Genomic DNA, 56,308 nt, shown 5'->3' on the forward strand with positions numbered 1-56,308 from the left:
TCCACTTAGTGCCAGAAAGGCAGATGAAGCGCAAAGCGACGCAAACAAGAGGCTCTTTCGCATATTTTTTGAAAAAGAAAATCATTGCTTTGCTTTATAGGAAATTAACTTTGAAGAGGAACATGGCTTGACCCGCTACCCCCGCGACATGACCGGATACGGACCCAACCCGCCCGCTGCCAACTGGCCGAACGGGGCGAAAATCGCTGTGCAGATCGTGCTGAACTACGAAGAAGGCGGCGAAAACAATATCTTGCATGGCGATGCTGCATCCGAGGCGTTTCTGTCCGAGATCACAGGTGCATCACCTTGGCCCGGCCAGCGGCACTGGAACATGGAATCGATCTATGAATACGGCGCGCGGGCAGGGTTCTGGCGTCTGCACCGTTTGCTGCGCGATCTGCCGATTACCATTTACGGTGTCGCCACCGCCTTGGCCCGTGCACCGGAGCAGGTTGCTGCAATGCAATCTTCCGGTTGGGAAATCGCCAGCCATGGCTTGAAATGGGTCGAGCACAAAGACATGCCCGAGGACGTGGAGCGCGCGCAAATCGCCGAGGCGATCCGCCTGCATACCGAGGTAACGGGTGCTGCACCACGCGGCTGGTACACGGGCCGCTGTTCCAACAATACCGTGCGTCTGGTCGCTGAAACCGGCCAGTTCGCCTATGTGGCCGATAGCTATGCCGATGATCTGCCGTATTGGATGCAGTTCGGCCGCACCGACCAGTTGATCGTGCCCTATACGATGGACTGCAACGATATGCGTTTTGGCATTCAGGCGGGGTTCACAAATGGCGACCAGTTTGAAAGCTATCTGCGTGACAGCTTTGATGTGCTTTATGCCGAAGGTGCCGCAGGTGCGCCCAAAATGCTGTCGATTGGTTTGCATTGCCGTCTAATGGGGCGTCCGGGCCGCGCGGCGGCACTGGCGCGGGTGATTGATTATTTCAAGTCACACGATGATGTCTGGTTCGCCACCCGCGAACAAATTGCAGATCATTGGGCGGCACAGCACCCTGCACCAAACGCTGTGCGCCCGTCTGAAATGGACCGCGACACTTTCGTTGCGGCCTTTGGCGGTATCTTCGAGCATAGCCCGTGGATTGCCGAAGGCGCCCATGCGCTTGAATTGGGGCCGACCCATGACACCGCCATTGGCGTGCACAGCGCGCTGGCGCGGGTATTCCGCTCTGGGTCCGAAGAACAGCGCCTGAATGTGCTCAAGGCGCACCCGGATCTGGCGGGCAAACTGGCGGCGGCGGGCAAACTGACGGCGGAAAGCACGGCCGAGCAGGCGGGGGCAGGGCTTGACCTGCTGACCGACGACGAACGCGCGGCGTTCCAGTCGCTCAACGCGCAATACGTCGCGCGGCATGGTTTCCCCTTCATCATCGCGGTGAAGGACCACGACAAGGCCTCAATTCTTGCCGCATTCCACCGCCGGATCGAGAATGACCGCGACACCGAATTCGCCGAGGCCTGCCGTCAGGTTGAACGCATTGCACAGTTGCGCCTGATCGAAAAGCTGGGCGCATGAGCACAGAATTGCATCTTGAACCTTTGACGAAAGAGGCGTTCGCACCGTTCGGTGATGTGCTGGATGTGGCGGGTGATCCGGACAAGATCATCAATCAGGGGCTTTGCGGGCGCTATCACGACCGCGCAAATATAGACATTGTCGACGGGCGCGCAGGGATCAGCCTTTTCAAGGCTGAGGCGCGGCAGTTTCCGATCACGCTCGATATGATGGAACGTCACCCGCAGGGCAGCCAGGCCTTTCTGCCGATGAGTTTTGATCCTTTCGTCGTCATGGTGGCCCCCGATCAGGGTGGCACACCGGGCCAGCCGCGCGCGTTTCTGACGACCGCAGGGCAAGGCATCAATTTTGCACGTGGCACATGGCACGGGGTGCTTACACCCATCCATTCGCCCGGCCTTTTTGCTGTTGTAGACCGGATCGGGGAGGGTCCGAACCTGCAAGAGCATTGGTTCGACACGCCATTCATCATCATGGAGTGAAAAGACATTTGCCGGCGGGAAGACTGGCGAAATCGTCCAAAGGGAGGGACAAGACTATGGCTGACAACGCAATCGGAACACCGGAGCAGCTCCGCGATCCGAACTATACACCGGCACTTCATCGGGCCATTCCGCTCGGTATCCAGCATGTGCTGGCGATGTTCGTGTCCAACGTCACGCCTGCGATCATTATTGCAGGGGCGGCAGGTTTCGGGTTCGGATCAGATGCGGGCGCCCAAGGGTTCCCTGACATGACCTACCTGATCCAGATGTCGATGCTGTTTGCCGGCATCGCGACATTGTTCCAGACCATCGGCTTTGGCCCCGTGGGTGCGCGTCTGCCCATCGTACAGGGCACCAGTTTTGCCTTTATTCCCATCATGATCCCGCTTGTGGCGGGCAAAGGCGTGGATGCACTGCCTGCGCTTTTCGGCGGTGTGATGATTGGTGGCCTGTTTCACATGCTAATTGCCACCTTCATCGGCAAAATCCGCTTTGCGCTGCCGCCGCTTGTCACCGGTCTGGTCGTCACTATGATCGGGCTGGCGCTGGTCAAAGTCGGCATCCAGTATGCCGCCGGTGGCGTGCCTGCGATCAATGCGCCGGAATACGGCTCGCTTCTGAATTGGTCTGCGGCTTTGGTTGTGATCTTTGTGACCCTCGGCCTCAAGTTCTATGCCAAGGGCATGCTGGCTGTTTCCGCTGTCGTGATCGGTATTCTTGTGGGCTATGTCTATGCGATGCTTATGGGGATGGTCACCGTCGAAGGGATCGCCGCAAGCTGGAACCGCGCTGCACCTATCGCATTCCCCAGCCCCTTCAAATACGGGTTTGAACTCAGCTTTGCCGCGATTATCGGGTTCTGCCTGATGGCCTTCGTCTCGGCAGTGGAAACCGTGGGCGACGTGTCGGGGATCACCAAAGGCGGTGCAGGGCGCGAAGCCACCGATAAGGAAATTACCGGCGCGACCTATGCCGACGGTTTCGGCACAGCCGTCGCTGGCGTGTTCGGCGGTTTTCCGAATACATCCTTCAGCCAGAACGTGGGCCTGATCGCCATGACCGGCGTGATGAGCCGCCATGTGGTGACCATCGGCGCGATCTTCCTGATCATCTGTGGCCTGATCCCCAAGGTGGGTGCTGTGATCAACACGGTCCCGATTGAGGTCTTGGGTGGCGGTGTCATCGTGATGTTCGGCATGGTGGTTGCAGCGGGTATCTCGATGCTTTCCGACGTCAATTGGAACCGCCGGAACATGGTGATCTTTGCGATTGCCCTGTCAATCGGTCTGGGGCTGCAACTGGATCCCAAGGCGGTGCAATACCTGCCCGATACGCTGCGCATCCTGATGACATCCGGCCTGTTGCCTGCTGCGGTGATTGCCATCGTGCTGAACCTGATCTTGCCAGAGCATTTGTCAGACGAAGCCACCGAGGAAGTCTCGGGCGGTATGACAGGACATGGCAATGGGTCGTTGCCCAAGTCGTAAATGCTAAAGGCATAAAGGAAGAAAGGCCCGGTCGGTTGACCGGACCTTTTTGTTAGGTTGCTTCGCGGTCAGCCCAGCCTGCAAAGATGCGTTCGAGAAAGATCACCGCGTAGTAAAGAACGATCCCGAGGAAGGCGAGCGCGATGAGCACGGCAAACATCAACGGATAATCTCCGTTGGTTTCGCCGGATTTGAACAACGCGCCAAGACCGCGCCCGTGCGGGCTGACAATCTCGACAAGGTTCGTGCCGATAAAAGCCAAAGTGGCCGAGACCTTCAGCGCGCCGAAGAATTCCGGCAACGTCTTGGGCAGGGCAATTTTCCAGAATATCGTGGCTTTCGATGCCCCCAATGCGCGCAGGATATCGCGGTATTCGGGCTCTAGCGTCGACAGTCCGATCCCGACAGAGACAGCAATCGGAAAGAACGAGATCATAAAGGCCATCAGCACCGTGTTGAAATCATGCTGCCCGATGAAGAGCAGCGAAATGACAGGGACTAAGGTTGCTTTGGGGATTGCGTTAAAGCCGATCAGCAGCGGATAAAGCGCATCGCGCGCGATCCGTGAAAAGCCGATAATCATGCCAATGGCGGTGCCCACGATCACAGCAAGGAAAAGACCCACCACCGTGCGCCAGAGCGTCTGCCAGCCCATCTCTAGAAACAGCTCTTTGTACTTCCAGAACGCAGGAGGGAGGTCAGAGGGTGAGGCCATTTTGAAGTTCGGCCAGCCATTGGCCCAGACCAACAGCTCCCACAGACCCAGAAAGATGATGATTGCGATGATCGGGGTGGCGATTTTACTGAACATCCGTGGTCACCTCGCGGCCTTGGGCGATCTTGATCTGGTCGCGCAGGATATGCAGCATATCGGCGGCCTTGGGGGTAAACAGCACATCCAGCGTGCGGTCGGCGGGCAGGTCCACGTCCATCACATATTGTGTGCGGGCAGGTCGGCCGGAGAGCACGATCACCTGATCGCCCAGAAACACGCTTTCGCGCAGATCATGGGTGATCAGCACGGCGGTGAAGGGTTCGGCAGCGCGCAGATCACGCATCGTTTGCCACAGGTCCTCGCGGGTGAAGGCGTCCAGCGCGCCAAAGGGTTCGTCCATGATCAGAACGTCGGGCTTATGCACCAGCGACCGGCAGAGCGAGGCCCGCTGGCGCATCCCCCCAGAAAGTTCCGAGGGGCGTTTGTTCTCAAACCCGACCAGCCCCACCATTTCCAGCAGTTCCATCGCGCGCGCCACACGGTCTTTGCGCGGCATACGGGGGGCTACAATTTCCAGCGGCAGAATGACGTTATCAAGGATTGTGCGCCATTCCAGCAGCACGGGGTTCTGAAACGCCATGCCCACCGTGTTGCGCGGGCCTTTGACGCGCTCTCCATGCAGCCAGACCTCGCCCTCATCGGGGGTCATGAGGCCCGCGACAAGCCGCGTCAGCGTCGATTTTCCGCAACCCGAGGGGCCGACGACGGCGGCGAATGTCCCTTCGGGCACAGTCACATCCAGACCGTCCAGAACTTCGAGCGGGCCATGGGCAGTCTTATAGGCGTGCTTGACGCCCTTGATTTCTATGAGATTTTCGATGGTCTTAAGCCTTGATGGAAAAAGGGCCGCTGCAATGTGCAGCGGCCCATTTGTTTTACTGCAACATCAACATATCTGCTGTGGGCAGATAGCTTCCATCAAAATAGAGCGACGCATCGGGTTCATTCACGAACTCGTAGACCGATTTGGTCTGCTCAATCGCGCTTGCCATGCGGGCCGCGTCAATCCCGCCCATACCGTTCGCCATCACGTAGTCGGTCAGCACATTGGCATCGATTGCCATTTGCAGGCGCTCGGTTTCAAGTGCGGCGTCGGCGGCAGGGTTGCGCTCGATCAGTGCAGCAATCGCAGCATCAGGTGTGGCAATCGCGTCTTTCCAGCCTTTCGCGACAGCGGCCAAAAAGCCGGTCACCAGTTCGGGGTTTGCTGCGGCAAAGTCTGTGTTCACGATGATCGCATTGCCGTAAAGATCCACGCCGTAATCTGCCATCAGCAGAACCGAGATGTCATCTTCAGGAATACCCAGACGCTTGAGGTTCAAGGTAGAAGAGAATGAAAAGCCGGTGATCGCCGCGACATTGCCTTCGGCCAACATCGGCTCGCGGGTTGGAAAGCCCACCGGCTCGACGGTGATTGCATCCACGTCCAATCCGGTCTCTGCGGCAAAGATCGGGAACTGCGCCCATGCGCCGTCAGGTGGCGGTGCGCCCAGAACTTTACCTTCCAGATCAGAGGGGGCCTCAACGCCCAGGGATTTGCGCCCAACCACGGCAAACGGCGGTTTGTCATAGACCATCATAACGGCGGTCACGGGTGCGTCGGGGTTCTGGTCAAGGAACCGCATGAGCGAGTTGATATCGGCGAAACCTACAGGAAACGCCCCTGTTGCCACTTTTGGAATGGCGTCAAGTGAGCCCGCACCTTCGCTGATGGTTACGGTCAGGCCCGCATCCGCGAAATAGCCCGCATCAAGGGCGTGAAAGTAAGGTGCCGCTGGCCCTTCGAATTTCCAGTCCAGCGCAAAAGGCATATCGGTTTGCGCGATGGCAGGTGAAGCGAGCAGGCTTGCAGCAAGCGCAAGCATCTTTTTGTCGAAAATCATTGGCATGTCCCGTGAAATTGTTACCGGCAAACACTATCAATGGTCGCCATGGCAAAACAGGGATCACGAAAGTCAGAGCCGTTCTGATGCACGTTTTTTAGATCACTGCACAAAGAATAAGCGATTTGGCCCGTTGCCGACTGCTTTCCTATGCAGTTTTTGCGCTTGGATCGCTATCGTGTGCCCCCGATGCGCAGATTCATGTGCCGGTTTACATCCTTATACAGCAGATAGCGGAATTTGCCCGGCCCACCGGCGTAACAGGCCTGCGGGCAAAAGGCGCGCAGCCACATGTAATCACCCGCTTCGACCTCGACCCAATCGTTGTTCAGCCGGTAGACAGCTTTGCCTTCCAGCACATAGAGTCCGTGTTCCATCACATGGGTTTCCAGAAACGGAATAACCGCACCCGGTTCAAATGTAACGACCGTCACATGCATGTCATGGCGCAGATCCGTCGGATCAACAAACCGCGTGGTGGCCCATTTGCCATCCGTGCCGGGCATGACAGTGGGCGGCACATCACGATCGTTTGTCACAATCACATCCGGCGTATCCAGGCCCGGGACAGGCTCATAGGCCTTGCGGATCCAGTGAAACCGCAACATCGCATCGTCCGTGTTGTGCAAGGTCCAGCCCGACGCGGGCGGCAGATAGGCATAGCCGCCCGGTTCCATCAGATGCGTTTCGCCCGCGACGGTCAGGGTTGCGGTGCCTTCGACGATAAAGAGCACGCCTTCAGCTCCGGCATCGGCCTCTGGCTGATCCGAACCACCGCCTGGCCCGACCTCCATGATGTATTGTGAAAATGTCTCGGCAAAGCCGCTCATCGGGCGTGCGATGACCCAAAGGCGGGTATTTTCCCAAAAGGGCAGATAGCTGGTCACGATATCGCGCATCGTCCCTTTCGGGATAACGGCATAGGCATCTGTAAAGATCGCACGGTCTGTCAGGAGCTGGTCCTGGCCTGGATGTCCCCCGGTAGGGGCATAATATTTGCCTGACATATCGGCTCCTGTCGGTTGTAATTACATAGAAATATGGGGCTGCAAGACATCAGACACCACCCGTTATCGTCAGACAAGGCTTATCGGATAAATTTGAAAATGACGCATGGATTTCAAACGGTATCGTATGATCGCGATGCTTTGAATGTTCATGCCGCAGGCGCCTGCGACGCGTCAAAAGCGGCTTAAGCTGTTCTTAAACCTCATCGTTCATAAGGCTGCCAAGCATTGCATATTCTGTGAGGGGCTAATGGGATTCTCGACTTCAATCGCACTATCGCGAAAACTACCGTCAATCATCGCTGCGCTTTGCGTGGTTGCCAGTGTCAGTATCGCCGTTGTCGGCTATCTGGATTTTCGACAGAATGTGTTTCAGGACGCGCGAAAAAATTTCCGTATCCTGACGGAAAGCCGCGGCAACAGCTTGGTCTCATGGTTTGAAAACATAGGGCAGAATGTTGCAAGCTATGCAAATGACCCGACGGTCGTCGCTGCACTGGGCTCGTTTGGCAGCTCATATGATCTGATGATTGATAGCGCCGGTTTGCGTGATGCCTATATCACAAATAACCCCAATCCGCCCGGCGAGCGTGCGCAGTTTGATCAGGCGCCTGAATCTGTTCCTTATCACTTCCAGCACGGGCGTTTTCACCCGTATTTCCGCGATATTGCGAAGACCGCTGGCTACTATGATTTCTTTTTGTTCAATCGCCGTGGCGATCTGATGTACTCGGTCGAAAAAGAGGGGGATTATGCGACAAACTTCGCTGACGGACCCTACGCCGATAGCGGCCTCGGCTCGGCATTCACTGCGGCGCGGGACGGCGAGCAGGGCCAGGTATATTTTGCTGACTTTGCGGGATATGAACCGGACGGCGGCGATGCCGCCGCTTTTCTCGCGACGCCGGTTTTCGATCAAAGCAATCAGTTGCTGGGGGTGGTAGCTGTACAGGTGCCGACAGGACAAATTGATGAGATATTCAATAATCCGCTTGGCATGGGCGACACCGGACGCATCTATGCAGTAGGACCGGACCTGCGGACGCGGAATGCGCCGCGTTTTGATGCCGCGGTCGGGCGTCTTTCGGATGTGTCGGACGCCACCCAAGTGAATGCGCTATTCAACGGTGGCGATACGTTTCAAGGTCTGACCACCGGGATCAGTGGTGATGATATGCTCTCCAAAGGCGCCTTGATCGACGTCTTCGGACAGACGTGGGCGATCATTGGCGAGATTACCTCCGCTGAAATCGAGACCCCTGTTATTGCGGCGCGCAATAAGATGATCCTCGTGACTGTGTTCGTCGTCGGTGTTTCTGCATTCTTGGGCTGGCTCACTGCGCGCTCGGTCGTGCGGCCCCTGGCCCGTCTTGGTGAGGCGATGGGCCGTGTTTCTGAAAAAGACTATGATGTTGATCTGTCGGATCAAAAACGTGGTGATGAAATCGGCAGCCTTTTCAATAGTCTGGATAATTTTCGGCAAAAATTGCGCGCGTCCGACTTGGCAGAGGAAGAACGCCAGGCACTGCAGGTGAAACAGGCAGAGGTCGTCAACCGGCTGAGTATCGCACTCACCAAACTTGCCGATGGTGATCTGCAACATAGGATCGAAACGCCGTTTGATGGCGACTATGATCAGCTGCGCCAGGATTATAACCGTACCGTACTTAATCTGAACAAGACAATCGGCTCTGTTGTCATCCGCTCGGGTGCGATCCGACAGCGGTCGGACGGGATGAGCCGCGCCTCGGATGATTTGTCGCGCCGCACAGAGAATCAGGCCGCGACACTGGAAGAGACAGCCGCGGCACTGGACCAGATGACCGCCAGCGTCAAATCTGCGGCCGATGGTGCCCGTCAGGTCAAAGAGGTTGTGGGCAGCGCACGTGATGACGCCGATAAAAGTGAGCCGGTGGTGAAAGATGCTGTGCGTGCCATGACGGAGATCGAAGGGTCCTCACAGGAAATTTCACAGATTATCGGTGTCATTGACGATATTGCGTTCCAGACAAATCTGCTGGCGCTGAACGCGGGCGTTGAAGCGGCGCGCGCTGGCGAGGCGGGACGTGGCTTTGCCGTTGTCGCGTCAGAGGTGCGAGCGCTTGCGCAGCGTTCTTCGGACGCGGCCAAACAGATCAAATCATTGATCAGTGAAAGCTCCGGTCAGGTCGAGCGCGGTGTGACGCTTGTTGGGCAAGCCGGTGAGGTGCTGACAAAAATTGCAAGTCATATCAATCATATCTCTGATCTTGTCGCCGAAATTGCATCAGGCGCAGAAGAACAGTCAATTGGTCTTGGCGAGATCAACATCGGTGTGACCCAGCTCGACAAGGTGACACAGCAAAACGCAGCAATGGTGGAGGAAGCAACTGCCAGTAACCACGCGTTGAATGGCGATGCGGCGCAGCTTGAGGAACTGGTCACGCATTTCCGCCTCGATGAAACAGCAATTGGTGGTTCCGCCGTTCAGGACAACATTATGCAATTTGTCCCGCAACCGGCACAGCAGACCCCTGACTTGCCTTCCTATCACGATGCAAGGCCCGCAGTCGCCAAAGTAAGTGGTGGAGGCGGTGGCCGCGAAGATATCTGGCAAGATTTCTGATCTGCCCGACGACCCTTTGGTAGACCAAGTTTTGCCGCGCGTTTTCAATGAATGCGCGGCATCCGCGTTTGTGTTTAAGCCAATTCAGCCACGGAAATCTTGTGAAACTATGGGGAATTGGCTCCGACGGTAGGGATCGAACCTACGACCAATTGATTAACAGTCAACTGCTCTACCGCTGAGCTACGTCGGAACACTCGGGCCCATATAGCAACGCGATTCCGAGACGTCCAGAGGGTTTTGCAGTGTTTTTGCGAAACTTTTCAAATGCATCGTTTTGCGCTCAATTGTACCTTTCATGTGCGGCATCGGTGCGGTTTTGGCGCGCATTGCATCGCGTTTTTGCGACAAAGCTGCTCCTATCGTATTTGGCTGTGATGATGACCTTATATTGCGCCCATGCTGCCCGCATCCGAAAGGCGAATGAAAGCAGTCATGCGTTGCGATGGCCCGCCACAGATACGGCCACCCAAAGAGAAGATCATATCTGATATAATCCGCCCCCGATCCCGGCCTTCCACAAAGTACGCCGCTGTTATGCGCACGCGCTGCAAGGCCAACAAGAGGTGTTGCAATCCCATATGAGATTTGGGTGGTTCGCGCGTCCCAGCGCGCAGCGGCGTGCTGGCGACAGGGGCAATCCTGCGGACGGACGTTGTGTGCTGACATGTTCGGCGCGTGCCTTACTGGCTGCCTTCAGACCGACGTTCCGGCTTTCCAGTGCGATCAACTGAGCGGTAAGAACGCGACAGCGTAAGGCGTCGGTTTCTTGGCATGCATCAGCAATCCTTTGTCTTTGATGCGCCTTGATCCGTGCCGGCGTCAGGACCGAGAAATGCCCGAGCGGCAGGTTGGGAGCTGTCTGCGCGGAAACGGCGAACGGGCGCTATCGCGGTCATTGTTGTCAAAGTCATTCAGAGGCAGCACAGACTTCCGGTGCACCGGAAAGCCGATTATTCCACTTTCGCAGCGGCTGAACCCGTCACAGCTGAAAGCATGACCGCGCGGCTATTCCCGCAGCGCGAATGTTGCACCTGTTGCCAATTGCGGCGCGGCACTGACGATGCCACGTGTGTAGAGGTCGACCAGATGTGCAAAGACGTTCCGCTCTGCGGCCTGGGCCAGGCCGTGCGCAAGGTCGTGATAAACAGCGCTAGTAATCTGGGCAGGGGTCGCAGGTTTTTCGGTGAGCGTTGAAATGATCTGCATCTCGCGCGTTTTGCGGTGCGCAATCAACCAGGCGAGCCGCGCCGCTGGCTGCATGACCGGGGCGCCATGGCCGGGGTAATAAATGCGTGCGTCATGCCCCTGCAGTTTCGTGCAGGAGGCCATGAAATCGCTCAGGTCCCCGTCAGGTGGTGAGACCAGCGAACTGGCCCAGCCCATCACGTGATCGCCGGTAAAGATCGCGTCATTCCAGACATAGCAAAGATGGTTCCCGATATGTCCCGGCGTATGCAGCGCGGTGATCTCGCCCCACGCCCCTGATAAAACGTCGCCATCTCTCAGCGCGCGATCAGGCGAAAACCTGTGGTCGATACCTTCGCCGCCACCGGCGAGCCCTTCTTCGGCCAGCTGCTGCATCACGGCGCTGCGTCCTGCGCGACTGTCCCCGAAGGCATAGGTCGGTGCGGCCAGTCTGTCGCGCAGAGTTGCGGCAAGTGGCGAATGGTCCAGATGGCTATGCGTCAGCAGGATATGTGACACAGGGCGTCCCGCAATCGCCGCCTCCACAGCCGCGAGATGGTTCGGGTCGTCCGGCCCGGGGTCGATGATGGCAAGCGTATCACGCCCCAGAATATAGGTATTCGTGCCCAAATAGGTCATGGGCGAGGGGTTTGGCGCCAGAACCAGGTGCAAGTCCTCCGCAAGCGCTAGCGGTTTGCCTGCAATGGGTGCAAAATCCGCCATCACAACCGCTTTCCGTTTTGTCGATGGCAGGGTAGCGTAACGGCATGTTCTTTGGTTGGCTCAAGAAATATATGCCGCGAGGCATTTACGCGCGCGCCGCGTTGATCCTGGTTTTGCCTATTCTGCTGTTGCAATTGCTTGTCTCGGTTGTGTTTATCCAGCGCCACTTTGAAGGTGTCACCCGCCTGATGACAAGTGCCGTGAATATTGAATTGCGCTTTCTGGTGGATACCGCAAACAGCGCGGCGACGCTCGCGGACGCACGTACAGCCCTTGGGCGCATCGATGAACCCTTGGAAATCGGCACGGTTCTGCCTGCAGACGATGTCATCACGGAGGATATCCTCCCTTTTGTCGATCTCACGGGCGGTACTGTGATTGAAACGCTGCGCGCGGGTGTCAGTGATATTCTGGCGGTATCGCTGGAACGGCGCAGCAGGGTGGTGGTCTGGGTACAGACCCGCTACGGGCCTTTGCGCATGGAACTGCGGCGTGCGCGTGTATCGGCGTCAAATCCACATCAGTTGCTCGTGATTATGGTCGTTTTGGGCGGTATCATGACGGTGATTGCCTATGTCTTTTTGCGCAACCAATTGCGTCCGATCAAACGTATGGCCCGTGCCGCGACAGATTACGGCAAGGGCCGGATCACCCCGTTTACGCCATCCGGCGCGATCGAGGTGCGTGCCGCTGGCATGGCATTTCTTGATATGCGGAACCGCCTCGAGCGCCAGACCCAAAGCCGGACGATGATGCTCTCGGGGGTCAGCCATGATTTGCGCACACCGCTGACCCGTATGCGGTTGGGCCTTTCCATGCTGGACCCGCAGGATGCCGCGCCGCTTGCACATGATGTGGATGATATGGAGCGGCTGCTGGATGCATTTCTGGACTTCGCCCGTACCGACGCCGAAGACAGTCTTGAACCGACGATACCAAGGCAGATCATTGCGGATGTTTTGGCTGATGCGACACGCATGAAGCAGGAGGTGACACTGGGGGCGATTGAGGGGGCGGACGAAAAGGTCGGCCTGCGCCCGCTGGCGATCCGCCGTGCGCTGAACAACCTTATCGGCAATGCGCTGCGCTATGGCACAAAGGCCGAAATTGGCGTCAGCGTCACGGATCGTGCGGTCCGGTTCTGGGTCGAGGATGACGGTCCCGGCATTCCGCCAGACCGCTATGATGAGGCATTGAGCCCTTTCGTCCGCCTTGATCCGGCGCGCAATCAGGACAAAGGCAGTGGTGTCGGCCTTGGCTTGTCGATCGTTGCCGATATCGCGCGAACCCATGGCGGGGTCCTGCGTCTTGGCGTCAGCGAGCGGCTTGGCGGGTTGAAGGCCGAGTTGGTTCTGGCGCGCTAGGGATTGTCCACCGCGTCTTGCAACATGGCATCGCTCCACGCACCGAGAAATGCGTTTCTGTTCAGCTTATCGAGATAGACGAGGAGTGCGGGGCCAAGCCGGATCGGGCCATAGGCGCGGGCTTCGGGTGTTTGGGCGGCACCCAAGGGGGGCAGGGCCCAAACGCGGGACTGTTCGCGCATCCCTTCTTGCAGCAGGTGGTCGATAAATAGTCCCGCGCTGGCGGGTTGCGTGGCCGTTGCAGGGATGAGGGCTGTGCGCAACATCACCGTGGCATAGTCCTGCAGGTCCAGAATTTCCAAACGGTCATCACGTGCGATCCGTTCGGCGGCATAAGACCCCAGCACGTTGTAGGCGAGGGACAATCGGCCTGCGGCAACATCATCGATCATCTGCGCTGAACAGCAATAAAGCGCCGTACCACGCAATCCCATCAACTCGGACAACCGCCAGTAGGTATCGGAATTGCGTGCTTCTTGGGTGGCAAATAGATAGCCCAAACCGCTCGTGCGGACATCATAGGTGCCAATCGCATTCTGAAAAACGGCGGGGTTCTGGCGCAGCAGCGCGATCAGGTCTTGGCGCGTTGTAGGCCGTTCCATACCTGCAAAAGCCGCGCGCGAGATGACCGCAACGGCGGGTTCAGCCGTGAAGGCAAAGACCTGATTGCGCCACTGTGCCCAGACGGGCAGGGCTTGCGTGACGGGGGAAGTATAGGCCTGTGCCGCGCCATCATTGGCCAGCTGGAATTGCAGGTCCATCGCCGATGAGATGGCCACATCAAAGACCGCACCCTGCGTAATGGCGCGATGCAACTCGGCGCTTGAGGTCACCGAATAATCGATTCCGATCGTGGGGTTTTCAGCCTGGAATGCCAGTATAAAGGGCTCAAAAACCTCAAGGTCGCCGGTCGAGATCACTTTGAGGACAACCCCACCCCTGCCGGGGTAGAATTTCTGGTCTTCAAGCTCCAAGGCGGCCAAAGGCCCGCCCAGACAAAGCGAAAGTGCTGTCGCAATCAGGCTGCGGGCAAGATCAGGGAAACGCATGCGCCTGCTCCATCATCAGGGTTTGTTAACGTGATACGGCCACCGTGGGCGTCCAGCACTTCTTTTGCGATGGTAAGCCCCAGACCGGACCCGACGATTTGATCCACGTTGGTGCCGCGCTGAAAGCGCGCGGTCAGATCCGGTAAAGAGGGCGCCGAAAATCCGCGGCCATGGTCGCGGATTGTCAGCCGCCAGAATTTGTCGTCCATGCGGTCAAGGGTGACGTTGATGTCAGTTTCCGCAGGCGAATACTTCACGGAATTGTCCAGAACATTGCGCAGCGCACTTTCCAGCAAAATGGCATCCCCGCGCACATCAGCGGGGCCTTTGCAATTCAGATTGATCGCGATGTCTTTCATGTCGGCGGTCGGGGCAAGCCCGTCCGACACACGCGCGGCCAGTTCTGCCAGATCAACGTGGTCCTGTGCCAATGCATCGGCACGGAAGCTGACGGTAGCATGATCCAAAAGCTGGCTGGCCGAGCGCGAGCTTTCGTCAACCGCGCGGATAATGCGCCGGAGCATCTGTTTCTCTTCGTCTTTTTCTACCGTGTGCAGTGCAAGTTCTGCCTGCACCCGTACAGTGGCCAAAGGTGTGCGTACGCGGTGTGCGGCTTCGGCGATAAACTCCTCGGAGCGCCGGATGGAGTGCCCCAACCGTTCCATCAGACGGTTGAGGGCAATCAAAAGCGGAGACAGTTCCGCGGGAACCTGGCGGCGCAAGGGACGCAAATCGGCCGGGCCGCGCCGTGATACGGCCTGTGCAAAGCTGTTAAGCGGCTTTAATGCGTTGCTTGCCGCAACGGCCCCGAGCCCCACGGCAAGCACAAAGAGCGCCACCGACAGCCCTGCGGCTGTTTGTGACAGCTCGGATCCAATCGCGTCCACCCCGGTGCGGGTTTGCGCCACGGTCACCAGAACCGGCACGGGCTGTTGGCCTGCCAGAACCGTGCGCTGGACGGTGACCGCGCGCACGGGGTCGCCGCGATAATTGATTGTGCGGACAGTCACCGCACCGGAGCGGCGGACAGGGCCCGCAGGCTCGGCCAGATCGTCATAGCCGGTGAGTGTCACGCCCTCGGCGGACACGCGATAGAACACGCGGTCCTGACCGATCGCATCCAGCATCGCAAAGGCCGAGTAGGGCAGTTCCAGCAAAATCGTGCCCTGTTCACTGCGCAATGCCTCGGCGATTGTGGTAGCCGAGGCGACAAGCACGTTGTCTTGGGTCTGCTCGGCGGCTTCGCGTGCGAAGGTCGTGACTGTCCACCATGACAGGACAGCCAAAACGGCCGCGACCCCCGCAAGCAGAATCGTCAGGCGTTGACCGATCGAGCGCCACCAGAACGGCAGCGATTTGGCGGTATTCATGGCCATGTCATCCGGTATCCGATGCCGCGCACAGTTTCGATCTCGACCCCGGCCTCTTGAAGTCTTTTGCGCAGGCGGCCAACATAGACCTCAATGGCATTCTCACTAACCTCGGCATCCTGCGAAAACAAGCGGTCCAGCAGTTGGGTCTTGGACAGGATCTGCCCCTTGTTGCGCGCAAAGACTTCGAGCAGGCGCAGTTCGCGATTGCGCAACGGGAGTGTCTCGCCGTTTTGCTGCAGCGTGCCACCTGATGGATCAAAGAGCGCGGTGCCCAGTGGAATGAGCGCCGGTGTCGGGGTGCCGCGACGGCGCAGAACCGCGCGACATCTGGCTTCTAACTCGCCGAAATCAAATGGTTTTGTGATGTAGTCATCTGCGCCGAGATCAAGCGTATCAACGCGGTCGGACACTTGGCTGCGGGCGGTGAGTACGATGACCGGCAGCCGCTCTGCGGTGCGGGTTTTACGCAAAAATTCGCGGCCGTCACCGTCAGGCAACATCACATCCAGCAGCATCAGGTCGTAATCCGCAATGGCCAGCCATTCTTCGGCCTCGGCCAGTGTCATGGCGTGATCCACGGCATGCCCGTCAAGCGACAAACGCGCGATCACAGCCTCGCCCAATTCTGCGTTATCCTCAACGAGCAAAAAGCGCATTGATCGTTCTCTCCTCGGTCCGCGCAACCCGATATCCGGTGTCGCGTGAATTAATTCATCTGGTGTCAGGCTCGTGTCAGCTTCGCATGCGGTTATTCAGCATGGGCGGGGAAACCGCGCCTGTCAAATGGGAGGAATACAGATGACAATGAACATGACCCGCCGGGTCGTGGCGGCCGCTGCGGCCGTTACACTCGCGTTTACGAACCCAGCAACTGCTGGCGGCCATCAGGTGATGGACGAGATAAATTTTCTGATCCCCGGCGGTGCTGGTGGTGGTTGGGACGGCACAGCACGTGGCACGGGTGAGGCGTTGACCGCGTCCGGCCTTGTGGGCACAGCATCCTACGAAAACATGTCCGGTGGCGGTGGCGGTGTGGCGATTGCCCACCTGATCGAAAATGCGGAATCACTGCAGAACACTATGATGGTGAACTCGACACCAATCATCATCCGCTCGCTCACAGGCGTGTTTCCACAAAGCTATCGTGATCTGACGCTCGTCGCCGGCACGATCGGTGACTATGCGGCAATTGTTGTCAGCACCGACAGTGGGATCCAGTCAATGGATGATCTGCTGGCAGCGTACCGCGAAGATGGCATGGGCTTTGCCATTGGCGGTGGGTCTGTGCCAGGCGGGCTTGACCACCTTGTTGCGGCATCTGTGATGCAGGCCGCTGGCGAAGACCCCACAGCGTTCAACTACATTCCATATGACGCGGGTGGCGCGGCAATGGCAGGTTTGCTGTCGGGTGAAATTCAGGCGCTCTCAACCGGCTTTTCCGAGGCGATTGCCCTGGCTGACCAAGGCGAAGTCCGCATTCTTGGCGTGACATCCCCAGAGCGTGTACCGGCCTATGACAGTGCGCCCACAATGATCGAGCAGGGGCTGGATACCACATTCGTCAACTGGCGCGGTTTCTTTGCTGCACCCGGTGTGTCTGACGAACAGGTTGGGAAGATGCAGGCCGCTATCGCTGCGATGTACGACACACCCGAATGGGAAGAAGTGCGCGCGCGTAACGGCTGGGTCAACATCTACAACAACGGTGATGATTTCCGTACATTCCTGGACAACCAGGAGCAGGAAATCGGTGACCTGATGCGGACACTCGGCTTTCTCTAAGAACCAAGCCGCAATTCTATGCCGTCCCGCAATCATGCGGGACGGTTCCACTATACGAATTTTCAGGGAGGGGAATTCATGGCGCTGGATCGTTGGATCGCGCTGATCTTTGTCTTATTTTGCTGCGTTTATGGCTATGCCGCATTCTTTACGATGGATCAGCTTCTTCCCCCCTTTATGCAACGTAACCCTGTGTGGCCCTCGACCTTTCCAAAGGTGCTGGCCGTGCTTGGGATTATCGTTGGTCTGGTTGTGCTCTTGGGTCTGGAAAAGACCGACGACAGCGACGCGGGCCCCTCGGCCACTGAAATCAACTATCGCCGTTTGCACGAATACAAACTCGGTCAGGCCCTGATGTTGCTTGCGTTGATGGTGCTTTACGCGCTGATGCTGCGGCCTGCAGGTTTTCTGATCTCGACCACTGTTTTTTTGACCGCAGGCAGCGCGATCCTGGGTGAGCGCAAGTTTCACATCATGATCCCCGTTGCGGTCTTCGCCACCGGTTCTGTGTGGTATCTGGTCCAAGAGGTGCTTGGCATCTTCTTGCGTCCGTTTCCGTTTTTCATGGGGATGTAGGTCATGCTTGAAGGAATTATGATTGGCCTTGAAGCGGCCTTTTCCGTCCAGAACATCCTGATGGTGGTGTTCGGTTGTCTGATCGGAACATTCATCGGCATGTTGCCGGGGCTGGGGCCGATGTCGATTATCGCCATTATGATCCCAGTGGCGATCACTTTAGGTGATCCGGCCGCGGCGCTGATCCTGTTGGCCGGCGTCTACTACGGTGCGATCTTCGGCGGCTCGACCTCGTCGATCCTGCTGAATGCGCCCGGTGTGGCAGGGACCGTCGCCACCAGTTTCGACGGCTATCCGATGGCGCGCAAGGGGCAGGCAGGCAAGGCGCTGACCATCGCCGCCGTCAGCAGTTTTGCGGGCGGTACGATCGGGGCGATCCTCTTGATGATCTTTGCGCCGGCTTTGTCGTCTGTCGCGCTCTTGTTCCATTCGGCCGAGTATTTTGCGCTCATGGTTGTGGGTCTTTCTGCCATCGCGGCCTTTGCGGGCACGGGGCAGGTCGGCAAGGCACTGATGATGACCTTGCTGGGTCTGATCCTTGCCACCGTCGGCGAGGGCGCATTGTTCAGCATGCCGCGCTTTACCATGGGCATGATGGACCTGCAGTCCGGCATCAGCTTTATCACACTGGCGATGGCGATGTTTGCCCTGCCAGAGGCGCTTTTTCTTGTACTGAACCCCGCACGCGGCGCAAGCAATGCCGAAGGCGGCAGCAACAAGATCACCAATCTGCGCTTTTCGCGCGCTGAGGGGCGGGCGATGCTGCCGGTGATCGGGCGTCAGTCTATTCAGGGCTTTTTCATCGGCGTTCTGCCCGGTGCGGGGGCCACGATCGCGTCTTTTCTCGGCTATGCTGTGGAACGCAACCTTGCCAAAGGCGAAGAGCAGGCCGAATTCGGCAAAGGGTCAATCAAGGGCCTTGCTGCGCCGGAAACAGCCAATAACGCGGCTTGCACGGGGTCATTCGTGCCTTTGCTGACGCTGGGTATCCCCGGTTCCGGCACGACGGCGATCCTGCTGGGCGCGTTGATTGCATTGAATGTGACCCCCGGGCCACGTCTGATGACGGACACGCCCGAGATTTTCTGGGCTGTTATTATCTCGATGTTCATCGGCAATCTGGTGCTCTTGGTGCTGAACCTGCCGCTGATCCCCTATATCGCCAAAATCCTGTCGATCCCGCGTAACTACCTGATCCCCTTCATCCTGTTTTTTACGCTGATGGGGGCCTATATCGGGCAGAATAACGCGACCGAGCTCTTGATCCTTGTGGGCTTTGGCGTGGTCGCTACGATCCTGCGGTTTGCGGATTATCCTCTGGCACCGCTCTTGATCGGCTTCATCCTTGGCACGATGCTGGAAGACAACTTTGCCCGCTCGATGCAGCTTTATCAGGGCCTTGGCTTTATCCTAGAACGCCCGATGACATTGGGTTTGTTGGTCCTGGCCGCGGTGCTGGTACTTTTGCCAAGCTTCCGTGCACGCCGTGCGCGTAAGCGGGCAGAAGGTGTCGCCGACGGCGATTGATTATGGCAGGCGCGCAGATTTCGTTTTGGAATCTGCGCGCGGCGACCTAACACTTGGGCATGATCCTGTCCAAACCCCGTACACCCGAAATGGACGCAGGCCGGCACCATCGCGCGCGGCTGGGGTTTATCCTGATGTCCACCGATCTGGCCTGTGAGGCCGATTGCATGGATATGGCCCCCGGTGGTGTGGCCGTCCATTTCACCCGTTTGAAAACGGATGATCACACCACCAATGAAACGCTGGCGCGACACATCGACGATATGGCCGATGCCGCCGCGCGCCTGCAGCCCGATATGCGCCCCGAGGTGATCAGCTATTGCTGCACCTCCGGCTCGATTATCTGCGGCGAGCAAAGCGTCTTTCGCGAAATCCGCAAAGGCGCGCCATGGACCCAGCCTATGTGCATTGTCACCGGTGTGATGGATGCGTTGCGTGAAGTGGGCGCGCAAAAGATCGTCGTCGGCACGCCCTATCTGGACGAGATCAACACCGCCGAGGCCGCTTATCTGGCGCAAGCGGGTTTTGACGTGCTGGATATTCAGGGTTTGCAACTGGCAACCGGCGTTGAATTCGGGCGCGTCACCCCCGGTTACTGGAAGCAGTTTGCGCTGGACCTCGACCGCCCGGATGCGGATGCGATTTTTATGTCTTGCAGCGGCATCCGCGCGCTTGAGGTCGTCGACGAGATCGAACAGATCGTAGGTAAGCCGGTCATTACCTCAAATCAGGCGCAGTTCTGGTCGTGTTTGCGCAGGGCAGGGATCATGGATGACCTGCAGGGGTTCGGCCAGATTTTCAAACACAGCGGGCGCGCGATATCAGGCACGGTGCCCAGATGACGGCACCATCGACACGCGGGTTTCCGGAGGCTGAATATCGCACACGTACAACGCGCGCGCAGGAAGAGATGGCGGAGCAGGGACTTGATGGCCTGTTGCTGATGACCGAAGCAGAAGTTACCTATTTCACCGGCTTCCAAACCCTGTTCTGGCAAAGCCCGACACGGCCATGGTTTGTTTTTGTGCCGCACGCAGGCAAGCCCGTCGCGATCATCCCGGAAATCGGTGCGGCTCTTATGCGTCAGACATGGGTGGACGACATCCGCACATGGTGCGCGCCTTGTCCTGCGGATGACGGGATCAGCTTGCTGACTGAGCTGTTGGCGCCTTGTACAAAGATCGGTATCATGCTGGGCCACGAGACACATCTGCGTATGCCTTTGGCAGATTGGAACAGGTTGATGGCAGCATTGCCGGGCCTTCAGGTCACGGACGCGGGGCCGCTGGTGCAAGGCCTGCGGATGGTGAAATCCGACGCCGAGATTACGAAACTTGCCCAGATCTGCGCGATCGGGTCGGCGACTTTTGCGCAGGTGCCCGCGTTTGCGCAAGAAGGCACGCCGCTTGATGCTGTGTTCCGTGAGTTTCGGCGCGCTGCATTGGCACAGGGGGCCGATGGTGCGCCCTATGTGGTGGGGGCAGCGGCACAGGGGGGCTATGCGGATGTCATCTCGCCGCCGGACGGCACACCGCTGGCAAAGGGCGATATCCTGATGCTGGACAGTGGCATGGTCTGTGACGGATATTATTGTGATTTTGATCGCAACTGGGCAATCGGGCGGGCCGATGACATGGCCAAACGCGCCTATGACGTGCTTTGGCGCGCGACCCAAGCGGGGATTGCCGCAGCGCGCCCCGGAACCACCTGTCAGGCCCTTTGTGCCGCAATGAACGCAGTGATCGCCGAGATACAAGACAGCGGGGGTGACATAGGTCGCTTCGGGCACGGATTGGGACTGCAACTGACCGAACAACCCTCGCTCGCGGGCTTTGATGCGACGGTCTTGCAAGAGAATATGGTCATCACATTGGAACCCTCTGTGTCTTACGGTGACGGGCTGATGATGGTGCATGAAGAGAACATCGTGGTGACACCCGCAGGGGGGCGTTTGCTGACGACCCGTGCCGCGCCGGAACTGCCGATCATTTAGAGGTTTCGCGTGCATCGAATCTCTTGCGCGCAGGTCGGGAACGGGGCAAGTTGCGTCGCAATCGACGTCGGGAGAACCAACCCAGTTGGTGCCGAAGGAGCAACCGCCCCGGAAACTCTCAGGCCACAGGACCGACGTAGGTAAGAAGACTCTGGAGAGTGGCAGGTCGCTGCCCGCCGAAGGGATAGCAATCTCAGGCATCAGGACAGAGGGGGCATCACGCACGTCGGCATCCGCTGCCGTGCCCATGTGGTGCCGTTTGATCGCAAGATCCTGTCGGCCGGAAAGAAGGAACGGCCTGACGATGTCTGATCTGCACCAAACCCCGCTACATGCGCTGCACCTTTCGCTGGGGGCAAAAATGGTGCCTTTTGCAGGCTACGACATGCCTGTCCAATATCCGATGGGCGTGCTGCAGGAACATCTGCACACGCGGGCAAAGGCAGGTCTGTTTGACGTCAGCCACATGGGGCAGGTACGCGTGACGGGTGCCGATTACGCCAGTGCGGCTGCGGCACTGGAGCAGCTGATCCCCGTGGATATTCTGGGTCTGGCTGAAAACCGTCAGCGCTATGGTTTTTTCACCAATGCGCAGGGTGGTATCCGTGATGATCTGATGCTGGCGAACGGTGGCGATCATGTTTTCATCGTTGTGAACGCCGCCTGCAAGGCCGCGGATATCGCATATATGCAGGCGGAACTGACGGATGTGACCGTCACCGAAATCACCGACCGCGCGCTTTTGGCGCTCCAGGGGCCGGCGGCCGAGGCTGTGCTGTCCACCCTCGACGCCCGCGCGGCCGGAATGCGCTTTATGGATGTCGCGACGCTGACACTCGCGGGCGCGGAATGCTGGGTCTCGCGGTCAGGCTACACCGGCGAGGACGGCTATGAAATCTCGGTCCCTGCGGATCAGGCGGTGGCGTTGGCAGAGGCGCTATTGGCGCATCAGGACGTGGCCCCCATCGGGTTGGGCGCACGCGACAGTCTGCGCCTTGAAGCGGGGCTTTGCCTTTATGGACATGATATCGACACCGGTACGAACCCCGCCGAGGCCGCCCTTGGTTGGGCCATCCAGAAGGTCCGCCGCACAGGTGGCGCGCGCGCTGGAGGGTTCGTTGGCGCGGATGTGGTTTTGCCGGCACTGGCGGAAGGTGCCGCACGCAAACGTGTGGGGCTGCTGCCGCAAGGCCGTGCGCCCATGCGCGAAGGTGTGCCGCTTTTTGCAAGTGAAGAGGCCACCACCCAGATAGGTGCGATCACCTCAGGCGGTTTCGGTCCCACCGTCGGCGCACCTGTTGCGATGGGCTATCTGCCCACGGATTTATCAGCCAACGGCACCACCGTCTGGGGCGAATTGCGCGGCAAGCGCCTGCCGCTGACTGTTGCCGCGATGCCTTTTACACCTGCCAATTTCAAACGTTAACTCTGGAGAGCCCCGATGAAATACACCGAAGAACATGAATGGCTGCGCCCCGAAGACGATCTGATCGTCGTGGGGATTACAGAACACGCCACGACCCAACTGGGCGATATCGTCTTTGTCGAATTGCCCGAAGTCGGCGCGACCGTGACCAAGGACGACGAGATCGTGGTCATCGAAAGCGTCAAGGCCGCGTCTGATATCCTCGCGCCACTGGACGGTGAAATCGTTGAAGTGAATACAGCCCTTGCCGACAATCCCGCCCTCGCCAACGACGACGCCATCGGGGACGGTTGGTTCTTCAAGATCAAGCCGTCCGACCCGTCACAGATGGACGAGTACATGGACGAAGCAGCCTATAACGCAATGATCGCCTGAACACGCGCGGAGCCTGACATGCCTTTTACCCCGACCGATTATCTGCCCTATGACTTTGCCAACCGCCGCCATATCGGACCCTCGCAGGCCGAAATGGTGCAGATGCTGCAAGTGGTCGGGGCAAAAGACCTTGATGCGCTGATTGACGACACATTGCCTGCCGCGATCCGGCAGAAAGACCCGCTGGACTTCGGCAAGCCGCTGTCCGAGGCAGAGTTGCTGCGTAGTATGAAAAAGACGGCGCAAAAGAACAAGGTGCTGACGTCTTTGATCGGGCAGGGGTATCATGGCACGGTCACGCCCCCCGCAATCCAGCGCAATATTTTCGAAAACCCTGCGTGGTACACCGCCTATACGCCCTATCAGCCCGAGATTTCACAGGGCCGGCTTGAGGCCCTGTTGAACTTCCAGACCATGGTCTCCGACCTGACTGGACTGGAGATTGCCAACGCGTCCCTGCTGGACGAGGCAACCGCCTGCGCCGAGGCAATGACCATGGCGCAGCGTGTCGCCAAGAGCAAAGCCAAAGCGTTCTTTGTCGACGAAAACTGCCATCCGCAAAACATCGCCGTCATCCAGACCCGCGCCGCACCGCTGGGGATCGAGGTGATCGTGGGTGATCCGGACACACTGGACGCCGCGGCGGTCTTTGGCGGGATCTTCCAATTTCCCGGGACCCACGGGCATTTGCGTGATTTCACCGACCAGATAGCAGCCCTGCATGCCGAGAACGCCATTGGTGTGATTGCGGCTGACCCGTTGTCACTGACGCTATTCAAAGAACCCGGTGCGATGGGCGCCGATATCGCCATCGGCAGCACCCAGCGTTTTGGCGTGCCCGTTGGCTATGGCGGCCCGCACGCGGCCTATATGGCGACGAAAAAGGCTTATGCACGGTCTATGCCCGGCCGCATTGTGGGTGTGTCGATCGACAGTCACGGCAACCGCGCCTACCGGCTGTCCTTGCAGACCCGCGAACAGCACATCCGCCGCGAAAAGGCGACGTCCAACGTGTGTACGGCACAGGCGCTTTTGGCGGTGATGGCAGGGTTCTATGCCGTTTTCCATGGCCCCGAGGGGTTGAAAGCCATTGCCCAACGCATTCACCGCAAAACCGCGCGGCTGGTTGAGGGACTGAAAGACGCGGGCTTTGACGTGCGTCCTGCCACATTTTTTGACACGGTAACGGTCGATGTCGGGCCGTTGCAGGCGGCTGTCATCGCCGCGGCGGTGAACGAAGGGATCAACCTGCGCGCCGTGGGCAAAACCCGCGTGGGGATTACGCTCGATGAACGCACGCGGCCCGAGACAATCGAGGCCGTCTGGCGCGCCTTTGGCATCACGCGGGCGGACAAGGATTATACACCGCATTATCACATGCCGGAAAAGCTGATCCGCACGTCTGACTATCTGACGCATCCAGTGTTCCACATGAACCGCGCCGAGACGGAAATGATGCGCTATATGCGCCGCCTTGCGGATCGTGATCTGGCGCTGGACCGCGCCATGATCCCGCTGGGGTCGTGCACCATGAAGCTGAATTCCGCCGCCGAGATGATGCCGGTGTCGTGGGATGAATTCGCGTTGCTGCACCCCTATGCGCCCCGCGATCAGGCCGAAGGCTATCACGAAATGATCGACGATCTGTCGGCGAAACTCTGTGATGTGACCGGCTATGACGCGATTTCGATGCAGCCCAATTCCGGTGCACAGGGTGAATATGCGGGGCTTTTGACGATTGCGCGCTATCACGCAGAGCAGGGACAGGGGCACCGTAACATCTGTCTGATCCCGATGTCCGCGCACGGGACGAACCCCGCCTCGGCGCAGATGGTCGGCTGGACCGTGGTGCCGATTAAATCGGACGCCAAAGGCGATATTGATCTGGATGATTTCCGCGCCAAAGCCGCGCAGCACGCCGACAATCTTGCAGGCTGCATGATCACCTATCCATCGACCCATGGCGTGTTCGAGGAAACGGTGACCGAGGTGTGCAAAATCACTCATGAGCACGGCGGTCAGGTCTATATCGACGGGGCCAATATGAACGCGATGGTCGGCCTGTCGCGCCCCGGTGATCTGGGGGGCGATGTCAGCCACCTGAACCTGCACAAAACCTTCTGCATTCCCCACGGTGGTGGCGGCCCCGGCATGGGCCCGATTGGTGTGAAATCACACCTGATCCCGCATCTGCCCGGCGATCCCAACGGCGGGGAAGGGGCGGTGTCGGCGGCGGCTTACGGTTCGCCCTCGCTTTTGCCGATCTCTTGGGCCTATTGCCTGATGATGGGCGGTGAGGGGCTGACGCAAGCCACGCGCGTTGCGATCCTGAACGCCAATTACATCGCCAAACGGCTCGAAGGGGCCTTTGATGTTCTCTACAAAGGCCCGACCGGCCGTGTGGCGCATGAATGTATCATCGACACACGCCCCTTTGCGGAGAGCGCCGGTGTGACAGTAGACGATATCGCCAAGCGCCTGATCGACAACGGTTTCCACGCCCCCACGATGAGCTGGCCCGTCGCCGGAACGCTGATGGTGGAACCCACGGAATCCGAAACCAAGGCCGAGCTTGACCGGTTCTGCGATGCGATGCTGGCAATCCGCGCCGAGATTGCCCAGATCGAAAATGGCCAGATCGACGCGGTCAACAACCCGCTCAAGAACGCTCCCCACACGATGGAAGACCTCGTGCTGGACTGGGACCGGCCTTATTCACGCGAAGTGGGGTGTTTCCCGCCCGGTGCGTTCCGGATCGACAAATACTGGCCACCGGTCAACCGCGTCGACAATGTCTGGGGCGACCGCAACCTGACCTGCACCTGCCCGCCGATGACAGACTATCTGGAAGCGGCAGAGTAGGGGCTGCATCAGGACCGTGTGACCGTAATGTGCCGGCAGCCAACGGGTGCCGGCGCTTTCGGGCGGACCTATTGAAAAAGGCACGCATAAATGTTGCCGTTGCAGGCAGATCAACATGCTGCCGCTCTATGAGCTGATGACGCAGTTTGTCGCCCAGAATTTGGAAACTGGTGCACCGTTGCCCACCTGTTGGGGTGATCCAGGCGGAAAAAAGGCTTGAAGACAATGCCGGTTGCGGATCAAGGCCTCCGGGGCGGAGCGGCGAACAATGCGGGCATCACCCAAACAATCCAGTTCGACAGTGTCTGCAATTCTGTATCGCGGCTATTGTACGCCATATGATCGAACTGCCGTCATGTCTCTGGAAGCTAAGTGTCCGGAAACTTACTGCGAAAGCTGAGCCTTTGTTTGGATCCAACTGGCGGCGAAACGCGCTGAACTATCACGTATATCGTCGACGTTTCCCACTTTGGCAGCCCTCTCAATTTGCTTGAGTGTCTTTCCCAACGGACCTGCGCCAAATACCGCCGCGCTCCCTGCAACTTTATGGGCCCGTGCGGATATCTCAAGAAAATCATGGACCTCGCCGGACTCTAGCCAGTCTTGAAATTCATCGACTTCGGTCACAAAACGAGACCTGAGTTTCACAAAGGCCTCTTCACCCAGTGTATCACGTGTCTGATCGCTATGGCCGGTATCGATCATGCCGTGTGTCTCGTGACTTGATGGACGACCAATTTGGCCAAGCAGATCACGCAACGCGGGGCGCGAGAGGGGTTTGGTCAGGATGCCGTTCATGCCATCTGCAAGAAACTCCCTTTGCTCCTCGGGCATGGCGTTGGCGGTGAGGGCAACAATGACGGTATCTTTGCAGGCACCATTGCTGTTGCGTATGGCCCGGGTTGCTGCGCGACCGTCCATAATCGGCATGCTGATATCCATCAGGATGAGGTCAAAATGGGTCTCGGCCGCAGCCGCGACACCCTGTGGTCCATCATGGGCCTCAACAACCAAGTGTCCCTCGGCCTGCAGCATCTCACGGGCGACGATGCGGTTGATTTCATTATCTTCGACCAACAACACATTGAGGGGCCTTGTCGGCAGCAGGATCGCTGGTCGTTTTGGTTTGTCATCCGCTTCTCCGGCCGGCGTGACCGGCAGTTTGACCCAGAAGGTACTGCCCTCACCAACCACGCTCTCCACACCAATTTCACCGCCCAGTGCATCGACGAAACGTTTTGCGATGCTCAGGCCCAATCCGGTCCCGCCGGCTTCACGGTCATACGCCACGTTGCCGGTGACGAAATCATCAAAAATACGCTCAGCAAGGTCCGCTGATATACCAGGCCCGGTGTCTGCAATCTTGATCAGCAATTCAGTCTCGTCCGCTTCGCCAACGTTTTCGACGGTGACCGAAACCTCTCCACGCCGGGTGAATTTCACAGCATTGCCGATCAGGTTCATCAGGACATGTTGAAGCCGGTCATGGTCGGATAGAACCCTGTTCATCGGTTCGCCGCGCCAACGCCAAGTTAACGAAGTCTCATTCCTTGTGGCCGTGCCTTTTTGGTTATCCACAATATCCTGCAGCAAAGCGGAAATATCGACCGGTCGTGACCGCGTGCTGAGCTTTCCCGCGTCGTAGCGCGTAATGTCCAAGACATCGGAGATGTGACTCATCAAGAGGCGACCGGACGTTTCCATGTAGCCGACATACCGCTCCTGCAAGGGGCTCAATGTTGTGTCGCGCAACAGGCTCATGTTTCCCAAAAGCCCATTGAGAGGTGTTCTGATCTCATGGCTCATTGTGGACAGAAAGTCGGTCTTGAGTTTCTCTCCAGCTAACGCCTTGTCACGCGCCGCGACAAGTTCGGCCTCTGCTGCAACGCGATTTGAGATGTCGCGCAAGAATGCGACAAAGATCTCTCCTTCGTCGGTCGTTGCTGATTGGATTGCAAGCTCAACGGGAAAGATGTGGCCCTCACGGTGCTTGGCTTCCAGCTTGACGCGCCCTTTCCCGACAACGCGTTTTTCGCCTTTGTCGCGCATACGCTCCATGCCGGCGTCATGCGCTTTGCGCATGTGATCGGGCACAATGACAGATCCGATTTCTTGGCCAAGGACGTCTTCTTCTTTGAAACCGAATATTCCTTCGGCTGCTGGGCTGAACTGCAAAATCAGCCCATTGGCGTCGCATACGATGACGCCGTCAAGAGACGTGCCCATGACGGTGCTCATCCGCATCGACGTTTGTTTGTTCTCTTGTTCCCGGCGGTAAATATTTGCGTTCAGACGGTAGAGGTGGAGAATTGCGAACAAGAGCACAGCAATCAGCGCGGCAATAGCAACGGCCAATTGAGTCATCGTGCGTGCAACTTTTTCACGTTGGAAGTCCGCCTCTCTCGCATAGAGATCAAGCCCGGAGTTCCCCAGAGCGCGCACTGTTGGCGCAATCTCGAGCGCCATGGACGTCAAACGCGAAACTTGCCGCAAGAGTTCATCGTCAGGCGCATCAATAATACTTACAGCTTCGTCCAGAAACGCGGTCAGTGTTTCCAGATGCTGACGGACTGCTGGATCAGCGCGCAAACCTTCGAAAACAGTCGCCTCTTTGACGGTTGTTATGCGGCTAAAAAAGACATCGAACTCTTGCCGCATCTGCGCCGGGTCAACAGGATCGGCCTCGACTTCTTGTACAAAGTCAAGAAATTCAACCTGCGTTTGAACCAACGACCACTGCACATTGTCTGATTGGGCAGAGCCGAGCAGGCGGATTTCCTGCGACACGTTAAAAGCGAGAAAAGCAACCGAGCATGTTGCGACAAAGCCCGCTAGGAGCGCAATCCTGCGGCCCTTGCGATTGCGTGGCAAAATGGTCGTGAACACCTCAGAGGTCCCTTCGATTGAAGACTTTCAATTGACCTACAGGGTTACTGAACGATTTTCACCCTGTCGAGTTGCCATATACTGCGCGAATACACTACTTCCGAGCGATAGAGGCTGTTGCTGTCATATGGGTAGATCACCCAGAGCGGCCCCTTGTCGCGGACAGACATTGCGTTGCCGTCCATCAGATAAGCGATGATAGGTCCATCCGCGACCGCATCGCTGAAGGGGATCTCAACCGTATAGTCATTGATCGCCGTCGCCAGAAACTGCCCGGCCTCTACACCGATGCTGGCGGCAAAGTCTGCGAGTGAGACGCCTGTAAATTCATGCACGCCGTCAGTCCAAATGGTTGAGGTCTCAAATGTCGTGGCTGGCAATGCCATCAACATATCAAGATCAAGAAGCAGTTGGTCGCCATCATTGGTCATTGAGAGATCACCAGACACAGCCAACACAACATCGCCGGACGGCGCTGCCATCTCCTGTGCCATCGAAATTGAAACCAATCCAACGGCCAGTGACAGACCAAGTGTAATTTTTTTGAAGTGGCTGAACATGGGGTATCCTCTAATTTTACCGCACTCTTTTGACATTGAAAAAATCCGAAATCACGCGGGCATGGGGATAGCGGCCTATCCATTCGGATAGGTCGGCGGGGCATGCGTGTCGGTTTGATCCAAATCAGGCGACCAAACGCAGCGGTCGGGAGCGCTGATCGACAAAGGCTGCATATGCGTCGCGCAGGTCTGCCCGGCTTAAGGCGAATGATGCAGTGGCCTGAACATAGCCTTGGACCGACCCGCAATCGAACCGTTGTCCTTCAAACAAATATCCGGTGACACCCACAGATTTGACGTCAGCATTGATTGCATCTGTCAGTTGCAACTCGCCACCTGCGCCGGGGCACAAAGCGTCAAGGCGATCCATGATCGCACTGTCCAGAATATAGCGACCGATGACCGCCTTTGTTGACGGCGCCAGATCGGGGCGGGGTTTTTCAACCAAGCCACGTGCATAGGCAAGCGCGCCAGCCTCTTTCTTGACGTCGAGAATGCCATACATGTGTGTTTCCGCAAGCGGAACGTCCATGGTCGCAACCATATGCCCGCCGATGTCGCGATGGGCATCAACCATTTGCGCCAATGCACCGCGTTCGCCCTTGATCACATCATCAGGCAGGATAACTGCGAAGGGCTCGTTTCCAATCAGTCTCTTGGCTTGGCGGACAGCATGGCCAAGCCCCAGGGGCTGGGCTTGACGCAGAATTGTCAAGGCACCCTCGGGCATGCGCGTCGGTTCAAGGGCGGCAAGTGCGTCTGCTTTGCCTGCCGCCTGCAATCGTGTTTCCAGCGCAGCGGCCGTATCAAAGTAGTCTTCCAATGCGCCTTTGCCTGCCGCAGAAACAAAGATGAACTCCTCGATGCCAGCTTCGCGTGCTTCATCCACCGCATATTGGATCAAAGGACGATCAACCAATGTCAGCATTTCTTTGGGAATGGACTTGGTCGCGGGCAGGAAACGTGTTCCCATCCCTGCAACGGGAAAAACGGCTTTTCGGATATGTGTCATCACTCGTGCTTTCATGCAATTTTGCGTACTGCTTGATCGAACAATAAAGGGTCCATCGCAACCGAGCAGAGGGACAGCGGTTCCGCGCAAATGATGCATGCACATCTCAAACGCGTTGGATGGCATACCCGATGCGGTAGCTACACTATCCAAAAGAGTTAAGACGCCTTATTCTTCTAAAAGTTGTGCCATTGATTGGTCATAGTCGACAGTTATTTGGGTGCTGAATTCACGAGGAAGCGCAATGAGAGTCCTAATCGCCGATGATCATGATCTGCTCAGAGACACGCTGGTCTTGTTTCTGGAAAACGAAGGCAGCATGGAGACTGAGGCCGTCGGCACTTTTGCCCAAGCGGCCGAGCGCATTCAGAACGATCGGCCCTATGATCTCATCTTGCTGGACTACAACATGCCCGGAATGAACGGGCTTGAAGGTCTCAAGTCAGCTATTGCAATGGGTCGAGGTCAAAAAGTTGCACTGATTTCAGGAGAAGCGACCAAGCAGGTCGCAGAAGCAGCTTTAGAAGCGGGGGCCTCGGGGTTTGTGCCCAAGTCACTACCGGCCAAATCACTGGTTAACGCAGTAAAGTTCATGGCGATGGGTGAACAATATGCCCCGCTCGACTTTATGACGGCGGTGGATGACGTTGAAACGAACCCTTTGGCGGACAAGTTGACGACACGCGAGTTGCAGGTCCTTGAAGGGCTGACCCAAGGTAAGTCAAACAAAGAGATCGCCCGTGATCTGGACATCCAAGAGCCCACCGTCAAACTGCATATGAAAACGCTATACCGGAAACTGGGTGCAGCCAATCGCACACAGGCTGCATTGATTGCGCGTGAGGCGGGTCTTTTCTAGGACCTACCCGTTCGGATGGGTCTTCGTCCCAAAAGCGCTTCGCACTTAGCCGCCCGCGTTGATGAAACACTTTGTTAATCAAGATATCTCCTTCGCCAAGGAGATAATAAATGTTCGACCGCACCTTACAGCAAACTCAAGCACCGCGACTAAAAGTGATCGTTGCAGAAGATTCTGATCTGCAGCGGCTCTTTTTGTGCAGCCTTATCAATGGTCTTGGATTTGAGGCAATTGAAGCTGCGGACGGCGATATCGCACTTGATCTCGTGGCGCGGACAAAAGCCGAGATCGTGATCAGTGATCTTGAGATGCCCCACCTTGATGGCATTGACCTGACCCGCGAGATACGCGCGCTCAATCTGGATCAATATGTCCATGTCATTATGGTCACAGGGGCAGATGATGTTGACATACGTGACGCGGCTTTGCTGGCCGGCGTTGACGATTTCATCACCAAAGAAAGCAGCCCCGCATTGTTAAAGGCGCGGTTACAGACCGCAGTGCGCTTGATCAATCACGCGGCGGAAGTTGCTGACCGGACGCGCATCATTAAGGAAACCAACCAGCGTATCCAGGATGATCTGCGCGCAGCGGCCGTCGCACAGTGTCAGCTCTTGCCAAATCTGCAAGACGAAGTGATGGGCTTTCGGGTCGCATCCGCTTTCGTGCCGTCGGCAATCGTGTCGGGCGATATGTTCGGATACTTTGCTCTAAATGAGGAGAAGCTGGGTTTCTACGCGGTCGATGTGTCAGGGCACGGGGTGCACGCATCGCTGTTGTCCGTTGCGATCGGCCATCTGATTACACCGGATTATTTCCGTACGCATGCTTTCGATGCGCATGGTCAGCCTGACCCCGCCCGGATGGTCGCCACATTGAATGCACGCTTCAGCGCGTTCGGCGGCGACGACTATTTCACCATGTTTTGCGGCATTGTCGACAGAGCGTCGGGGCGTCTGGATTTCTGCCAGGCGGGGTACCCGTCTGCGTTCTATGTCGATCCAGCCGGATGTGTGAGCTTGGCTGGCGACGGCGGCTTTCCTGTCGGAATGTTGCCTTCAGCGACCTATGAAAACACTGCGCATCAATTTGAAATCGGCGCGACCTTGGTCATTTGCTCGGACGCGGCAGCAGAGGCCGAAAACCATTCAAATCAACCGTTTGGCACCCCACGGGTCGGCGACATCGTGGGCTTGCCCCCCCGTTTGGGAGTTGACGAAATCCCGCAAACTATCGTGCAGGCGCTGAACCTGTGGCGCAACGGCGTACCGTTAGAAGATGATCTCACAGTCCTCGCCTTAGAAAGGAAATATCCCAGTGATACATACAACAATACTTGATGAAAACATAACAGTCATCAGACCCGGTGCCGAACGTCTGACGGCCGCGAACGCAAAAGTGTTCAAAGACGAAGTGACAGACATCATCAATGGCGGGGCAAATCGGGTCATCATCGATTTTAGAAATGTATCGTTCCTCGATTCCTCGGGTCTTGGGGCACTGGTTGGCGTCCTGAAGAAAATCGGACATCGTGGTGATCTTGTTATTTCAGGTCTCAGCAGCGACGTGCAGCAGATGTTTCGGATCTGCCGGATGGATCGGGTCTTTGTCGTCTACAAGGATGTCGATGCAGCCGTTCAGTCAATGGCTGAATTCCAGTGATGAAGCGCCACCATCAGATGCAAAAAACCTTGGAAGACATCGACGCGATGGTCATGTCTCTTAGGGCGGCTGTCGGCATGGTCCTTGAGGGCGACGATATATTGCGTTGTGAAATATCTGTCGCAGAGGCGCTGACCAACATCGTCATGCATGCAGCCCCGAAATGCGCTGACGCCCATATTGATGTGATTGTTACCGAAATCCCCCAAGCTGTGGTTGTCGAGATATTCGATCCCGCTGGTGCAGAGGCGTTCGATCCTCGCGATCACGTCACAGTCTTCCATACTGTCGACCCGATGGCCGAAAGCGGACGTGGGTTGGGGCTCATTCTCAAATGCGCGGATGTTGTCAGATACGGCCCCGTCGACGGTCGTAACCGTCTCTCTTTGGCATTCCGCAAGATTGGCGGAAACCGATCACGCCCATAGAAACCGATTGCAATGCAGTCAGGAGAAAACTCGTGATGAAAGATGTATTTACCAACGTTTTGTGCGCAGTCACATTTTCAGGCCTTGGCCTAAGTCTGATTGGTCCGGCAATGGCGCAGGATAGCGCAGATACGACCCTGGCGATCTCTATCGCCGGTCCCGCCGTCAATGGACAAGACTATGATCGTGTCACGATCACATCGGGTACAGCGTTGACCATCGTCGCATCAGAGCCGGTCGCACAGGAATGTATGGCCGGATCGCGCAACCAGAATACTGCGCATTTCGGGCGCAATGGGCCTTTGACAGCGCGCGAGTTCGAAATGGCCAAGACCGCCTGGTCCTATTTCGAGACGTTTTATCAGCCGGAAACCGGTCTGGTGAATGCGGTCGGAAACTTCCCTTCGACAACCCTTTGGGACACTGCATCCTATATCAGCGCCATGGTTGCGGCCTACGAGCTGTGTGTGATCGATAAAAGAGAACTTGATGACCGCGCGACCCGTATCCTGAATACGCTGCGCAACCTGCCTTTGTATCGCGGAGAAGCGCCCAACAAAGTGTATCACGCTGCAACCGGCGAAATGGTCAACTACGCGAACCAGCCGGGTGAGATTGGTATGTCCGCAAATGATATCGGCCGCCTTCTGGTCTGGCTGCGCATTCTCAAGGAACGCCACCCGCATCTTGCAAACAGCGTCGACAACGTTCCGATGCGTTGGAATTTTTGCAATTTGGTAAATGAAGATGGCCGTATGTTCGGCTCGTTCACACAAGGCAATGGCGACACACGCTATGTGCAAGAAGGCCGTCTTGGCTATGAGGAGTATGCCGCGAAAGGGTTCGCTCTTTGGGGGTTCGACGTCGCACGTGCGATGTCGCCAGAACCATTGGAGTATGCCTATATTTATGACGTGCGTGTGCCATATGACGGGCGCGATCCACGTGTCTTCAAAAGCCAGAACTATGTTCTGACCGAAGGCTACATTCTTGATGGGCTAGAGCTTGGCTGGGATCTGCCCACCGACCAGACAAACGACAATATGGTCGCAAGCAACGGCTGGCGGGCAGAATTTGCCAACCGGATCTATCTTGTCCAGCAGCGTCGGTTTGAACGGACGGGCATCATCACCGCACGATCAGAGCATCAGGTCGAAGGCAGCCCTTACTTTGTCTATGACAGCATCTTTGCCGATGGCTATGCGTGGAACACGCTAGACCCAACTGGCGCGTATCAACCCGATCGCGCCGCTGTGTCCGCGAAGGCTGCTGTTGGTTTGTGGGCGCTTTGGGATACGCCGTATACCGACCTGCTATTTGAGACTGTTGCAGACCTGTCAGTGCCGGATCGCGGGTTCTACGAGGGCCTTTATGAGAACGGGAACGGGTTCATTCCGCTGCAAACGGCAAATAACAACGGGGTTATTTTGGCGGCGCTTCTGTACAAGGTGCAGGGACCAATCTTGCAGCACGTGAACCAGAACACACAAGTCTGGGACACGGCTTTTGTTGGAACCGATATTCGCGCAAACAAGTGCCATCCCAACCCTGCCGTTGAAGAAATCCCCTGCTGTGCCTGCGCAAACCGCAACACGGTCAGACCTGTCATTCCGGTTGAGGAATTCCTCTATTGCCGTCCCGTAGTGGCAGGAGGCGAAGTCGCTGCCACTGCATGCAGTACCCAAGAACACAAGCTGGAACCGCTGCAAGTAAGGCAGGTGCTGCCACAAAGCTGCCCTGCATCGGGGGTAAGCCGATGAGCACCGCTTCTAAACCACGTTTGGTCTGGTTTGATGCAAACCGCGTTTTTGCAGCCTTCGGCGTCGTCCTTATTCACAGCTCGACTGATTTTGGCGGGCAGGCATTTCCGGGCGCGACCGAAGGAGAAAGGGTCATTCCTGTCTTCATGCGATCACTCGGCGAGTTTTCGGGTTCTGAGATGTTTTTCATGTTTTCGTTGTTTCTTATGGCGATGCGTGTGGACAAGAAGATGCCGCATTATGGCAGTGTCATTTCTACGCAGGCCCAGAGGCTACTTGTCCCATTCTTGTTCTGGGCTGTGTTTTACGCATTCTTCCGGCTGCTGAAGGCAGATGCCTTCAACTATGCGCCCTACATCTGGGAGCAGCTTGGGCAAGCCCAGTCCTGGTTGGGTTATCTGATCTTGGGCAAGTCCCAATATCACATGCATTTTCTGCCAACGCTTTTTGCGCTTTTCCTTTTCTACCCCGTCATGCGGGCCGCAACACGCTATCCCGTTCTTGGTCTGACAGTGGTGATCACCATCGGTGTGATGAATAATGCGCAAGCGTTCATATGGGGTTTGGACGTTGATCCAACGCTGCGTGACTACATTCTGCGTGCGATCAAGGTTTTCGGCTACGTCGGGTACGGTATGGCGGCCTTTGCCATCTATGGGCTTTGGAATGATGGCATCCCGCGCGGCGAAGCGCGCCTGATCCGCCGGGTTGGATTCTACTTTGCCGCACTGGCGTATCTCGCAACCTTGCCCTTTTTCTATACCGCGTTTGATACCGGATCATGGGGTGTGCGCAGTGGCTGGGATTTTTACGGCCACTTCCTGATGCCGATCTTTGTCTTCTTCATCTTCATTGGCGGGCAGTATCTGCAATGGTCTGCCAAGTGGAGCGAACTGGCGCGCTATACCTTCGGTGTCTATCTTGTGCATCCGTTTGTGATCGACCTGTACGACATTGCGGTTTTCACAACCGGGATTTCACAGTTCATGGACCCTTGGATGATCGTCATTGCACGGTTTGCCGTCGCGCTGCCGTTGTCATTTGCTGTCACGATTGGGCTGTCAAAATTTCAACCTCTGGCTTGGACGATTGGTCTGGGTCCAACCCCTTGGGAACTTCTGAAATCCCGCAAGTCAGCGATGGCCATTTGAATGGACGACTATTTCCTCAAGTTTGAAGACCGGACACCGGAGCCCCCACTGCCATATTCGGCACCGCGTGAGCTGCTTTGGCAGGCACTCGCGACGATCGCCTTGGTCGTCGGCGCATGGTACATTTGGTGGCGCTGGACAGCGTCCCTCAATACCGAGGCGATGTGGTTCGCGGTCCCGCTCGCCATCGCCGAAACCTGTGCATATATCGGGTTGATCCTTTTCGTCTTCAATCTTTGGAAAGACGAACCCATTGAGATCCTGGCCCCTCCGGCATGCCTCAATGATATTTCGCCTGATCACCCCGAGGGCGACCGCCCCTTGGCTGTGGATATCATGTTCGCAACCTATAACGAGGATCCGGCACTGGTGCGCCTTGGTCTGCGCGACGCCAAGAAGATCACATACCCCCATGCAATCGACATTCGTATTCATGTGCTTGACGACGGACGCCGCGCAGAGATGCGTCGCGTCGCCGAAGCAGAAGGTGTCAACTATATTACGCGCACCACAAACGAAGGCTTTAAGGCCGGTAGTCTGCGGCATGCGATGGAACAGACATCGGGTGACCTGCTGATCATCTGCGACGCCGACACACGGCCGTTTCCCACAATACTTGAAAACACTTTGGGGTACTTCAGTGATCCCAAGATGGCGTGGGTTCAAACACCGCAGTGGTTCTATGACCTGCCAGAGGGTGAACCCCTTGATGCAGCCCTGAACCGACGCTTTGGTGCAAGAGCAGCCACAGCCGGCCGCATGATCCAGAAAGTCGTCGGACCAATCCGGATCGGCGCCGATCCTTTTGTGTCCGACCCCAAGATGTTTTACGACATCATCCAGCGCCGCAGGAACTGGGCGAATGCCTCTTTCTGCTGTGGTGCAGGGTCCATCCACCGTCGCGAAGCCGTCATGGAAGCCGCGTTGCGCAGCTTTGGCGCAAAGGTTGAAACCCGCGCCCACGCCACAGAAGAGGTTGTTACGGTCTCAAGCAAAGAACGCGAGATCGCCCCGGACCTGATGGATGCGATCCGCACAGAAGCGGCGACCACCGAAATCCTGACGCCATACCGTTTTCATGTCTCAGAAGATATCTACACCTCGATCGTGATGCATGCAGACCGCGCGCGCGGGTGGAAGTCCAAGATGCACCCAATCGTGGAAAGCAAAATGCTTTCACCGCAAGACCTGCTAACGTGGACCACACAGCGCTACAAATATGCGGGCGGCAGTCTTGATATTCTGATCCATGACAATCCACTCTTTCAACGCGGCCTGACGTTTCCCCAGCGGATGATGTACGCCGCAACGTTCTATTCCTATCTCGCGCCAGTCTGGAACGTGGTCTTTCTGATCAGCCCGATTGTTTATTTGTTCACAGGTATTTCGCCGGTGACGGCTTACTCGGACGCGTTCTTTTGGCACCTGATCCCGTTTCTTGTGACACTGGAACTGGCCATGATGACGGGAACGTGGGGCGTGCCAGGGTATGCGGCAAAGGCCAGCTATCTGTCGTTCTTCCCCCTGGGTCTGCGGGCCATCACATCGGTGCTCAAAGGCAGCCAGATATCTTTCAAGGTCACCCCCAAAGTGCGGCAGTCTGGGAACTTCCTCGCGTTGGTGAAGCCGCAAATCGCTGTCGTCGTTTTGACCGCTGTTGCAGGTCTCTGGGCGATCGGGGCGCTTGTCACAGGCACGACACCGCATTCCGCCACCGGCGTCGTATCAAACATTCTATGGGGTTTTAACAACTGTCTGGCGATGCTGGGCATCATCGGCGCGGCACTTTGGTTGCCCGGCGCGGAAGAAGGAATTGAATAACATGAGCGTTAAAGACAACATCATCAAAGCACGTAGCCATATCATCTTTTTGCTGGCTCTGGCCTGCGGCCTGGGACTGGTTACCGCAATTGATAGCCGTTCGGACGGGGCTGACGAGACACAGAACGCAGGTGGGCAAATGGCACAGTTTGACGATGTCTCACCACTGCCGCTTGCGATCGCGGGGACCTCTTCGCCAGACGACATCGCATATGCGCAGATTGCGTGGCGCTACTTCCAGAACAATACTGACCCCACCACGGGCCTTGTGAATTCGACAGACAATTACCCGTCCACCACGATGTGGGAGACTGGTTCGTATTTCGTCGCAACCATTTCGGCCGAAAGGCTGGGTATCATCGCGCGCAGCGAAGCAGTCGCGCGCATTGGCTTGGCTTTGGAGACTCTCAATGACATCCGGCTGTTTGACGGCATGCTGCCGAACAAGGCTTATAATGTGCGAACCGGAGAATTGGTGAATTACGCCAATGAACCCGTCGCGCGTGGCCTTGGCTGGTCAGCCTTGGACATTGCCCGCATGGTGGCGGCACTTGGCCATGTCGAAGCCAACTATCCCGAACTCGCCCCCCAAACCGCGCGCCTCATCAACCGGTGGCACCTTTCCGAAATGGTTGAAAACGGTCAGCTCATTGGTGGCAATATGATCGAGGGGAACCTGCGACGTGACCAAGAGGGGCGGGTTGGCTACGAGCAATATGCAGCGAAGGCGATGATGCTCTTTGGTTACGACGTCTATAATGCCTATGATGCGGAAAGCCATTTGATGGTGCGTGACGTCGAGGGCCATCCGATCCCGGTCGACACGCGGCTGCATCGTAACGTCACTCCTGCGTTTACAGTCAGCGAGCCCTATCTCTTTGATGGGTTGGAGTTTGGCTTTGACGCGCGGTCTGCACGATTTGCCACTGCGATCTATCGCGCGCAGGAAGCCCGCTATCGTAATTCGGGCATCCTGACGGCTGTGAGCGAGTCTCACATCGATGTGGCCCCATACTTTATCTATTCGTCTGTTTGGGGCGGCGGTGCGCCTTGGGCCGTGATGACATTCAGAGGTGACAGATTGGACAGCAAGCGTACGATCACAACAAAAGTAGCTTTCGCTTGGGACGCACTTTTCGGCACCGATTATACACGTGAACTTGTGGCCGCGATTGCACCTTTGGGTGACACGGAGCGTGGCTGGCCCGAAGGCATTTACGAGATTGATGGCACGACAAACAGCTCGGTGACGGTCAACACAAATGCGGTGGTCTTGGCATCATTGGCGTTTCGCGCACACGGTCCCTTAATCAGGGCAGGGCGATGATCACCCGTCTCTTGCTACATGCGCTTTGGCTCGGTTTAACGGCCTCGTCGTTGCGCGCCGCGCCATGTGTCTCGGACACTTTCGACCGGCCGTTGCCCGGTGCAATGAGCGTCGTATCGCATGTATCAGACGTTCCATCAGCCCAGTTTCCGGCGTTCTGGCAGGACGGAGTCGTCAACGGATATGCCTACACAATATTCGCATCAGCCGAAGGAACATTGCGTCCGACCGACGTCTTTCAGGACTGGGAGATGACAATAACCTGTGACGCGTCTGCGCAAACCTGTGAGATGTCCCGCGTTGGCATCCCCCCTGAAGGTGCAGAGATCGTCGCAAGATCAATTGGCCAATGCCTGCTGGGCGCGGAAGTGGAGACAGCCGCGCCTGTTCCAGTTACTGCTCTTGCTGTTCCAGCCGCAAACCCGGTTAATGCCGCAGTCGCGCCGGATACGATCGGCACAGGCGCAACAACAGCGAAAGTCGTGTGTCGGGCGGCCTCTGTCGTAGAAACCAATGACGTCGCGGCGCTTCAGCGCTTACTGATCATAGCTGGTGAAAACCCGGGGCAGGTCGATGGTGTGCTGGGCCCGAAGTCACTTGCGGCAATTGAAGCATTCTCGCCGGGCGCAAGTGCAAACCGAACTGTGCCTGAAGTGATTGCGCTGCTCGAAACCTACCTTTGTGGCCCTCAGACTGAGTGAGTTGCAGCAAGAAGATCATCGCGGCCGAGGATGTGAACGCCGGACACAATGACCACGCAGCGGTCGGTGGCGCTCAGGTTCTTTGACGACCGCAAGACGTCGTTTCACTTCAATTCAAATACGATGTCAAAAATCTGCTTTCAGAACATAGAGCGCCACTAAAGGTGCGCCATGAATGACAGCTACCCGCTATTGATGGCGAAAAAGCTGCGTATTTTCTGAATGAGAAGAATGCACAGGCGGTGTCCTCCGCGGTTTCAAAACTTGCGGAGAGGTATGATGACATTCACGAAACGAGTAGCTAGTTTTGATGATGCGGTCTGGCCGCAGCTTACATTGGCTTGACGCTTCCGTTTGGCAGTGCCGCGTCGATCATATTGCCCAAAGCGGTCATCGGGACCGATGCAGTGAAAGTCGGCTGTGAGCCCAGTTTAACGGATGCTGCGCCCTTCATGAATGTCCGCTTTGGCGGACGCGCCACGACGGTGGTTGCACTTTGTTTCTTTGTGACTGAAGTTCAAGGACATGCTGTCTGAAACGGATACACCTTTCGCAAAGCTGCCGATCATCGCGCGCCGGCACGTGTATCTCTTTCAAGGTCACCAATTTCTAGACCGTCTTGCCATGGGCATGATCGTTGCCGTGACAGCTCTTGCCCTTCAAGGACGCGGATTGGGTGTTGGTGAGATCGGCGCTCTTTTTGCCGTCTATGCCGCCGTCGCCATGACCGCTGAACTGCCCTTTGGCGGTTTGGCAGATGGGGTGGGCCGCAAGCCGGTCTTTCTGATCGCCACGGTTGCAAGCCTTATGGCCTCTCTCGTATTTATATTGTCCACTGCGTTCTGGCCGCTTGCTGCGTCGTTCGGATTGGTCGGTTTGGGGCGTGCATTGCGGTCGGGAACGCTCGACGCTTGGTATGTAGAAGAACTGAATGTTCGCGCACCCGGTGTCGAAATCCAACCCTTCCTTGCGCGTGCGCAGACAGCAAATTTTGCGGGTCTCGGGTTTGGGGCGATTGTTGGCGGTTTTCTTCCTGCCCTTGTCTCAGGTAATGATCCTTCCGACCCATTGGTCGGCCGCACAGTCTATGACGTGTCGTATGCTGCGGGAATTTTGCTCACGCTCGTGGTGTTTGCGTACACGGTCATTTTCATCCGTGAACCGGCTCGCCCTATAAATGGGTCAGTCGTTCTGCGTGCGATACGCGCCGTACCGGGCGCAATCAGTGACGGTGCCCGGCTCGCGATCTCGCACCGTGCGCTCTTCCTGCTTCTCGCGAGTCTGACTCTTATGCTGTTCGCCACGAATCCTGTCGAGGTGCTCTGGCCGACAGTTGTGCGAACTATGCTCGATCCTGAACGCGCTGCCGCGACAGTGGGACTTTTGACTGCAGGATATTTTTTGGCGATCGCAGTGGGCGCGAGCCTCGCCGGACGGGTTGGCCGCCTCTTTAGGCGCCGTCATGCGGTGACGCTCGCAGCGATCTTTGCTGCGCTCATCGTTTGTCAGATTGCGCTTGCCCTGCAGGCGTCACTCATAGGATTTATCATAGTATTCCTCATTTTCTCCGTATTACTCGGTCTTTCAGAGTCTCCTGCTGCAAGCATCCTGCACGCCTATGCGCCAGACAGCCGCCGGTCTACGATCCTGTCAGTCCAGTCGCTCCTGAAACAGCTAGGTGCGATGGTGGGCTTGCTCGTCTTGGGCTCGGTCGGTGAGACGGAAGGTGTCGGAATTGCTTGGATTACCGGGGTCCTCGGCCTCGCAATCGCTGCAGTTCTTGCGATCTTGCTGGCCCGGGCAATGAAAAGTTAGCAGTTGGCTGATTGTTGCGGCGTCCAAAGCCCAGGTTTGTGCGGTGGCTCTTTCGGACTTGCAACACGCGGACTTTGAAACCAAATCTACGTGTGCCGGTTTAGTCCCGCATGGCGGTCATCGACGATTGCATAGACGGATGTCCGTTATCGATGCCGATAGTCGTCATTGGGCAGGTCATCCCCGAAACTTTTAACTTAACCCGTACTGCACCCCGAGATGGAGCTATTGATTACAGGTCAATGAACCGTACGCGTATGAAAAGATTGCATGATCCCAGACGAACGGATGATGGCGTGCGATACAATCGTGGTGGGTGTTAGCGTCGCGTGCCTATGAACCGTTTCTGATGCAACTTGATGCCAGGAAAGACGATATATGCGCCCAAACCTCAAATAGCTTATTATTTATCAACGCGTTGCGCAGGGAAAGTGGCGGAGAGACAGGGATTCGAACCCTGGGTAGGCTTGCACCCACAACGGTTTTCGAGACCGCCCCGTTCGACCACTCCGGCACCTCTCCGCGGGGGTCAGGGCGGCGTGTTACTGCGGCAGGCGCGCCCGTGCAAGACCCAAAGCACGGATTGCTGACAATTACGTGGGGGGCCTTGGCAAAGACCGCTCAGGGTGCGTAACTTTCACATAAGCTTTTGGATTGATAGGATACCGCATGTTCCGTTTTGCCGCCCCCCTTGCTTTTGCCGCGACCCTCGCCGTCGCACCGCTTTGGGCGCAGGGGCGTGATGCCGACAAAGTCGATCAGCTGTTCGATGCGCTTGGCATGCCCCAGCTGATCGAAATCATGCGCGAAGAGGGGCTGGCCTATGGCGAGACGCTGGCTACTGATATGCTGCCGGGCGGGCGGTCTGCGGAATGGTCGATGGCGGTCTCTGCGATCTATGATGTCGAGATGATGACCGAAGAGGTCCGCGGCGTTCTGGGCGAGGCGCTTGAGGGCGATGATGTTGATGCGATGCTTGCGTTTTTCACCTCGGAGCAGGGCGTGCGGATTGTCGGGCTTGAAATCAGCGCCCGCCGCGCGTTGCTTGACGACGCGGTTGAAGAGGCCAGCAAAGAGAATGCGGCAATTGCAATGATGGATGAGACGCCGCGATTCCAGATGGTGCAGGATTTTATCGACGCCAACGATCTGATCGAGGCCAATGTGATCGGTGCGCTTAATTCCAACTATGCCTTCTACACCGGTTTGATCGATGGCGGCGCAATGCCCGCTGGCATCACCCTTGAAACCGCCTTGCAGGATGTCTGGGCGCAGGAGCCGATGGTGCGCGCCGATACGATCGAGTGGCTTTTTTCGTTTCTTTTGATGGCCTATCAGCCGCTGTCGGATGAGGAGTTGGAAGCCTATCTTGCGTTTTCACGCAGTGATGCGGGGCAGGATATGACCAATGCGCTGTTTGAAGCGTTCAACGGAATGTTCGACGATATTTCCCGTGCACTCGGTCTGGCCTCTTCACGCTTTATGTTGACGCAAGAACTGTGACCAGCACCTCTTGGAATCGCTGAGTGGCAGGTTATGCTGGCACCGTCATATCGAATAGAGGAGCCTGTCTTGCCTGCTTTTAAACCCGCCTTTTTTGCTCTTTTCCTGCTGGCCGCCTGCGATCAGACCGCAGCGATTGCCCCGCAGCCGGATTTGCCCGCTGATGATCCGCGTCAGGCAGAACTGCTTGCAGCAGAGTGCACGATCTATTTTGCGGCGGTGGTAAAGCTGGAAGCGGAAGGGCGCGCGCCAAGCGGCAACCCCTCACGTGGCTGTCCTGCAGAAGCGGCCGGGATTGCGGCCGATATCAATCCGATGGTCAGCGTACCATCAGTGACACCGGGGTATCCGCAGACGCTGTATAATCGCATGCTCGCGCGCGGCATCCCTGCCGATTTGGCTGATGATATCGCAAAATCCAAGGCTTTCTGGGATCTGGTGGCCAAGCGGGACAGCTTGCTGGCAGGGTTCTAGCCCCCATAGACCATCAGTGCTGTCACTAAGGCGCCCGGATTGGCCTGATACAGCCCGATATTGGATTGCAGTTGAATAATACGGGCAGGGCGGTCACGCGGCGGAATACCGGCGGCATCCATTGCATCCGTCAGCGTGGGCCCGCCACCTGACCCGATATCTGCAATAATCGCATCGAAGTTCGATTTGACGATGACTTCGACAGTGCCGCGCCGCTGCGCATAGGTGGCATTGTCGAAAAGTGTCGTTGCCCCTGACACTGGCCATAGCAAGGGATTGCCAAGGTGCCCGCTGTCTTGTGCGCAGGCCGATGTCAGGACGGTTGCGAAAACGAGCCAGCGCATGGGAATTAATCCTTCTTTTTATGTTGACTTACGGGGGTATTGGTCAGATATAGCGCGGACTCTGCAAGAGGATTGCAGGGTGATATGCGAAAACTCGCCCACGGGCGCGCTGTCCACAGGTACCAAACGCCGGATGAAACCGGGGCCTCAGCGACGCGAAAGATAAAGGAATTACATATGTTTGCGGTTCTCAAAACCGGCGGCAAGCAGTACAAAGTGGCCTCTGGCGACGTACTTCGTGTCGAAAAGCTTGCAGCAAAAGCAGGCGACAAAGTTCAATTCAACGAGATTCTGATGGTCGGTTCCACAGTGGGCACACCCACCGTTGAAGGCGCAGGCGTTCAAGCCGAAGTCATCGACCAGATAAAAGGCGAAAAGACGATCAACTTCGTCAAGCGCCGCCGTAAGCACGGCAGCCAGCGCACCAAAGGCCACCGTCAGCAACTGACACTGGTCCGTATCGCCGAGATCCTTGAAAAAGGGGCTGACAAGTCCGGCGTTATGGCCGCAGTTTCTGGCGCAGGTATCGCGCATGTAACTGGCGCAAACGGCGCACCAACATCCAAGAAAGCGGCTGCGGCTGCTGCGCGTGCATCAACACCCAAGGCTGAAAATCCAAAGGCGGCACCGAAAGCGAAAGCAGAGCCAAAAGCGGCTGCTGGCGCGGATGATCTGAAAAAGCTGTCCGGCGTTGGTCCGGCACTTGAGAAAAAGCTGCATGAAGCTGGCGTGACAACATTCGCCCAGATCGCAGCATGGACGGAAGCTGATGTGGCTGCTATGGACGAGAAACTGTCGTTCAAGGGCCGTATCGAACGTGAAGGCTGGATCGCGCAAGCGGTTGAGCTGGCAAAAGGCTAAGGAGAGACCAAATGGCACATAAAAAAGCAGGCGGTTCATCCCGTAACGGACGCGACTCAGCTGGTCGTCGTCTTGGTGTAAAGAAGTACGGCGGCGAAGCTGTCGTTCCCGGTAACATCATCATGCGTCAGCGTGGCACAAAGATGTGGCCAGGCATGGGCGTTGGCATGGGCAAGGATCACACGATCTTTGCAACCGTTGATGGCGCTGTGAAGTTCCACAAAGGCCTCAAGGGCCGCACCTTTATTTCGGTTCTCCCAGTGGCGGAGGCCGCTGAGTAAGCCGAAAATTCCAAGTCAAGATATTGGGGGATCGGCGAAAGCCGATCCCTTTTTTTGTTCATATTTCTGCCATCAAATGAATTTAGACGGTGGCACAGATGCAGTTGTTTTCGGGGAGGGAAACAATGAGACATGAAGAGATTACCGTTCAGGACACGATAGAGGCGGCACGTTTCGTGCTGCGCCCGTGCCGCAAGTCTGACGCGGGTCTGATCGCGATGTATGCGGGTGATGACCGTGTTGCGCGCGGTACCCGTGCCATGCCCCATCCGCTGCCCCCCGGATCGGTTGAGGCGATGATCGAACGCGCCAGCCAGCCTGAGCGGAGCGAAGATATCTGGGTCATCGATGGCTCTGCCCATGGCCATGCCGAAGCGCTTGGCCTCATTAGCCTTGAGCGCATGGACCGCGATCAGTCAGAGATCTTCTATTGGATTGCCCCTGCCTTTTGGAACACAGGTTTTGCCACCGAAGCCGTACGCGCCTTGATCGCCGCGAACCCGCATCGCTCTGACCGGATATTTGCAGAGGTCTTTCAGGACAACCCGCAGTCAGCCCGTGTGCTGACCAACTGCGGTTTTGATTATCTGGGCGATGCAGAGGCGTTTTCCGTCTCGCGCAATGCGACGGTGCCGACATGGACCTACACATTGAAAATCGGAAAGTAACCGTTCCCACGCTGCGGAGCGCGCGGCTGGTGCTGCGCGATCTGCGACCTGATGATCTGGATGCCGTGACCCTGCTTGCCAATGATTTTGAAGTCAGCAAGTGGCTGGTCCCGGTGCCCTTTCCTTATGCCCGCGCAGATGCCGATGATTTCCTGCGGATGGACATTACGGGTGAGCTTGGCCTGCTTTGGGTCATCCTGCGCGATGATGTGCTGATTGGTGTCGTCTCAACCGGGAAGGAACTGGGGTATTGGCTCGGCCAGCCGTTCTGGGGGCAGGGCTATATGACCGAGGCGGCGCAGGCAGCTGTCGATCACAGCTTTGCCGCGTTCAATATGGACAAGATGCATTCGAGCCATTTCACCGAAAACCACGGATCGCGCCGGGTGCTGGAGAAACTGGGCTTTCTGGATGTCGGCGGCCATGTTCACTTCTCGAATGCGCGGCAGGCAGATGTGCCGGGCCGGTCGATGCTCTTGACCCGCGACAGATGGGTGGCGCTCCAAGATGTCTGACCTCACCTATCGCGCCATCGCCCCAGATGATTTCGAGGCCGTCCATGCCATCGCAAGCCATTGGTCCGTTGTCCGCCAGCTGGGCAGCTGGCCTTGGCCCCCGGCACCAGACTTCACCCGGACGCGCTGCACCCCCTACAAGGGCGAAGGTTTTGTCTGGGCAGTGTATCAGGACCACCAGCTGATCGGCACCATTGGCGCGACGGAAGGCATCATCGGCTATATGTTTGCCCCCGCAGTGCACGGGCAAGGGGATCGGGACGCGGGTGGCCCGCGATGCCATCGCCAAGGCGTTTGAGGTCTGTGATTGGAACGTCCTTGTCGCCTCAACCTGGCATGACAATCCGGCGTCCGCCGCAGTGCTGCGTAAATGCGGCTTTCAGCACTGGCAGACCCACTATGAACGCAGCGTCGCGCGTCGTGTCCCGACGCTTTTGCATCAGCATCGCCTGATGCGCACCCGCTGGGACCGCTTGAGAACTGTCGCGCAGTAGTTTATCGCGCTCATGAACAGCCTTGGAAGGCCCAACACATGAAGTTTCTCGATCTCGCAAAGGTCTATATCCGCTCCGGTGCCGGTGGTGCGGGGTGCATCTCGTTCCGGCGCGAGAAGTTCATGGAATATGGCGGCCCTGACGGGGGCGATGGCGGCCGCGGCGGCGATGTGGTGGTTGAGGCCGTTGAGGGCCTGAATACGCTCATCGATTTCCGTTACCAGCAGCACTTTTTCGCAACCAACGGCCAGCACGGTATGGGCAGCCAGCGGACCGGGAAAGACGGTGAAACCAAGGTCTTGCGTGTGCCGGTCGGCACCGAGATCATTGATGAAGATGAGGAAACGGTGATCGCTGACCTCACCGAAGTAGGCCAGAAGATCGTGATTGCCAAAGGCGGCAATGGTGGCTGGGGCAACCTGCGTTTCAAGACCGCAACGAACCAGGCGCCCCGTCGCGCCAATCCGGGCCAAGAAGCGATTGAGCGCACGATCTGGCTACGCCTGAAACTGATCGCGGATGTGGGTTTGCTGGGGATGCCCAATGCGGGCAAATCAACCTTTCTTGCGGCCACATCAAACGCACGGCCCAAGGTCGCTGACTATCCCTTCACAACGCTGATCCCGAATCTGGGTGTTGTCGGGATTGATGAGGTCGAATTTGTCGTGGCCGATATTCCCGGCCTCATTGAAGGCGCAAGTGAGGGGCGCGGGTTGGGTGATATGTTCCTTGGCCACGTGGAACGCTGTGCGGTGCTGCTACACCTGATTGACGGCACGTCAGGCGATCCGGCGGGCGACCTGACGACGATCATTAAAGAACTTGAGGCCTATGGTGGTGCGCTTGCCGACAAGCCGCGCATCACGGTGCTGAATAAAATCGACGCCCTCGACGAAGAAGAGCGCATTTTCCTGCGCGATGAAATTGCTGCGGTGGCCGAGGGTCCCGTCATGATGATGTCGGGTGTCAGCCGCGAGGGTATCCCCGAAGTGCTGCGTGCCTTGCGGGCCGAGATTGACGACAACCGCCTGCGCCACCGTAAAGCGGAGGAGCAGGACGAAGGCGAGGATGCGCCATGGCAACCCTGACGGCGTCCAAGCGCCTTGTTGTCAAAATCGGTTCGGCGCTGCTTGTTGATGCGGCCACCGGCGCGCTGCGACAGGACTGGCTGACTTCACTGGCTGACGATGTGGCGCGCATACGTGCGCGCGGGACGGATGTGATTATCGTCTCGTCCGGGTCTATCGCCTTGGGGCGGGGTATTCTTGGCCTGCCACTGACCTCGCTTGCGCTGGAGCAATCGCAGGCGGCCGCCGCTGTCGGCCAGATCCGTCTGGCGCGCGCCTATGAAGAGGCCTTAACGCCGCATGGCATTATCACCGGACAAGTGCTTGTCACGCTTGAAGATTCTCAAGATCGTCGGCGGTATCTGAATAGCCGCGCCACGATGGAAACCATGCTTGGCCTTGGCGTAACCCCGATCGTGAATGAGAACGATACGATCGCGACCGACGAAATCCGCTATGGCGATAACGACCGGTTGGCGGCACAGGTGGCCGTGACGGTCGGGGCCGACCAACTGGTGCTTTTGTCAGATGTTGACGGGCTCTATACCGCCAATCCAAAGATTGATAGCGCGGCAAAACACCTTGATATCGTTGAAAAATTAACGCCTGAAATCGAAGCGATGGCCGGTGACGCCGGATCGGGCCTGTCCAAAGGCGGCATGATCACCAAACTGATTGCGGCGCGCATCGCGACCGAGGCGGGCTGTGCCATGGCCATCGCCTTGGGCACCGCATTGAACCCGCTTGCCAAGCTTGAAGATGGGGCAAAGGCCACATGGTTTGCCGCCCAAACGGATCCGCAGGCGGCACGCAAACGCTGGATTTCGGCCATGAAGCCGCGCGGCACTGTGACGGTGGACGCGGGCGCACAAGATGCGCTGCACCACGGCAAGAGCCTGCTGCCCGCCGGTGTGACGCAGATCAGCGGCAGTTTCGGTCGCGGCGAGGTGGTGACAGTCGTCGACGCTGCCGGTGTGACGCTGGGCCAGGGCCTGATCCGGTATACCAGCGCCGAGGCGCGCCAGATTATGGGCCGCCGCTCGGCGGAGATTGTCGAAATTCTGGGCTATGATGGCCGCGCGGCACTGGTGCACCGCGACGATATGGTGCTGTAAGAGGGAAAAAGCATGGGTGATCAAGACATTGCGACGATGATGGCCAAGATTGGTGCGGATGCACGTGCCGCGTCGACCGTGCTGGCCACCGCCGGATCAGAGCGTAAATATGCGGCCCTCATTGGTGCGGCGGATGCGATCTGGGAAAACCGCATGGCGATCATGGATGCCAATGCCGAAGATCAGGTCTATGGCGAAGAAAAGGGCCTCAGCCCTGCCATGATGGACCGTTTGATGCTGGATGAGCCCCGCATCCGCGCCATGGCCGAGGGGCTGCGCAACGTTGCCGCCCAATCCGATCCGGTGGGCGAGGTGATGACCGAATGGGATATGCCCAGCGGTCTGCACATCCAGCGTGTGCGTACGCCTTTGGGTGTGATCGGCGTCATCTATGAAAGCCGCCCCAATGTGACAGCGGACGCTGGCGCGCTCTGTCTGCAATCGGGCAATGCGGTCATCCTGCGGGGCGGGTCCGAGAGCTTTCATTCCTCCACCGCGATCCATGACTGCCTGCAAACCGGTTTGAAACAGGCAGGTCTGCCAGCGACAGCGATCCAGCTTGTACCGACCCGCGACCGCGCGGCGGTCTCGGCGATGTTGACCGCGACAGACCATATCGACGTGATTGTGCCGCGCGGCGGCAAGGGGCTTGTCGGGTTGGTCCAGCGCGAGGCGCGCGTGCCTGTCTTTGCCCATCTTGAAGGCATTTGCCATATCTACGTGGGCGCGACGGCTGATCCTGCAATGGCGGTCGAAATTGTTCTGAACGCCAAGACACGCCGCACCGGTATTTGCGGGTCCATGGAATGCCTGCTGATCGATTGGCGTTTTTACACACAACATGGCTCACTGCTGATTGATGTCCTGCTGAAGGCTGGCGTTGATGTGCGCGCTGATGGTGAACTGGCCAAGATTGCGGGCACAACGCCCGCGCAACCCGATGATTTCGGGAAGGAATTTCTGGATATGATTTGCGCGGCCAAGCTTGTCGATGGTGTCGACGAAGCGATTGCGCATATCCGCACTTACGGCTCAAACCACACAGATGCCATCATTACGGCCGATGATCAGGCCGCGGCACATTTCTTCAAAGAGCTCGATAGCGCGATCCTGATGCGGAATGCCTCAACGCAGTTTGCCGATGGTGCCGAATTCGGCATGGGCGCCGAGATCGGGATCGCGACAGGGAAATTGCACGCCCGCGGACCGGTCGGGGCGACGCAATTGACCAGCTTCAAATACCTTGTGACAGGAAACGGCGCGGTGCGCAGTTAGGATCAGAACCGCGCGATCAGGTGGTCACTCATGTGGCGGAATTGCAGTAGACGCTGCGCTTCCGCCAACACACCCGGCAGAAGCGCGAATTGCACATGGGCCGCCGTGTATCTGAACCCCATTTGCGGCGCGCTGATGTTGTCCCAAAGCTCTTGGTCCACGGCCAGACGCGGCCCCTCGGCGCGCATCACCCATGTTTCGCCATCGCGCGTGATCTGGATATCCCCGCCCAGAGGCATGGTGGATTCGAGCGCCTGCAACATCAAAAGGGCTGCGCGCACCAGACGGCGTGGCTGATCGCCCTCGATTTTCCAGATATAGTTGATGCGGCCACCTCGCGCGGTTGCTGCAAGAATTGACAGGATTTCAGAGCGGCTGACGGACTGCTCTTCAGTGGCAGCACCATAGGCAATGCGGAAATACCGGATCCGTGCGCTGGCGTTCTGAACGCTTTCGTTGATCAGGTCCATTTCGGCTCCGGTATCGCCATCGGTCAGCGCCAAAAGCTCGACGCCATTGCCGATCGCCCCAATTGGACTGATAAGATCATGGCAAATACGTGATCCAACCAAAGCCGCAAGATCAGGTTGCATAATGCAGCCTCCGTTGTAAGAGAGAAAATATGTCAGATATAAATGCGATTTTTGAGCCTGGTGTGCTCGTGCGGCACCCCGACCAGCCGGATTGGGGCGTCGGGCAGGTGCAGTCCAACATTGGCGACCGGATTACTGTTAACTTCAGGGAGATGGGCAAAATCGTCATTGATAGTCGGCGCGTCTTACTTGAGTTGGTACATGAATAAAATACAACCCAAAGGAGAGTTGCGCAAGTTGGGTTTCCAATACCTGTCAATCTGTCGCGGTATGGTTTCTAAAAGGTTAATGTCCGTCATCCTGCGCCAAAATAAAGGCTGGCTGTGAATTTGTCTGTGCCGCCAAAACCTGTCTTTGAGACCCGCGTGACTCGTGCGCCGCAGGATATCTGCGCCGCTCAACGCCTCCGGTATGAGGTCTTTGTCACCGAGCTTGGTGGTGATGGTCCATTGGTTGATCATACCGCACGCCTGGAATGTGATAACTTTGATGCCCATGCCGACCATATCCTGTTGTTGGACAAAGCGCGCCCGCAGGACGATCAGGTCGTCGGTGTTTACCGTGTTATGACCGCCGAAATGGCGCAGGCGGCAGGCGGCTTTTACTGTGAGACCGAGTATGATCTGACGCCGCTCTACCAAAGCGGCAAACGCCTGTTGGAACTGGGGCGTTCTTGCCTGCATCCTGACTATCGCGGTGGTGCTGGGATGCTGCATCTGTGGCAGGCGCTCGCTGGGTATGTCGAAGCGCGCCAGATTGCGGTGCTGTTCGGGGTGGCTTCTTTTCATGGGACCGACGCACAGGCGCTGTCGGACGCGTTGAGCCTTTTGTATCATAAACATCTGGCACCCGCGGGCCTGCGCGTCACGGCCAAAGGGCCAACGGCCGTGCCAATGAATATCCAACCCCTCGAGACGATTGACCGCATCGCCGCCGTGCGCGGCATCCCCGCCCTGATCAAAGCCTATCTCCGGTTGGGCGGGAAAGTGGCGCCTGATGCCTTTGTGGATCACGCTTTCAATACGGTTGATATCTGCCTGATCCTTGAGAAAGATGCGATTGATGGATTGCAGCGGGCCATTCTGGCCAAAGGCGGGGCAAGTGGCTGAGACTTGGCAAAGCAAAAGCGCGCCGCCGGACTGTCGCTTGAGTGGTCTTGGCTGGCTCAGGGTCGTGCTGCGCGCGATCCCCTTGAGTGTTCTCGTCTTTGGTGGATTGCTGATCTTGCTTGCTGTCCGCCTTGTTGAACGGCCGCTTTGCGGGCTGGGACGGCCGGTGACGCCCTATATCACACAGTTTGTGTGCCGGATGTCCTTTGTGGTTCTGGGGATCAGGTATACCTCGGAAGGTGCGCCAATGGCGGGTGCGGGGGCCGTGGTGGCAAACCATACCTCTTGGCTGGATATCTTCGCACTGAACGCCCGCAAACGCATCTATTTCGTCTCCAAAGCCGAGGTGGCCCGCTGGCCTGGTATCGGATGGCTGGCGCGCGCGACGGGAACCGTGTTCATCCGCCGCGACCGCAGCGAAGTGCAGAGCCAGATCGCCGTCTTCCGCGACAGGCTGGCGGCAGGTCACAAACTGTTGTTTTTTCCCGAAGGCACCTCAACCGATGGTCTGCAAGTGCTGCCTTTCAAACCAGCGCTCTTCGCCGCATTTTTCGATCCATCCTTGCGCCAGACGCTTCACATGCAGGCGGTGACTTTGCAGTATCACGCGCCCGCAGGCGCGGACCCGCGGTTTTATGGCTGGTGGGGTGATATGGACTTCGCGCCGCATCTGCTGGCGACACTGGCTGCCGCAAAGCAGGGTGGCGTGCATGTGATCTACCATGCGCCCGTTCAGGTCGCGGATTACAGCGACCGGAAAGCGCTTGCCCGCGCGATGGAAGATCAGGTGCGAGCGGGTCTGAAGCCCGGTTTCTAGCCCAGCATCGCACGTCTGAGGGTGCCAAGCGTCCCGGCGGGGTTATCTGTGGTCCAGACTTCATCGCCGATCCCGAAAAAATCTGTATGAGGGGCAAGCGCGCGGATCAAACCCTCGTCCAGCGCGCCTTCGGCGACAACGGGTACTTCGATCATCAGGGACCACCATTCGAACAGTTCGAGCTCCGCCTGACGGCCGTCACCAAGGGCGGTTTGTCCCACGGGACCGAAGCTGACGTAATCGGCGCCCAGCTCGCCGGCGGTCATGCCGTCATGGCGGGAATTGGTGCAGTAACTACCGACGATGGCATCATCACCAAGGTCCTTGCGCACCTGTCGGACCGAACGTGCGCCGTCTTGCAAATGGACGCCATCAAGGCCCAGACGCTCGACCAGCTGGATATGGGTGTCAATCACCAGTGCCACGTCACGCGCATGGGTGATTTCGCGCAGGGCGTCGGCTGCTTTGGCGATCCGCGTCTCATCGGTGGTGCCCAGCGCGAGACGGACGCAGGCCACTTCGGTGCTGTCCAGACAGGCGGCCAATTCGGCCGGATATGTCGACAGATCAAATTCCGAAGGGCTGATGAGGTAGATTTGCGGGTGGTCTTGGGCGTCCGACATGGGGGCGTTCCGATTTATTTGATGTTTCAGGGGCTTTTAGCGGGGAAAATCGGGCTTGGCTATGGGGGGCGTGCTGCGGTGGTTCTTGCCTTGCACAGGCCCGCGGCGTATCAGGCGGCGATCTTATCAAAGGAAGTCTTATGCCCAGCGCCCAGCCTCAGCCTGCATTCGTCCTGATCCGTCCCCAGATGGGTGAAAACATTGGTGCAGCCGCCCGTGGCATGTGGAATTTCGGGTTGGACCGCATGCGGATCATTGACCCGCGTGATGGCTGGCCGAACCAGAAGGCTGTGGCGATGGCCAGCGGGGCAGGGCGGCTGTTGGATGAGGCGCAGATCTTTGCGGATACGGCCGCAGCCATTGCCGATTGCGATTACGTCTATGCCACCACGGCGCGGCCACGGGGGCTGACGAAACTGGTGCTAACACCCGAGGCTGCGATGCAGGATGCCCGCGCGCGGATTGCGCAGGGACAAAAAGTCGCTGTGATGTTCGGCCCCGAACGGTCGGGCATGGAAAACGATGATATCGCGCGCGCGAATGCGATCATTTCGGTGCCGGTGAACCCTGATTTTCCGTCGCTCAATCTGGCGCAATGCGTTCTGCTGACAGGCTATGAATGGCGGCGCGAGGCGGTTGAGGTTGATCCCGCGCGCGTGGATGCTGTGGGCGACTGGGCCGAACAGATCGAGATTGAAAAGCTGTCCGATCATTATGAGGAAAGGTTGCAGGAGGCGGGGTTCTTCTATCCCGAACACAAGGCCGAGAACATGAAGATGAACCTGCGCAATATGTGGTCGCGCATGCCGATGACACGGGCGGATGTGCAGATGCTGCATGGCATGATGCGCCAGATGGTGCGCTGGAAAGAGCGGGGGTAAGGTGGATTTCAATCCACCTTACATGTGGCACCCTGACGCTTGCGGTCGCCGCACACGGGTTCTAGTTAAACGGTAACACCAAGCGGAGACCGATGATGGCAACCAAGCGCACAATTTTCGAAGATGTCGGTGACACCCCCAAACAAACAGCCGCCCCCGGCGGGATCAGCCGTGCGGGGCAGGGTGCACGTCGTGCGATCCGCGCGTGGTTGATGGCGCTCTTCGGACTGGTTGTGGTTATGATCGTTGTCGGTGGTTTGACACGTCTGACCGATAGTGGCCTGTCGATTACCGAATGGAAGCCCGTGACGGGGGCCATGCCGCCGATGTCCGAGGCCGCCTGGGTTGAAGAATTCGACAAATACCGTGCAATCCCCGAATACCAGTTGCAGAACCGTGGCATGACCATGGCCGAGTTCAAGGTGATCTACTGGTGGGAATGGGGCCACCGTCAATTGGGCCGCTTTATCGGGCTGGTCTGGGCCGTGGGCTTTGTGGCTTTCGCCGTGAGCCGCAAAATTCCGACAGGCTGGACGCCGAAGCTGTTGTTTATCGGCGCTTTAGGCGGCCTACAGGGGTTTATCGGCTGGTGGATGGTGTCGTCAGGCCTGGAAGAGGGGATGCTGGACGTGGCCTCTTACCGGCTTGCCACGCATCTTGGGCTGGCCTTCGTGATTTTCGGTTTCATCGCATGGTACGTTTATCAGTTGGGCCGCAGTCAGGCTGATCTGCTGCAAGCGCGCCGCAGTGGGAATGCAGGTCTTGCGCGATTGAGCACGATCCTTGTCGGTTTTGCCTTCCTGCAAATCATCCTTGGCGCTTTGGTCGCGGGCATCGATGCGGGCCGCGCTTTCCCTGACTGGCCACTGATGGCCGGTGGGTTCTTGCCGCCCGAGCCTTTGTCACTGACCCCGGTCTGGCGCAATTTCTTTGAGGACGCGGGTCTTGTGCAATTCATGCACCGGATGGTCGGCTACGCGCTCTTTGCCTACACGATCTTCGTCTGGACCCGTGCGCGCCGCTCGGCCAATGACACCACGCGGTTTACTTTCAACGCGATCATGGCGGTGATGACACTTCAGGTCGCGATCGGCATTGTGACGGTGATGTATTCCGCGCCGTGGCAGATTGCGATTGTGCATCAACTGGTGGCGGTGATCCTCTGGGCGTTGATCCTGCGGGGCCGCTTTGTGGCGCAGTATCCTGTACCACAAACCATCAAGGGGGCCTGATAAAATGGGTGCATATACCGACCTGATGGCGTTCCAGCGCGAGACCGAAGCGCTTAGCCAGATTGCAGGCCGCCTTGGATGGGATCAGGAAACCATGATGCCTGACGGCGCCACACCCCAGCGCGCGGAAGAACATGCAGCAATGGCCAATATCCTGCATGCCCGCAGGATTGATCCGCGGATCGGCGAATGGCTGGAGACAGCGCAAGCCACCGATGATGTGGCCGCCGCCAACCTGCGCCACATCCGGCGGGATTATGAGCGCACTGCGAAAGTCCCCGCACGTCTGGCAGCGGAGCTTGCGAAAACCACGTCGCTTGCGCACCGCGTTTGGGCCCGTGCCCGCGCCGAGGAAGACGTGGCCGCCTTCCTGCCGATGTTGCAGAAAGTCGTCGATCTGCGCCGTGAGGAAGCGGCTGCCGTTGCAGGCAATACCGACCCCTATGATGCGCTG

At 57.6% G+C, this 56,308-nt stretch carries 56 protein-coding genes, 2 tRNA genes and 1 riboswitch (1 of these 59 cut by a window edge); of the genes, 42 read left to right on the forward strand and 16 right to left on the reverse strand.

All coding sequences use genetic code 11. The annotated features are described in order from the left end of the window. Positions 1 to 127 precede the first annotated feature (127 nt). From puuE to B0B09_RS03280, 3 genes are read left to right on the forward strand one after another with little or no spacing between them, the layout of a single operon-like run. The gene (gene puuE / locus B0B09_RS03270; protein ID WP_076658350.1) at positions 128 to 1,540 is read left to right on the forward strand and encodes an allantoinase PuuE; all 1,413 of its coding nucleotides are present in this window, start codon (positions 128 to 130) and stop codon (positions 1,538 to 1,540) included. Further along, complete coding sequence (locus B0B09_RS03275) at positions 1,537 to 2,022, forward strand: ureidoglycolate lyase (protein WP_076658351.1); 486 nt, start codon at positions 1,537 to 1,539, stop codon at positions 2,020 to 2,022. The genes puuE and B0B09_RS03275 overlap by 4 nt, the downstream gene beginning before the upstream one ends. 56 nt (positions 2,023 to 2,078) lie before the next feature. Continuing rightward, positions 2,079 to 3,512, forward strand: a complete 1,434-nt coding sequence (locus B0B09_RS03280; RefSeq protein ID WP_076658352.1) for a nucleobase:cation symporter-2 family protein — start codon at positions 2,079 to 2,081, stop codon at positions 3,510 to 3,512. Positions 3,513 to 3,564: 52 nt separating this feature from the next. Here the strand turns inward: B0B09_RS03280 and B0B09_RS03285 are convergent, their stop codons facing one another. From B0B09_RS03285 to B0B09_RS03300, 4 genes are all read right to left on the reverse strand, one after another. Further along, on the reverse strand, positions 3,565 to 4,323 hold the full coding sequence (locus tag B0B09_RS03285) for an ABC transporter permease (RefSeq protein ID WP_076658353.1): 759 nt from the start codon (positions 4,321 to 4,323) through the stop codon (positions 3,565 to 3,567). Next, positions 4,313 to 5,107, reverse strand: a complete 795-nt coding sequence (locus tag B0B09_RS03290) for an ABC transporter ATP-binding protein (RefSeq protein ID WP_055292726.1) — start codon at positions 5,105 to 5,107, stop codon at positions 4,313 to 4,315. Before B0B09_RS03290 ends, B0B09_RS03285 begins: the two co-directional genes overlap by 11 nt. Positions 5,108 to 5,162: 55 nt before the next feature. Then, positions 5,163 to 6,170, reverse strand: coding sequence for an ABC transporter substrate-binding protein (locus B0B09_RS03295; RefSeq protein ID WP_110549916.1), 1,008 nt, complete (start codon positions 6,168 to 6,170; stop codon positions 5,163 to 5,165). A 173-nt stretch (positions 6,171 to 6,343) separates the two neighbouring features. After that, the gene (locus tag B0B09_RS03300) at positions 6,344 to 7,177 is read right to left on the reverse strand and encodes a bifunctional allantoicase/(S)-ureidoglycine aminohydrolase (protein WP_076658354.1); all 834 of its coding nucleotides are present in this window, start codon (positions 7,175 to 7,177) and stop codon (positions 6,344 to 6,346) included. A gap of 250 nt (positions 7,178 to 7,427) precedes the next feature. Between B0B09_RS03300 and B0B09_RS03305 the strand changes: the two genes are divergently transcribed. Next, positions 7,428 to 9,782, forward strand: coding sequence for a methyl-accepting chemotaxis protein (locus B0B09_RS03305; protein WP_076658355.1), 2,355 nt, complete (start codon positions 7,428 to 7,430; stop codon positions 9,780 to 9,782). A gap of 118 nt (positions 9,783 to 9,900) precedes the next feature. Here B0B09_RS03305 and B0B09_RS03310 read toward each other — a convergent pair. Together B0B09_RS03310 and B0B09_RS03315 are read right to left on the reverse strand one after the other, a co-directional pair. Further along, positions 9,901 to 9,975, reverse strand: a tRNA-Asn gene (locus tag B0B09_RS03310). Between the two features lie 815 nt (positions 9,976 to 10,790). Further along, on the reverse strand, positions 10,791 to 11,693 hold the full coding sequence (locus B0B09_RS03315; RefSeq protein ID WP_076658356.1) for an MBL fold metallo-hydrolase: 903 nt from the start codon (positions 11,691 to 11,693) through the stop codon (positions 10,791 to 10,793). A gap of 44 nt (positions 11,694 to 11,737) precedes the next feature. Here B0B09_RS03315 and B0B09_RS03320 point away from each other — a divergent pair, with 44 nt between their 5' ends. Beyond that, positions 11,738 to 13,057, forward strand: coding sequence for an ATP-binding protein (locus B0B09_RS03320; protein ID WP_076658357.1), 1,320 nt, complete (start codon positions 11,738 to 11,740; stop codon positions 13,055 to 13,057). Here the strand turns inward: B0B09_RS03320 and B0B09_RS03325 are convergent. Genes B0B09_RS03325 through B0B09_RS03335 form a run of 3 tightly spaced genes read right to left on the reverse strand, consistent with a single transcriptional unit; the run spans position 13,054 to position 16,135 of the window. After that, a complete protein-coding gene (locus B0B09_RS03325; protein ID WP_084190716.1) occupies positions 13,054 to 14,106 on the reverse strand; it encodes an ABC transporter substrate-binding protein in 1,053 nt (350 codons plus the stop codon). The genes B0B09_RS03320 and B0B09_RS03325 overlap by 4 nt on opposite strands. Next, positions 14,076 to 15,476, reverse strand: a complete 1,401-nt coding sequence (locus B0B09_RS03330; protein WP_076658358.1) for a sensor histidine kinase — start codon at positions 15,474 to 15,476, stop codon at positions 14,076 to 14,078. The genes B0B09_RS03325 and B0B09_RS03330 overlap by 31 nt, the downstream gene beginning before the upstream one ends. Then, on the reverse strand, positions 15,473 to 16,135 hold the full coding sequence (locus B0B09_RS03335) for a response regulator transcription factor (RefSeq protein WP_076658359.1): 663 nt from the start codon (positions 16,133 to 16,135) through the stop codon (positions 15,473 to 15,475). The genes B0B09_RS03330 and B0B09_RS03335 overlap by 4 nt, the downstream gene beginning before the upstream one ends. Before the next feature lie 142 nt (positions 16,136 to 16,277). On the opposite strand from B0B09_RS03335, the gene B0B09_RS03340 reads away from it, so the two are divergent. The 8 genes from B0B09_RS03340 (at position 16,278) to gcvP (ending at position 26,020) form a co-directional block, all read left to right on the forward strand. Further along, positions 16,278 to 17,261: a tripartite tricarboxylate transporter substrate binding protein gene (locus tag B0B09_RS03340; protein WP_076658360.1), complete on the forward strand. Its 984-nt coding sequence runs from the start codon at positions 16,278 to 16,280 to the stop codon at positions 17,259 to 17,261. Between the two features lie 78 nt (positions 17,262 to 17,339). Beyond that, on the forward strand, positions 17,340 to 17,837 hold the full coding sequence (locus B0B09_RS03345) for a tripartite tricarboxylate transporter TctB family protein (protein ID WP_076658361.1): 498 nt from the start codon (positions 17,340 to 17,342) through the stop codon (positions 17,835 to 17,837). Positions 17,838 to 17,840: 3 nt separating this feature from the next. After that, on the forward strand, positions 17,841 to 19,364 hold the full coding sequence (locus B0B09_RS03350; RefSeq protein WP_076658362.1) for a tripartite tricarboxylate transporter permease: 1,524 nt from the start codon (positions 17,841 to 17,843) through the stop codon (positions 19,362 to 19,364). A 59-nt stretch (positions 19,365 to 19,423) separates the two neighbouring features. Further along, positions 19,424 to 20,206: a maleate cis-trans isomerase family protein gene (locus B0B09_RS03355; RefSeq protein ID WP_076658363.1), complete on the forward strand. Its 783-nt coding sequence runs from the start codon at positions 19,424 to 19,426 to the stop codon at positions 20,204 to 20,206. Then, the gene (locus tag B0B09_RS03360) at positions 20,203 to 21,357 is read left to right on the forward strand and encodes a M24 family metallopeptidase (protein WP_076658364.1); all 1,155 of its coding nucleotides are present in this window, start codon (positions 20,203 to 20,205) and stop codon (positions 21,355 to 21,357) included. Before B0B09_RS03355 ends, B0B09_RS03360 begins: the two co-directional genes overlap by 4 nt. 58 nt (positions 21,358 to 21,415) lie before the next feature. Next, a riboswitch (glycine riboswitch) is annotated at positions 21,416 to 21,501 on the forward strand. A gap of 160 nt (positions 21,502 to 21,661) precedes the next feature. Further along, the gene (gene gcvT, locus B0B09_RS03365) at positions 21,662 to 22,783 is read left to right on the forward strand and encodes a glycine cleavage system aminomethyltransferase GcvT (protein WP_076658365.1); all 1,122 of its coding nucleotides are present in this window, start codon (positions 21,662 to 21,664) and stop codon (positions 22,781 to 22,783) included. A 15-nt stretch (positions 22,784 to 22,798) separates the two neighbouring features. After that, positions 22,799 to 23,158 carry a glycine cleavage system protein GcvH gene (gene gcvH / locus B0B09_RS03370; RefSeq protein ID WP_076658366.1) on the forward strand — a complete coding sequence of 120 codons (360 nt, stop codon included), beginning with the start codon at positions 22,799 to 22,801 and terminating at the stop codon, positions 23,156 to 23,158. A gap of 18 nt (positions 23,159 to 23,176) precedes the next feature. After that, entirely contained in the window at positions 23,177 to 26,020 is a 2,844-nt protein-coding gene (gcvP, locus tag B0B09_RS03375; RefSeq protein WP_076658367.1) for an aminomethyl-transferring glycine dehydrogenase, read from the forward strand. Positions 26,021 to 26,404: 384 nt separating this feature from the next. On the opposite strand, the gene B0B09_RS03380 is transcribed toward gcvP, so the two are convergent. Further along, a complete protein-coding gene (locus tag B0B09_RS03380; protein ID WP_242654332.1) occupies positions 26,405 to 28,486 on the reverse strand; it encodes an ATP-binding protein in 2,082 nt (693 codons plus the stop codon). A gap of 18 nt (positions 28,487 to 28,504) precedes the next feature. On the opposite strand from B0B09_RS03380, the gene B0B09_RS18090 reads away from it, so the two are divergent. Continuing rightward, the gene (locus B0B09_RS18090) at positions 28,505 to 28,771 is read left to right on the forward strand and encodes a hypothetical protein (RefSeq protein WP_242654333.1); all 267 of its coding nucleotides are present in this window, start codon (positions 28,505 to 28,507) and stop codon (positions 28,769 to 28,771) included. Positions 28,772 to 28,950: 179 nt separating this feature from the next. Here B0B09_RS18090 and B0B09_RS03385 read toward each other — a convergent pair whose 3' ends face one another. After that, entirely contained in the window at positions 28,951 to 29,466 is a 516-nt protein-coding gene (locus B0B09_RS03385; protein WP_076658369.1) for a putative pterin-binding protein, read from the reverse strand. A 124-nt stretch (positions 29,467 to 29,590) separates the two neighbouring features. Continuing rightward, positions 29,591 to 30,478, reverse strand: a complete 888-nt coding sequence (locus B0B09_RS03390) for a UTP--glucose-1-phosphate uridylyltransferase (protein WP_076658370.1) — start codon at positions 30,476 to 30,478, stop codon at positions 29,591 to 29,593. Between the two features lie 244 nt (positions 30,479 to 30,722). On the opposite strand from B0B09_RS03390, the gene B0B09_RS03395 reads away from it, so the two are divergent. The 11 genes from B0B09_RS03395 (at position 30,723) to B0B09_RS03445 (ending at position 42,002) form a co-directional block, all read left to right on the forward strand. Next, a complete protein-coding gene (locus B0B09_RS03395; RefSeq protein WP_076658371.1) occupies positions 30,723 to 31,337 on the forward strand; it encodes a response regulator transcription factor in 615 nt (204 codons plus the stop codon). Between the two features lie 110 nt (positions 31,338 to 31,447). Then, positions 31,448 to 32,677, forward strand: coding sequence for a PP2C family protein-serine/threonine phosphatase (locus tag B0B09_RS03400; protein WP_076658372.1), 1,230 nt, complete (start codon positions 31,448 to 31,450; stop codon positions 32,675 to 32,677). Further along, positions 32,655 to 32,999 (forward strand): STAS domain-containing protein, encoded by a 345-nt coding sequence (locus tag B0B09_RS03405; RefSeq protein WP_084190717.1) that lies wholly within the window; start codon positions 32,655 to 32,657, stop codon positions 32,997 to 32,999. Before B0B09_RS03400 ends, B0B09_RS03405 begins: the two co-directional genes overlap by 23 nt. A 17-nt stretch (positions 33,000 to 33,016) precedes the next feature. Beyond that, positions 33,017 to 33,427: an ATP-binding protein gene (locus tag B0B09_RS03410; RefSeq protein WP_165689286.1), complete on the forward strand. Its 411-nt coding sequence runs from the start codon at positions 33,017 to 33,019 to the stop codon at positions 33,425 to 33,427. Positions 33,428 to 33,462: 35 nt separating this feature from the next. After that, entirely contained in the window at positions 33,463 to 35,187 is a 1,725-nt protein-coding gene (locus tag B0B09_RS03415) for a DUF3131 domain-containing protein (RefSeq protein WP_076658374.1), read from the forward strand. Continuing rightward, positions 35,184 to 36,338: an acyltransferase gene (locus B0B09_RS03420; protein ID WP_076658375.1), complete on the forward strand. Its 1,155-nt coding sequence runs from the start codon at positions 35,184 to 35,186 to the stop codon at positions 36,336 to 36,338. The genes B0B09_RS03415 and B0B09_RS03420 overlap by 4 nt, the downstream gene beginning before the upstream one ends. After that, complete coding sequence (locus B0B09_RS03425) at positions 36,339 to 38,159, forward strand: glycosyltransferase (protein WP_076658376.1); 1,821 nt, start codon at positions 36,339 to 36,341, stop codon at positions 38,157 to 38,159. A 1-nt stretch (position 38,160) separates the two neighbouring features. Next, a complete protein-coding gene (locus tag B0B09_RS03430) occupies positions 38,161 to 39,486 on the forward strand; it encodes a DUF3131 domain-containing protein (RefSeq protein WP_076658377.1) in 1,326 nt (441 codons plus the stop codon). Then, positions 39,483 to 40,187, forward strand: a complete 705-nt coding sequence (locus B0B09_RS03435; protein WP_076658378.1) for a peptidoglycan-binding domain-containing protein — start codon at positions 39,483 to 39,485, stop codon at positions 40,185 to 40,187. Before B0B09_RS03430 ends, B0B09_RS03435 begins: the two co-directional genes overlap by 4 nt. Before the next feature lie 341 nt (positions 40,188 to 40,528). Continuing rightward, positions 40,529 to 40,723 carry a hypothetical protein gene (locus B0B09_RS03440; protein ID WP_076658379.1) on the forward strand — a complete coding sequence of 65 codons (195 nt, stop codon included), beginning with the start codon at positions 40,529 to 40,531 and terminating at the stop codon, positions 40,721 to 40,723. Continuing rightward, a complete protein-coding gene (locus B0B09_RS03445; RefSeq protein ID WP_076658380.1) occupies positions 40,713 to 42,002 on the forward strand; it encodes an MFS transporter in 1,290 nt (429 codons plus the stop codon). The genes B0B09_RS03440 and B0B09_RS03445 overlap by 11 nt, the downstream gene beginning before the upstream one ends. Before the next feature lie 432 nt (positions 42,003 to 42,434). Here B0B09_RS03445 and B0B09_RS03450 read toward each other — a convergent pair. Next, positions 42,435 to 42,524 (reverse strand) — tRNA-Ser (locus B0B09_RS03450). A 147-nt stretch (positions 42,525 to 42,671) separates the two neighbouring features. Between B0B09_RS03450 and B0B09_RS03455 the strand changes: the two genes are divergently transcribed. Continuing rightward, the gene (locus tag B0B09_RS03455) at positions 42,672 to 43,505 is read left to right on the forward strand and encodes a DUF2059 domain-containing protein (protein WP_076658381.1); all 834 of its coding nucleotides are present in this window, start codon (positions 42,672 to 42,674) and stop codon (positions 43,503 to 43,505) included. A gap of 69 nt (positions 43,506 to 43,574) precedes the next feature. Beyond that, positions 43,575 to 43,979, forward strand: coding sequence for a hypothetical protein (locus tag B0B09_RS03460; RefSeq protein ID WP_076658382.1), 405 nt, complete (start codon positions 43,575 to 43,577; stop codon positions 43,977 to 43,979). Here the strand turns inward: B0B09_RS03460 and B0B09_RS03465 are convergent. After that, positions 43,976 to 44,323, reverse strand: a complete 348-nt coding sequence (locus B0B09_RS03465) for a hypothetical protein (RefSeq protein ID WP_076658383.1) — start codon at positions 44,321 to 44,323, stop codon at positions 43,976 to 43,978. The genes B0B09_RS03460 and B0B09_RS03465 overlap by 4 nt on opposite strands. A 177-nt stretch (positions 44,324 to 44,500) precedes the next feature. Here B0B09_RS03465 and B0B09_RS03470 point away from each other — a divergent pair, with 177 nt between their 5' ends. The 9 genes from B0B09_RS03470 (at position 44,501) to B0B09_RS03510 (ending at position 50,599) form a co-directional block, all read left to right on the forward strand. After that, complete coding sequence (locus B0B09_RS03470; protein ID WP_076658384.1) at positions 44,501 to 45,184, forward strand: 50S ribosomal protein L21; 684 nt, start codon at positions 44,501 to 44,503, stop codon at positions 45,182 to 45,184. A gap of 11 nt (positions 45,185 to 45,195) precedes the next feature. Further along, a complete protein-coding gene (rpmA, locus tag B0B09_RS03475; protein ID WP_055292758.1) occupies positions 45,196 to 45,465 on the forward strand; it encodes a 50S ribosomal protein L27 in 270 nt (89 codons plus the stop codon). Between the two features lie 125 nt (positions 45,466 to 45,590). Then, entirely contained in the window at positions 45,591 to 46,133 is a 543-nt protein-coding gene (locus B0B09_RS03480; RefSeq protein ID WP_055293380.1) for a GNAT family N-acetyltransferase, read from the forward strand. Beyond that, complete coding sequence (locus tag B0B09_RS03485; protein ID WP_076658385.1) at positions 46,103 to 46,648, forward strand: GNAT family N-acetyltransferase; 546 nt, start codon at positions 46,103 to 46,105, stop codon at positions 46,646 to 46,648. The genes B0B09_RS03480 and B0B09_RS03485 overlap by 31 nt, the downstream gene beginning before the upstream one ends. Beyond that, positions 46,641 to 46,946: a GNAT family N-acetyltransferase gene (locus B0B09_RS03490; protein WP_076658386.1), complete on the forward strand. Its 306-nt coding sequence runs from the start codon at positions 46,641 to 46,643 to the stop codon at positions 46,944 to 46,946. Before B0B09_RS03485 ends, B0B09_RS03490 begins: the two co-directional genes overlap by 8 nt. Next, a complete protein-coding gene (locus tag B0B09_RS18210) occupies positions 46,915 to 47,142 on the forward strand; it encodes a GNAT family N-acetyltransferase (RefSeq protein ID WP_375342212.1) in 228 nt (75 codons plus the stop codon). Before B0B09_RS03490 ends, B0B09_RS18210 begins: the two co-directional genes overlap by 32 nt. A gap of 38 nt (positions 47,143 to 47,180) precedes the next feature. Further along, complete coding sequence (gene obgE / locus B0B09_RS03500; RefSeq protein ID WP_055292761.1) at positions 47,181 to 48,230, forward strand: GTPase ObgE; 1,050 nt, start codon at positions 47,181 to 47,183, stop codon at positions 48,228 to 48,230. Beyond that, complete coding sequence (gene proB, locus B0B09_RS03505) at positions 48,218 to 49,324, forward strand: glutamate 5-kinase (RefSeq protein WP_076658388.1); 1,107 nt, start codon at positions 48,218 to 48,220, stop codon at positions 49,322 to 49,324. Before obgE ends, proB begins: the two co-directional genes overlap by 13 nt. Positions 49,325 to 49,336: 12 nt before the next feature. Next, the gene (locus B0B09_RS03510) at positions 49,337 to 50,599 is read left to right on the forward strand and encodes a glutamate-5-semialdehyde dehydrogenase (protein WP_076658389.1); all 1,263 of its coding nucleotides are present in this window, start codon (positions 49,337 to 49,339) and stop codon (positions 50,597 to 50,599) included. A 2-nt stretch (positions 50,600 to 50,601) separates the two neighbouring features. Here the strand turns inward: B0B09_RS03510 and B0B09_RS03515 are convergent, their stop codons facing one another. Beyond that, on the reverse strand, positions 50,602 to 51,192 hold the full coding sequence (locus B0B09_RS03515) for a histidine phosphotransferase family protein (protein ID WP_076658390.1): 591 nt from the start codon (positions 51,190 to 51,192) through the stop codon (positions 50,602 to 50,604). 29 nt (positions 51,193 to 51,221) lie between these two features. Here B0B09_RS03515 and B0B09_RS03520 point away from each other — a divergent pair, with 29 nt between their 5' ends. The 3 genes from B0B09_RS03520 to olsA all read left to right on the forward strand — a co-directional run bounded on the left by B0B09_RS03520 (position 51,222) and on the right by olsA (position 53,118). Continuing rightward, positions 51,222 to 51,401, forward strand: coding sequence for a DUF3553 domain-containing protein (locus B0B09_RS03520; RefSeq protein WP_076658391.1), 180 nt, complete (start codon positions 51,222 to 51,224; stop codon positions 51,399 to 51,401). Positions 51,402 to 51,527: 126 nt separating this feature from the next. Then, positions 51,528 to 52,301, forward strand: a complete 774-nt coding sequence (gene olsB / locus B0B09_RS03525; protein ID WP_076659772.1) for an L-ornithine N(alpha)-acyltransferase — start codon at positions 51,528 to 51,530, stop codon at positions 52,299 to 52,301. Next, positions 52,294 to 53,118, forward strand: a complete 825-nt coding sequence (gene olsA / locus B0B09_RS03530; protein ID WP_242654335.1) for a lyso-ornithine lipid O-acyltransferase — start codon at positions 52,294 to 52,296, stop codon at positions 53,116 to 53,118. Before olsB ends, olsA begins: the two co-directional genes overlap by 8 nt. Here the strand turns inward: olsA and B0B09_RS03535 are convergent. Continuing rightward, positions 53,115 to 53,741: a thiamine phosphate synthase gene (locus tag B0B09_RS03535; protein WP_076658393.1), complete on the reverse strand. Its 627-nt coding sequence runs from the start codon at positions 53,739 to 53,741 to the stop codon at positions 53,115 to 53,117. The genes olsA and B0B09_RS03535 overlap by 4 nt on opposite strands. Before the next feature lie 140 nt (positions 53,742 to 53,881). Here B0B09_RS03535 and B0B09_RS03540 point away from each other — a divergent pair, with 140 nt between their 5' ends. The 3 genes from B0B09_RS03540 to B0B09_RS03550 all read left to right on the forward strand — a co-directional run. Continuing rightward, a complete protein-coding gene (locus B0B09_RS03540) occupies positions 53,882 to 54,622 on the forward strand; it encodes an RNA methyltransferase (RefSeq protein ID WP_076658394.1) in 741 nt (246 codons plus the stop codon). Positions 54,623 to 54,717: 95 nt separating this feature from the next. Beyond that, positions 54,718 to 55,854, forward strand: coding sequence for a heme A synthase (gene ctaA / locus B0B09_RS03545; RefSeq protein WP_076659774.1), 1,137 nt, complete (start codon positions 54,718 to 54,720; stop codon positions 55,852 to 55,854). 4 nt (positions 55,855 to 55,858) lie between these two features. Then, a protein-coding gene (locus B0B09_RS03550) for a carboxypeptidase M32 (RefSeq protein WP_076658395.1) crosses the window boundary here: on the forward strand, positions 55,859 to 56,308 show its start. Its footprint extends 1,020 nt past the window's final position; only the first 450 of its 1,470 coding nucleotides appear in the window; its start codon is at positions 55,859 to 55,861; its stop codon lies beyond the right edge, outside the window.

Source organism: Yoonia rosea, assembly GCF_900156505.1.
Lineage (GTDB): Bacteria > Pseudomonadota > Alphaproteobacteria > Rhodobacterales > Rhodobacteraceae > Yoonia > Yoonia rosea.

What these genes read in the sequence shown, in the direction of transcription:
- B0B09_RS03275 (WP_076658351.1), top strand. Translation starts at nt 1,537, where the DNA reads ATGAGCACAGAATTGCATCTTGAACCTTTGACGAAAGAGGCGTTCGCA.
- B0B09_RS03280 (WP_076658352.1), top strand. Translation starts at nt 2,079, where the DNA reads ATGGCTGACAACGCAATCGGAACACCGGAGCAGCTCCGCGATCCGAAC.
- B0B09_RS03285 (WP_076658353.1), bottom strand. Translation starts at nt 4,323, where the DNA reads ATGTTCAGTAAAATCGCCACCCCGATCATCGCAATCATCATCTTTCTG.
- B0B09_RS03295 (WP_110549916.1), bottom strand. Translation starts at nt 6,170, where the DNA reads ATGATTTTCGACAAAAAGATGCTTGCGCTTGCTGCAAGCCTGCTCGCT.
- B0B09_RS03300 (WP_076658354.1), bottom strand. Translation starts at nt 7,177, where the DNA reads ATGTCAGGCAAATATTATGCCCCTACCGGGGGACATCCAGGCCAGGAC.
- B0B09_RS03305 (WP_076658355.1), top strand. Translation starts at nt 7,428, where the DNA reads ATGGGATTCTCGACTTCAATCGCACTATCGCGAAAACTACCGTCAATC.
- B0B09_RS03315 (WP_076658356.1), bottom strand. Translation starts at nt 11,693, where the DNA reads ATGGCGGATTTTGCACCCATTGCAGGCAAACCGCTAGCGCTTGCGGAG.
- B0B09_RS03320 (WP_076658357.1), top strand. Translation starts at nt 11,738, where the DNA reads ATGTTCTTTGGTTGGCTCAAGAAATATATGCCGCGAGGCATTTACGCG.
- B0B09_RS03325 (WP_084190716.1), bottom strand. Translation starts at nt 14,106, where the DNA reads ATGCGTTTCCCTGATCTTGCCCGCAGCCTGATTGCGACAGCACTTTCG.
- B0B09_RS03330 (WP_076658358.1), bottom strand. Translation starts at nt 15,476, where the DNA reads ATGAATACCGCCAAATCGCTGCCGTTCTGGTGGCGCTCGATCGGTCAA.
- B0B09_RS03335 (WP_076658359.1), bottom strand. Translation starts at nt 16,135, where the DNA reads ATGCGCTTTTTGCTCGTTGAGGATAACGCAGAATTGGGCGAGGCTGTG.
- B0B09_RS03340 (WP_076658360.1), top strand. Translation starts at nt 16,278, where the DNA reads ATGACAATGAACATGACCCGCCGGGTCGTGGCGGCCGCTGCGGCCGTT.
- B0B09_RS03345 (WP_076658361.1), top strand. Translation starts at nt 17,340, where the DNA reads ATGGCGCTGGATCGTTGGATCGCGCTGATCTTTGTCTTATTTTGCTGC.
- B0B09_RS03350 (WP_076658362.1), top strand. Translation starts at nt 17,841, where the DNA reads ATGCTTGAAGGAATTATGATTGGCCTTGAAGCGGCCTTTTCCGTCCAG.
- B0B09_RS03355 (WP_076658363.1), top strand. Translation starts at nt 19,424, where the DNA reads ATGATCCTGTCCAAACCCCGTACACCCGAAATGGACGCAGGCCGGCAC.
- B0B09_RS03360 (WP_076658364.1), top strand. Translation starts at nt 20,203, where the DNA reads ATGACGGCACCATCGACACGCGGGTTTCCGGAGGCTGAATATCGCACA.
- gcvT (WP_076658365.1), top strand. Translation starts at nt 21,662, where the DNA reads ATGTCTGATCTGCACCAAACCCCGCTACATGCGCTGCACCTTTCGCTG.
- gcvH (WP_076658366.1), top strand. Translation starts at nt 22,799, where the DNA reads ATGAAATACACCGAAGAACATGAATGGCTGCGCCCCGAAGACGATCTG.
- gcvP (WP_076658367.1), top strand. Translation starts at nt 23,177, where the DNA reads ATGCCTTTTACCCCGACCGATTATCTGCCCTATGACTTTGCCAACCGC.
- B0B09_RS03380 (WP_242654332.1), bottom strand. Translation starts at nt 28,486, where the DNA reads ATGGCGCTCGAGATTGCGCCAACAGTGCGCGCTCTGGGGAACTCCGGG.
- B0B09_RS03385 (WP_076658369.1), bottom strand. Translation starts at nt 29,466, where the DNA reads ATGTTCAGCCACTTCAAAAAAATTACACTTGGTCTGTCACTGGCCGTT.
- B0B09_RS03390 (WP_076658370.1), bottom strand. Translation starts at nt 30,478, where the DNA reads ATGACACATATCCGAAAAGCCGTTTTTCCCGTTGCAGGGATGGGAACA.
- B0B09_RS03395 (WP_076658371.1), top strand. Translation starts at nt 30,723, where the DNA reads ATGAGAGTCCTAATCGCCGATGATCATGATCTGCTCAGAGACACGCTG.
- B0B09_RS03400 (WP_076658372.1), top strand. Translation starts at nt 31,448, where the DNA reads ATGTTCGACCGCACCTTACAGCAAACTCAAGCACCGCGACTAAAAGTG.
- B0B09_RS03410 (WP_165689286.1), top strand. Translation starts at nt 33,017, where the DNA reads ATGCAAAAAACCTTGGAAGACATCGACGCGATGGTCATGTCTCTTAGG.
- B0B09_RS03415 (WP_076658374.1), top strand. Translation starts at nt 33,463, where the DNA reads ATGAAAGATGTATTTACCAACGTTTTGTGCGCAGTCACATTTTCAGGC.
- B0B09_RS03420 (WP_076658375.1), top strand. Translation starts at nt 35,184, where the DNA reads ATGAGCACCGCTTCTAAACCACGTTTGGTCTGGTTTGATGCAAACCGC.
- B0B09_RS03425 (WP_076658376.1), top strand. Translation starts at nt 36,339, where the DNA reads ATGGACGACTATTTCCTCAAGTTTGAAGACCGGACACCGGAGCCCCCA.
- B0B09_RS03430 (WP_076658377.1), top strand. Translation starts at nt 38,161, where the DNA reads ATGAGCGTTAAAGACAACATCATCAAAGCACGTAGCCATATCATCTTT.
- B0B09_RS03435 (WP_076658378.1), top strand. Translation starts at nt 39,483, where the DNA reads ATGATCACCCGTCTCTTGCTACATGCGCTTTGGCTCGGTTTAACGGCC.
- B0B09_RS03445 (WP_076658380.1), top strand. Translation starts at nt 40,713, where the DNA reads ATGCTGTCTGAAACGGATACACCTTTCGCAAAGCTGCCGATCATCGCG.
- B0B09_RS03455 (WP_076658381.1), top strand. Translation starts at nt 42,672, where the DNA reads ATGTTCCGTTTTGCCGCCCCCCTTGCTTTTGCCGCGACCCTCGCCGTC.
- B0B09_RS03465 (WP_076658383.1), bottom strand. Translation starts at nt 44,323, where the DNA reads ATGCGCTGGCTCGTTTTCGCAACCGTCCTGACATCGGCCTGCGCACAA.
- B0B09_RS03470 (WP_076658384.1), top strand. Translation starts at nt 44,501, where the DNA reads ATGTTTGCGGTTCTCAAAACCGGCGGCAAGCAGTACAAAGTGGCCTCT.
- rpmA (WP_055292758.1), top strand. Translation starts at nt 45,196, where the DNA reads ATGGCACATAAAAAAGCAGGCGGTTCATCCCGTAACGGACGCGACTCA.
- B0B09_RS03480 (WP_055293380.1), top strand. Translation starts at nt 45,591, where the DNA reads ATGAGACATGAAGAGATTACCGTTCAGGACACGATAGAGGCGGCACGT.
- B0B09_RS03485 (WP_076658385.1), top strand. Translation starts at nt 46,103, where the DNA reads ATGGACCTACACATTGAAAATCGGAAAGTAACCGTTCCCACGCTGCGG.
- B0B09_RS03490 (WP_076658386.1), top strand. Translation starts at nt 46,641, where the DNA reads ATGTCTGACCTCACCTATCGCGCCATCGCCCCAGATGATTTCGAGGCC.
- obgE (WP_055292761.1), top strand. Translation starts at nt 47,181, where the DNA reads ATGAAGTTTCTCGATCTCGCAAAGGTCTATATCCGCTCCGGTGCCGGT.
- proB (WP_076658388.1), top strand. Translation starts at nt 48,218, where the DNA reads ATGGCAACCCTGACGGCGTCCAAGCGCCTTGTTGTCAAAATCGGTTCG.
- B0B09_RS03510 (WP_076658389.1), top strand. Translation starts at nt 49,337, where the DNA reads ATGGGTGATCAAGACATTGCGACGATGATGGCCAAGATTGGTGCGGAT.
- B0B09_RS03515 (WP_076658390.1), bottom strand. Translation starts at nt 51,192, where the DNA reads ATGCAACCTGATCTTGCGGCTTTGGTTGGATCACGTATTTGCCATGAT.
- B0B09_RS03520 (WP_076658391.1), top strand. Translation starts at nt 51,222, where the DNA reads ATGTCAGATATAAATGCGATTTTTGAGCCTGGTGTGCTCGTGCGGCAC.
- B0B09_RS03535 (WP_076658393.1), bottom strand. Translation starts at nt 53,741, where the DNA reads ATGTCGGACGCCCAAGACCACCCGCAAATCTACCTCATCAGCCCTTCG.
- B0B09_RS03540 (WP_076658394.1), top strand. Translation starts at nt 53,882, where the DNA reads ATGCCCAGCGCCCAGCCTCAGCCTGCATTCGTCCTGATCCGTCCCCAG.
- ctaA (WP_076659774.1), top strand. Translation starts at nt 54,718, where the DNA reads ATGGCAACCAAGCGCACAATTTTCGAAGATGTCGGTGACACCCCCAAA.